Source organism: Streptomyces sp. NPDC004111 (genome assembly GCF_042874215.1).
In the GTDB taxonomy this organism is placed as follows: domain Bacteria; phylum Actinomycetota; class Actinomycetes; order Streptomycetales; family Streptomycetaceae; genus Streptomyces.
This window is the reverse complement of record NZ_JBIAMU010000028.1, coordinates 1-57,671: the sequence shown is the minus strand read 5'-3', so window position 1 is coordinate 57,671 and position 57,671 is coordinate 1. Positions and strand designations below refer to the sequence as shown.

The following is a 57,671-nucleotide window of genomic DNA, read 5'->3' as shown; positions in this document are numbered from 1 at the left end:
CGTCACTACGACGAGACCGGACTGCTGCACCCCGCCCGGGTCGACCCCTTCAGCGGCTACCGCCACTACACGGCGGCCCAACTGTCCCGCCTCAACCGCATCATCGCCCTCAAGGACCTCGGCTTCACCCTCGTTCAGGTGCGCGACATCCTGGACGAGAAGGTCGGCACCGAGGAACTGCGCGGGATGCTGCGGCTGCGGCAGGCGGAACTGGAGAACGCCGTGGCCACCGCGGAAGCACGGCTGGTCCAGGTCGAGGCGAGGCTCCGAGCGATCGAGAGCGAGGGGCACATGCCCACCAACGACGTCGTCCTCAAGAACGTCCCCGCCGTCCGGGTGGCCGAACTGACCGCCACCGCGGCCAGCTACGAACCCGAGGACATCAGCCCCGTCATCGGACCGCTGTACGACGAGCTGTTCCGGCACCTCAAGGCGGCCGGCATCACCCCCACCGGCCCCGGCATCGCCCACTACGAGGACGCCCCCGAGGGCGGCGGCCGGATCACCGTCCACGCCGCGGTCCAGGTCTCCGTCGCCCCGCACCGCGAGGGCCTCCTCCACATCCGCGACCTGCCGCCCCTGGAACAGGCGGCCACCATCGTCCACCACGGCTCGATGGACACCGTCCTGCCCACCGCCCAGACCCTCGCCCACTGGACCGACACCCACGGCTACCGAACGACCGGCTACCCGAGGGAGATCAGCCTGGAGTGCCCGGAGAACAGGGAGGAGTGGGTGACGGAACTGCAGGCGAACGTGACGAAGGACTGAGCGGCGCCGCCGCACCGGGCGCCCCATTTGCTGGGGCGCCCGGCATTCAATCGAGGTGGAGAAAAGAATGTCCGGAGACGCATCGGCCGCACGTCGACTCACGGGCTGCCTGCTCGGCCCCTTGGTGGGCGTTGCTGCTGCCTACGGTGGAATCTCCATGCTGGCGCAGGCCTGGGACGAATGCGAAATCGGAGTCAATGCGGCTGCGAACTTCTGGTCCCTTGTTCCCATATTCTTTGCTGCCTGGGTGGCAGTGGCGTTGGTCTGGGCAATCGTATTCGGATTGCTCGGCGAGAAAAGCCTGCTGCTCGCCTCCACAGTGGCTGTACTCGCTACAGCCCTGGCCTGCTGGGGCCTCATGGCCATCTGGAACGCTCCAGCCGACTACCCGGTCGGCGTGAGTTCCTGCGCTCCGGACAATGCCCCGCCGTGGTGGCCGGACATGCTGCCTCTGTGACCGCGGGGCGGGCGGAATCTCCCCCGTGGAAAACCCATGCCCAGGCGCGCAGGCGTAACGACCGGGGAATCGCGAGTGAGAAGCGCAATGAACCGAAGCCCGCTGCCGGAATTTGCGGGGCGGAGTGGGCGGGGCCGGGGCTAATTGCCGGTGGCCGTTGCGTGGATTGCCGTAGGGGTATTCGGGGTGGCAGCCACCACGTGGTGACGGCGGGTCGGGGTCAGCATGGTGGGGTGCTTGATGCCCCATGTCGTCGCCGCGCAGATGAGTTCCTTGACGCGGGCGCCGAACCGGCCGGTGAAGACCGTCGGGGTGACCTCGTCCTCCTCCGTCACCCGCTGCACGATCGCGTCGCGGCGGCCGAGGCTGACGCACTGGAGGGCGTAGCCGATCGTCTCCTGGGGGACCTTGCGGCCGGTCAGCCGGGCCGCCAGGGCGTCGGCGGCCTGCCAGGCCATCGGGGTCGCCGTCGCGCACGCCATCCGCAGCGGCGCCCCGCCCGCGCCCTGCGCGAACGCCGCGTCGCCGACCGCGTACACCTCGGGGTGCGAGACGGAGCGCATGGTTCCGTCGACGACGATCCGGCCGGTGTCCGACACCTGGAGGGTGGACGCGGCGGCGACGGGGTGCACCGTGAAGCCGGTGGTCCAGACGGTCACCCGGGCCGGGAGGTGCCCGGCCGTCGCGGTGACCACGCCGTCCCGCTCGACGCGCGTGATGTCGGCGTTCTCGTGGACGGTGATGTCCAGCCGGGCGAAGGTGGCGTCCAGGTGGCGGCGGGCCTTCTCGCTCAGCCAGTCGCCGACCCCGCCGCGCGCCGCGACGGCGACCTTGAGGTGCGGGTGCGCCTCGGCGATCTCGGTGGCCGCCTCGATGCCGGTGAGGCCGCCGCCCGCGATCAGTACCGTGTCGCCGGGCGCCAACTCGGCCAGCCGTGCGCGGAGTCGGAGCGCCCCCTGCCTGCCCGCGAGGGTGTGCGCGTGCTCGGTGACGCCGGGGACGCCGTGGTCAGCGGCGGTGCTGCCGAGGGCGTACACCAGGGTGTCGTAGGGGAGCGGGGACGGGGTCCGTCCTTCGGGGCCGTCGGTCAGCTCGACCGTTCTGGCCTCCGCGTCCACCGAACCGACCCACGCCGTCCGCACCCGTACCCCCGTGCCCGCGAACATCTCGCGCAGCGGGCGGCGCGGCAGGTCCTGGCCGGCGGCCAGCTGGTGCAGGCGGATGCGCTCGACGAAGTCGGGCTCACCGTTGACCAGGGTGATCTCTACTTCGTCGCGGTGCAGCCGCTTGGCGAGCCGGGCGGCGGTGACGGCTCCGGCGTATCCGGCTCCGAGGACGACGATGCGGTGCTTCATGGCGGGCTCCCTGTCCGGTTGGTCTCACCACCTGAACCGGACAGCCCCGCGATCCCTGACAGGGACGTTCTGTGAACTGGGTCACCACATGGTGGTGAGGGGGCGGTGGGGGCCCGTGGCCGCCCACTGCCGGGCGATGCGCTCCAGCTTGTCCGGGTTCACCTGGAGCTGGAGCGCCCCCACGCCGCCCGCGGCCGTCTCCAGGCCGATCACGCCCACCACCCGCTCGCCCGCCGCGACCAGCAGGGCCGGACCGCCGTTGACCACCACCGCGTACGCCGCCGCACTCCCGCCGACCACCGCCCGCTTGTGCTCCGAGGGGCGGAACAGCCCCCGCACGTAACGGGCGATGCCGAGCGCGCCGACGACCGGCGTCCGGCGGGCCGGCACCTTCGCGCCGCCGTCCGCGGTGCCGGTCGCGTCGGCCGTGAGCATCCGGACCAGGGGCTCGGTGTCTCCGCTGAGGGCCGCCGCGAGGAACTCCTCGACCACCTTGCGCGCGGACGCCCCGTCCACCTCGGTACGGGTCCGCGCCGTGCTCAGGTGCTGCTTGGCGCGGCGGTAGATCTGCTGGCAGTTGGACTCGGTGAGGTCGAGGATCTCCGCCACCTCGCGGTGCCCATACCCGAACGCCTCGCGCAGCACGTACGCCACCCGCTCGTTGGGGGAGAGCCGCTCCATGAGGGTGAGCATCGCGAGCGAGACGGACTCGCGCTGCTCGGCGGTGTCGGCGGGGCCCAGCATGGGGTCCCCGGCGAGCACCGGCTCCGGCAGCCACTGCCCGACGTACGTCTCGCGCCTGGCCCGCGCCGAGGTCAGCTGGTTGAGGCACAGGTTGGTGAGCACCTTCGTCAGCCACGCCTCGGGCGTTTCGATCAGCGAGCGGTCCGCCGCGTGCCAGCGCAGATACGTGTCCTGCACGGCGTCCTCGGCATCACCGGCCGACCCCAGCAGCCGGTACGCGATGGCCTCCAGGCGTCCCCTGGAGTGCTCGAACAGGTCCGCCTCGGACGTGGGGGTCGACATCAGGCCATGATCGGCCGAATCCCGGGCCGCGTCCAGACTTCGTTCCGCGCCCGGGAGGTTCAGGTCTCCGAGCGGCCCGGCAGATCGATCCGGTACACGTTCCGGGGCTCCGTGCGCAGGGAGTGCGCCAGGTCGGCGGCCCGGTCCGCCTGCGCGGCGGAGAGGCGGCGGGCCGCCAGGAGGAGCGCCGCCGCGTCCACCGCCCGAGGGGCCGGGGGCGGCGGAGGCGCGGGCAGGGATACGTCCGAGACCGCCGCCAACTCGGCAGCGTCGAAGCCGAGAAGGGTGGCGAGGTCCGTGACCAGACGGGGAGTCAGCTCCTTGTCCCCACCGCCGATCGCGCCGTACGTGGCCGCCGACAGGTAGGTGGGCGTGACGACCGCCATGAGGTGCGCCAGACCGCTCCGGTCCAGGTTCCGGAAGTGGAACATCCGCATGATCCGCCCACCGGGCCCGAGCGGTTCGTCCGCCGCCCCGGCCCGGCCGGCGCGCCGGTCCGGGGCGAACACGGACCGCCTCTCCTCCTGAGGCAGTTCCCGCAGGTGGCACAGCAGTTCACGCCGTCCCTCCGCAGGAAGGTGAACCCCGTCCAGCACCATCCGGCTCACACACCGGCCCGCCTCCGCGTCCAACGGAGCCAGATCCTCCGGAACCGCCTGCCCGGCCAGCAGGAACAGATCCACCGGCTCGGCCCCCAGAGCGGAAGCCAGCCGCCGGAGGAAGGCACCGGCCGGCACCCCGCCCGCGAGCACCGCCCGCACCTCGGCGGCGGGAAACGAGGTGAGCGCGGTCAACTCCCTTTCGCCCAGCCCTCGGTGGGCCAGCAGTCGCGGCAGTACGGAGCCGGGCGGTGCGGCGGCGGTCATGACTCTCCCCAGGTGTGGAAGCGGCGGGACACCGGCGCACCGTCAGCCCGTGGCGAGCGACCTGACCCACTCGTCGACCTCGACGACCTCCGCCCACTGCGGGAACAGCCGTTCCACCAGCACCCGGTGCACCTCCGGGTCCGTGTCCAGGCAGGCGTCGGGGAGGATCGTCAGGCCGTAGTCCAGGTCGTTCGCCTGGCACACGGTGGACAGGACCACCGCGCTGGTGGCGATGCCGGTCAGGACCAGGCTGTCGATGCCGCGTGCCCTCAGCACCACGTCGAGATCGCTGCCGGAGAACGCGCTCGCCCGCTTCTTCGTGACCACCACGTCGCCCGGCAGCGGTGCCACCTCGGGGTGGATCTCGGTGCCCGGGGCGCCCTCGACGTAGAGGCCCGCCGCCGCGATGGCCGCGAGGGGCTTGTTGCGGGTGCCGATCTCCGGGAAACCGGGGCGGAACGCGATGGTCACGTAGATCACCGGCAGGCCCGCCGCCCGCGCGCCGTCGATCGCCCCGCGCAGCCGGGGCAGGTAGCCGGAGCCGTCGTCGACGGCGTCCACGATGGCCTGCTGCACGTCCATGACGAGAAGGGCGCTGCTCATGTCGTCTCCTGGTGCCCGGTCGGTCGGTCGAGTCGAATAGCGCACAAGGCAGGAGCCCTGTTTCCGTAAACGGAAACAGGGCTCCTTGGGTACTGCTGGTAAACGACCGCGATCGGTCGTTCCCCGACTTAGGCCGGGGTGACGTTCTCCGCCTGCGGGCCCTTCGGGCCCTGCGTGACGTCGAAGTTCACGAGCTGGTTCTCCTCAAGGGAGCGGAAACCAGATGCGTTGATCGCGGAGTAGTGGACGAAGACATCCGGGCCGCCGCCGTCCTGGGCGATGAAGCCGAAGCCCTTTTCAGCGTTGAACCACTTGACGGTTCCGGTAGCCATAAGCCCTCCCATGGGCCAAAGGGTTGCCCTGCTCCAGAACCTACAAGGAAGTCTGAAAACAAAAGCCTGCGGGTTACATGCTCCGCAGGCTCTGTACTGCAAGGGAAACCAAACTGCAACTTGCGGGCGAGCCTAGCACGCACCCTCGGCCGGGCGGTAGAGGGAAAGATCACGTCACCCGGATGTTTGACACGGGCGTGTCGGCTGACGTCAGGAGGGGTGCGCAAGGCCGCCCAGGGCCTCCGCACGGCCCCTCGGAGGCGCACGCGCACGGCCCCCCGGAGGGGCCCTCCGCGTGCACCGGGTCTAGCCTCGCGATGTGGACAATTCAACCGCTGGCGAGCTGACGCCGAACCGTACCCGGCCCCGCGTCGGCCACATCCAGTTCCTGAACTGCGTACCCCTCTACTGGGGACTCGCACGGACCGGGACCCTGCTGGACTTCGAGCTGACCAAGGACACCCCCGAGCGGCTCAGCGAGCAGATCGTCCGCGGCGATCTCGACATCGGGCCCGTCACCCTCGTGGAGTTCCTGAAGAACGCCGACGACCTGGTGGCCTTCCCCGACCTCGCGGTCGGCTGCGACGGCCCCGTGATGTCCTGCGTGATCGTCTCCAAGGTGCCGCTGGAGGAGCTCGACAAGGCGCGCGTCGCACTCGGGTCGACCTCGCGCACCTCCGTGCGCCTGGCGCAGCTGCTCCTCGCCGAGCAGTACGAGGTCGAGCCGGACTACTACACCTGCCCGCCGGACCTCGCGCTGATGATGCAGGAGGCCGACGCCGCCGTACTGATCGGGGACGCCGCGCTGCGGGCCTCGCTGCACGACGCGCCCCGGCTGGGCCTGGCGGTCCACGACCTGGGGCAGATGTGGAAGGAGTGGACGGGGCTGCCGTTCGTCTTCGCCGTCTGGGCGGCCCGCAAGGACTACCTGGCGCGCGAGCCGCACCACGTGAAGAAGGCGCACGAGGCGTTCCTGGCCTCCCGCGACCTGTCGCTGGCCGAGGTCGACCGGGTCGCCGAGCAGGCCGCCCGCTGGGAGGACTTCGACGCCGAGCTGCTGGAGAAGTACTTCACGACGCTGGACTTCCGCTTCGGCCCGGCCCAGATCAAGGGCGTACGGGAGTTCGCGCGCCGGACCGGGGCGACCACCGGATACCCCGAGGACGTGCAGGTCACGCTGCTCGGCGAGCAGTAGGAGAGCAGCAGGCGAGCAGCTAGAGGGAGGGGACGGGGGCCCGCAGGTGCGAGCTGATCCAGCTCAGGCTGCCCGCCTCCATGCCCCGTACGTACGTCGCCGGGTTGTGGACGCCGTCCGGGACGACCTCCAGCCGGGTCTTGATCGGACCCTTGCCGTAGTCCTTCATGAACCGCTTCACCCGGGGGATCAGCGTCTCCTTCGAGCCCACCTGGAACGCGAGGTAGACGTCCTGGCCCTTCTTGGGCCGTTTGATCAGGTCCGCGGCCAGTTTCCGGGGGTTGTTGGCCAGTTTCTGCTGCGGATAGTTCTTCCACATCGGGGAGTCCGGCACGATGTCCGGCCCCGAGGAAATCGCCGCCTTGAACCGCTCCGGGTGCTTGAGCACGGATTTCAGTGCGACGAAACCGCCGGACGACGAACCCATGAACGCCCAGCCGTCCCGCGAATTGAACGTACGGAAATTCGCCCTGACGAATTCGGGAACGTCTTCCGTCATCCAGGTGCCCATCTTCGGCTGTCCCGGAATGTCGCTTCCGTCGTAGTACCGCTTTTCCGGATTCAGTACCGGCATGACCACGATGAACGGCAGGCTGGTGCCGTCCTCGGACATCCGTCCGACCGTGTCCAGGAAGTGGTTGCTGGGCTTCGTCCAGTAATTGCTGTCGAAGCCGTACGACCCGGGCAGGGCGATCAGCACCGGGAAGCCGCTGTCCGCGTACTTCGGGTCGAAGTACTGCTTGGGCGCCCACACCCACACCTTGCCGGTGACCCCGGACCTGGCGCCGGCCAGCGTCGTCTGGGCGATCTTGGTGCCGTCGTCCAGGGTGCGGAAGACCTCGAAGTCGGCGCGCGGGCCCATCGGCATCCGGCTCACCCCGTCGCCGGAGACCGAGGCGCGGTTCAGCCCGCTGTGCTGGATGGCGCCCTCGCCGCCGAAGCCCTTGTTGAAGTCGAAGGCGTCGCCCTCGTCCGAGCAGCCCGTCAGGGCCAGCGTCAGCGCGGAGCCGACCAGAGCGGCGGCTATCAGGCGGCCGTGCATACGGCGGTGCAAGCGGCTGGGCAGGCGCTTCATCGATGGACTCCGGGCGGGTGGGGTGTGGGCGGCGTGAGGGTCGCGTAGAAGGAGATGCGGACTTCCGGACATCGGTTCGCCCGCTGCCCGACTTGTCCGGGTGATCCCGCACACGTCGGGCCTAGTCTGGTGCATTGGGCAATGCGCGAGGTCCCGTCGGGCTCGGCGGGACCGTTCACGGGGGAGTGCACCACCATGCAGCCGCTGGAAGCGGGCGAACCGCAGAATATCGGTGACTACCGACTGCTCGGACGGCTGGGGTCGGGCGGTATGGGCCGGGTGTACCTCGGGCGCAGCGCCGGCGGCCGGACCGTCGCGGTCAAGATCGTGCACCCGCACTTCGCCCTCGACGAGGAGTTCCGCGCCCGGTTCCGCCGCGAGGTGGAGGCCGCGCGGCGGGTCGGCGGGGCCTGGACGGCGCCCGTGCTGGACGCCGACCCCGACGCCGCGGTGCCGTGGGTGGCGACCGGGTACGTGGCGGGCCCCTCGTTGACGCAGGCGCTCGCCGCGCACGGGCCGCTGCCGGACCACTCCGTGCGCGTCCTGGGTGCCGGCCTCGCCGAGGCACTGACCGCGGTGCACGCGCTGGGCCTCGTGCACCGGGACGTGAAGCCGTCCAACGTGCTGCTCACCCTGGACGGACCCCGGCTGATCGACTTCGGCATCGCCCGCGCCACGGACGGCACGGCGTCGCTGACGTCGACCGGGGTGTCCATCGGCTCGCCCGGCTACATGTCGCCGGAACAGATCCTCGGCAAGGGCGTGGGACCGGCCGCCGACGTCTTCTCGCTGGGCGCGGTGCTGTCGTACGCGGCGACCGGCGCGGCCCCCTTCCCCGGCGACTCCGCCGCCTCCCTGCTCTACAAGGTGGTGCACGAGGAGCCCGAACTGGACGGACTGGAGGGCGACCTGCGCGACCTGGTCACCTCCTGTCTGGCGAAAACGGCGGCGGACCGGCCCACCCCGCCGGAGCTCGCGGCACGGCTGGCACCGGACGGGGCCGCCGCGGCGGTGGCGGCGGGCTGGCTGCCCGCAGCACTGGTGGCGGACGCGGGCCGGGGCGCGGTACGGCTGCTGGACCTCGAAGCGGGGGGCGCGGCCGGAGCCGCAGCCGCGGAGGTGGCGCCCTCGGGGCCGGTGCCGTTCACCCACGGAGTGGAGCGGAACGGCGCGGCTGCCGCACCGGCCGGACAGTTCGGCCCGGCCCCGGCGGGATACGGGACGCCGGCGGCGGGCGAGGGGAGCGGGGCCGGGGCGAGCGACGCCGCTGCAAGTGGGGGCGGGGGAAGTGGCGTCGGTGGAAGCGGGGGAAGTGGCGTCGGTGGGGTCGGCGCCGTGCCGCCCGCACCCCCCTCGGGGCCGCCCTCCGCCACGGGCGGGCCGGGCGCTCCCGGGCGACCGGGCGCCGCACCCGCGCCGTCCGGCCACGGCCCCGTACCGCCCGGTGACAACTCCGCGCCGCCCGGCCACGGTCCCGTACCGCCCGGCGGGAAATCCGCGCCGTCCGGCCGGCCCGGCATCTCCGTGTCCGTCGCCACCGAGACCGCCCTGCCCCAGGGGCCGGGCAGCACCGGCAGGCGGCGCAGCTGCACCCTGGTGCTGGCCGTCGCCGGGGTGCTCGCCGTCGGCACGCTCGGCGCGACCTTCCTGACCGGCCTGTGGGGCAACGGCGGTGCCGACGGCGCGGGGGAGCAGGAGCCCGGCGCGCGCGGACGTCCCCCGGCCGCCAGCAGCCCCGCCACCCCCGGCCCCACACCGCCGAAGGACTTCCCGTCCGGCGCGCCCGTCGCCGCCGTACCGGACGCCTTCCTCGGCAGCTGGTCCGGCCCCCTCACCGAAGGCACCACCGGAATGCCGCACGGCAGCATCACGCTGACGGTCACCAAGGGCGGCAAGGGCCAGGACGTCGTCAGGACCGACTACGACGCGTACGGCGCCAAGTGCTACGGCATCGGCAAACTCGTCTCCGCCACCACCGACGAGCTGCGCCTGATCGACCGCACCGACCCCGACCGGCCCTCCACCCCGCTGATCTGCGCCGGAGGATCCAGCGAACTGATCCTCACCCGCGCCCCGGACGGGACGCTGCGGTACTCGTCCCCGTCCGAGAAGCAGGGCAAGCCGTACGGCACCCTCACGAAGCGGTAGAACGGCCTCCGTTCCTGGCCTCCCGCTTTCGGCGCGCGGAGGCCAGGACCGCGATCGTCACCAGGCACACGACGCCGCCGACCATGACCCCGAAGACGACGCCGCCCGCGATCGGGCCGGGGGCGAACAGCGGCGGCAGCCGGTCGTCGTCCAGCGGGCTGCCGGCCCACTCGGGCTCGGGCCAGGGGTCCTCGGGCTCCTCGCGGGTGCCGGCCCGCTCCAGCTCGTCGAGCACCCGGTTCAGGCCGTCGGCGACGGGCACCTTGAGGTCCAGCTCCCGGCCCGTCCGCTCGGCCAGGTACGTCTTGACCCGGGTCCCGTAACCGGCCACGAACACTCCGCGCTCCCAGCCCGTGCCGGAGAGCAGATAGATCCCGTCCCTGCCGGACCTGTGGTGCAGGATCCGCAGGACCAGCGAGGGGTCGCCCGCCGACTCGTCGGCGTCGTCGACCGGGAGCGCGACGACGTACACCGGGGTGCGGAGCTTGGTGGCCAGCGCCTCGACCCGCCCGGTCAGCGCGGCCTCGTCGGCCGCCGACAGCGGAGCGGTCTCCGGGTCCGCGTACACCGGGGAGCGCTTCAGCCCGGCGAGCACCCGGTCCGTGCGGGCCGCCGCCTCGCGGGCGGTCGGCGGGGCCGCCGAGTCGTCGCGGGTCTCCCGGTCGAGGAGAACGGAGGCGCCGACCACCAGCAGCACGACGGACAGCACGGCTGCGGCGCCGCCGATGAGCCAGGTGGCGCGGGTGGGGAGGGAGAGCGGGTGCGGGGTGGTGCGGGGCCCGTTGCCGCCGCGGCGCGGGGAGGGCACCGGGCGGCCCGCGGCACGGTCGCGGTTGCGCTTGCGCTTGGCGTTGCGGGTGGCGGCGGACTTCGTGTCGCGGGTGGCAGGGGCCGCCTTCGGACTGCGGCGGGCGGCGGTCACCGGGCACCCCGCTGACGTTGGGTGCGTACGTAGACGATCAGCGTCAGCAGCACCGTGGGTACGGCGCCGAGCGCCAGCCCCAGCCGGCCGGACGCGCCGCGGCGCTGGTCGGCGGTGGTGTGCGGGGGTTCCGGCTCGTCACCCGAGCCGTACTTCTCCTCGTCGGCACGGGCCCGCTCCTGCGCCCGGCCCGATGCGAGCACGTCGACGAACCGCTCGAAGCACTCGGCGGCGGGGTCCTCGACGGGCTGCTCGTAGCGCGCGGCGCGGGCGGCAGCGGAGACGTCGCTCTGCGGGAGACGGGGGACGCCGTACGTACGGGCCTCGGCGAGCAGGTTCGCGGTGAGCAGGACGTACAGGCCGTCGCGCTTCAGCCGCAGGTGGACGGCGTCGAGGAGCTGCGACTGCTGGGGTCCGTCGAGCTGGGGGAGTGCGATGACGTAGGTCGGAACGCCGGTGCGGGCGGCGGCCCTGGCCAGGCGGGGGGCCTCGGAGCGGGGCAGCTCGCGGGGGAGCTGGTCGGAGACGTAGACGTTCGTCCCGGCCAGCTTCCGGGCCAGGAAGTCGGCTTGGCGGGTGGCGGTGGGGTCGGTGCTGGTGGCGGCGTGGGCCGTGGGGGCGCTGAGGGCCGGTAGCCAGACGGTCAGGAGGAGGGTGGCGGCGGCGAGGGCGCGGTGGCGGGGCCGGTACCGGGGTGGCACGGGGGTGGCCTCCTTGTGGGGGAGAGGAGGGGAGGGACGGGCGGCGGGGCTGGGCGCAGGGTACGGGGGAGGCGGGGGCGCGGTGCCGGGCGGGGCACCCGGGGCGGGTGGTGCGGGGCCGGGTGCGTCCGGCGAAGGGGAGTGGGGCTCCGCCGGGGGCCCGGGGTGGCCGGGCCGAGGGGGCTAGGGAGGGGTGGGGGAAGGGGGCTGGCGTAGGGTGGATTGGTCTTGCTTGATGGATGCAGTGCACCCCTTTGGGAAGGAACCACCCGGTGACCGAGAAGGCCGACCTTCAGTCTGTCCTTGACCGTGCCGCCGAGGGTGGCCGCATCACCCCCGAGGAAGCCCTCGACCTGTACCGCGACGCCCCCCTGCACGCGCTGGGCCAGGCCGCCGACGCCGTGCGCCGCCGCCGCTACGCCGGTACCGAGCACATCGCCACGTACATCATCGAGCGCAACATCAACTACACGAACTCGTGCGTGACCGCGTGCAAGTTCTGCGCCTTCTTCGCGGCGCCGAAGAGCGACGACGTGTGGACCCGCGACCTCGACGACATCCTGCGGCGCTGCGCCGAGACCGTCGAGCTGGGCGGCACCCAGATCATGTTCCAGGGCGGCCACCACCCGGACTACGGCGTCGAGTACTACGAGGAGCACTTCGCCGCGATCAAGAAGGCGTACCCGCAGCTCGTCATCCACTCCCTCGGGGCGTCCGAGGTCGAGCACATGGCGCGGATCTCCAAGGTGAGCACCAAGGAGGCGATCCAGCGGATCCACGCCGCCGGGCTCGACTCCTTCGCGGGCGCCGGAGCCGAGCTGCTCCCGGCCCGCCCCCGCAAGGCCATCGCGCCGCTCAAGGAGTCCGGCGAGCGCTGGCTGGAGATCATGGAGGAGGCGCACGGGCTGGGCGTCGAGTCGACGTCCACCATGCTCATGGGTACGGGCGAGACCAACGCCGAGCGCATCGAGCACCTGCGCATGATCCGCGACGTACAGGACCGGACGGGTGGCTTCCGCGCGTTCATCCCGTACACCTACCAGCCGCAGAACAACGCGCTGAAGGGCCGTACGCAGGCCACCCTGTTCGAGTACCTGCGCATGATCGCCATCGCGCGGATCTTCCTCGACAACGTCGCGCACATCCAGGGCTCCTGGCTGACCACCGGCAAGGAGGTCGGCCAGCTCTCCCTGCACTACGGCGCCGACGACCTCGGCTCGATCATGCTGGAGGAGAACGTCGTCTCGTCGGCGGGGGCCAAGCACCGCTCCAACCGCATGGAGATCATCGATCTGATCCGCAAGGCGGGCCGGGTCCCGGCCCAGCGCGCCACCACGTACGAGCACCTGGTCGTGCACGACGACCCGGCCAACGACCCGGTCGACGACCACGTCGTCTCGCACCTCTCCTCCACGGCGATCGAGGGCGGCACGGCCCACCCCGAGCTGAAGCTCCTCGCCTCCAACTGACGCCGACGTGCTGACCATCCACCGGGTCCTCGGGATCCGGGAGGCCGAAGGCGTCACGGGTGACGCGGTCGTCGTCGACGGCGACCGCATCTCCGCGATCGGGTGGTACGACGACCTGCTCCCGCACCTCGGTCCCGGGGCCAGGACCAGGGAGTGGGACGGTCATCTCGTCCCCGGCCGCTACGAGCCCGACGCCGTGCGCCTCCTCCAGACGCGGTACTGGCCCGACCCCCGCGAGGCGGACGTCCTGGGCACCGAACCGATATCCGGCTCCGCCCTGCTCGACCTCGACCTGACGGACGCCCGGTGGGGCGCCAGCGCACGGCGCGGCGTCCAGCGGCTGCTGGCGCACGGCACGACCGCCGTGGCCGGCCCCTTCACCCGCACCGCCGTACGGATCGCCGTCGAACGCTCACCGGTCCGCATCCTGCACGCCCCGCGCCCGAACCCCCTGACCCGCTCCGCCGTCGCGGACTTCGCCGTCTTCTCGGAGCCGGGCGGGGTGTGCCTGGTGACGGTCATCGGCGGCCGGCTGGTCCACCGGGGCCGGGCCTAGCGGGAGCCCTCCGGCAGGTCCGGGTCCCCTGCCGGGTTCCCCGCCGGGTCCGGGGCCTCCTGCCGGTTCCCCCGCCCGGTCCGGCGGGCCGCGCGGGACCGCTTCGGACGGGCCACCGACAGCTCCGGCAGCACGTACGGCTTCACCACCACGGACACCGGCTCGCCCGCCGCGTCCCTGCCCAGCCACACCGTGTACCCGCCGTCGCCGCCGGTCGGGAAGCGGATCAGCTGCGCCCCGGTCGCCGGGTCCGTCGCCCGCAGGTGCCCCTCGGCCAGCTCCTCCACCCCGTCCGGCACCGCCCCGTGCGCCTCCCGGAACGGCGGGGCCAGCACCGGCCAGGCGGCGGCGTCCGCGAAGCTGCCCGACGCCGTGTCCGTACCGAACCCGTACCCCTCGCCCTCCCGCAGCAGCCGTGGGTCCTCCCCGGCGGCCAGTGCCATCTCCCAGCTCACCACCGGCCCCTCGCCGATGCGCAGCCGGTAGGCCGTCACGTCCTCCCGCACCACGTGCTCGCCCATGAAGTCGTACGCGTAGCCCGCCCACGCGTTGTCCACCGGGTACGTCCCCGGCGGCACCCGCACGGTCAGCTCCCGGGGCGGAAGGTCACCGGACACCGGGCAGTCCACGACCAGCCGCCCGCCGGTTGTCCGCAGTGTGCCGACCGGGCGCACGTCAAGGACGGTCAGCGGCTCGTGCCGGTGGGCGGTCAGCGCAGTGCCCGGCACGAAGAGCGCGTCCAGGGCGCCGGGGCCCAGCGGCCGGGGCGCCGTCCACAGCTCGACGCGCCCGGCGGCCCCCGCCGGCCCCGGCTCCGGAGGTTCCCCCCGCTCGGCGGGCCCCTCCACCGTCCGGAAGGACAGCGGTCCCAGCTCCGCCCACTCCGGGCCGAACAGCGGCCACGCCCCGAACTCCGGACGGGGCGTCCAGCGCTCCTCGTCGGGGAACTCCCCGACGGTGTGCCGGCTGCCCCGGTGGTCCTCGCGAATCCGGACCGCCGGGCCGTCCGGGGTGAGCTTCAGCGAGCGGTGCAGCCGCGCCCGGAACTCGGCGGCCTCCGCGCTCCCGTACTCCCAGCTCTGCCGGAACAGGCACAGCAGCCGCGCCGGGTCGTCGAGCAGCCGCAGGTCCGCCTCCTCGACGCGTCGGCCGTACGCGTCGTACGCCCAGGACCCGAGGTAGTGCTCGCGCCACGACACGTACAGCACCTCCAGCGGCACCCGGCGGCCCGGCAGCCGCAGGACCACCGCGTACGGCTCGCCGGCCGCGTCCCTGGCCCGCGCCGCGTCCCGGGACAGCAGTGCCCCGGCCTCCCGGACCCCGGCCAGGTCCCAGCCCTCCGCGTACGACACCTCGATCATGGCCGCGCCCCCCTGGTCGCAACGGCGCCGGTTCACCGGCGGTTCCCCCGTGGTCCCTTTGTACCGCCCGGGTCCGACAACGCGGCGGGGCCGGGACGGCGGGCGCGGGCCCCGCCGAGGGGTCGGCCGCTGGCGCCCCGCCGGGGCGGTACCGGCACAATGGCCAGGTGACCCGCGCATCCTTGGACAAGCAGCCGCACGAAGTCGCCTCGATGTTCGACGACGTGGCGGCGAACTACGACCTCACCAACACGGTGCTCTCCCTCGGCCAGGACCGCATCTGGCGCAAGGAAGTGGCCAGAGCGGTGGACGCCCGCCCCGGTATGCGCGTCCTCGACCTGGCCGCCGGCACCGCCACCTCCTCCATGACCTTCGCCGCCACCGGCGCGTACGTCGTCCCGTGCGACTTCTCCCTCGGCATGCTCCAGGTCGGCAAGAAGAAGCACCCGCACATGCCGTTCGCCGCCGGTGACGCGACCAGGCTGCCCTTCCGGGACGAGTCCTTCGACGTCGTCACCATCTCCTTCGGGCTGCGCAACGTCGTCGACACCGACGCCGCGCTGCGGGAGATGTTCCGGGTGACGAAGAAGGGCGGCCGGGTGGTGATCTGCGAGTTCTCGCACCCCACCTGGACCCCGTTCCGGACCGTCTACACCGAGTACCTGATGCGGGCGCTGCCGCCGGTCGCCACGGCCGTCTCCAGCAACCCCGACGCGTACGTCTACCTCGCCGAGTCCATCCGCGCCTGGCCCGACCAGGCCGGACTCGCGGCCAGGCTCCAGGGCGCGGGCTGGTCGAAGGTCGGCTGGCGCAACCTGACCGGCGGCGTCGTGGCCATGCACCGGGGCACCCGGGTCTGATGACCCCCGCACGCGCCCCCATGGAGTCGCAGCACGGCCCCGACTCGCGGCACGGTCCGGAGTCCGAGCACGGGCCCGAGTCCGAGCACGGTCCGGAGTCCGAGCTGGAGCAGCCCGTGGACTTCGACTTCCCGGGCATCCTGCGGCAGATCGAACGGGACGTGCGCCCGCAGATCGGCCAGGGGCAGGTCGCCGCGTACATCCCGGCACTGTCCTGCGTCGACCCCGCCCGGTTCGGCATGGCCGTCGCCGACCTCGACGGCAAGGTGTACGGGGTGGGGGACTGGCAGCAGCCGTTCTCCACCCAGTCCATCACCAAGGTCTTCGCCCTCGCCCTCGCCCTCGCGCAGGGCGGCGACGAACTGTGGCGGCGCGTGGGCCGGGAGCCGTCCGGCAACCCGTTCAACTCCCTGGTCCAGCTGGAGTACGAGAACGGCATCCCGCGCAACCCCTTCATCAACGCGGGCGCGCTGGTCGTCACCGACCGGCTCCAGACCCTCACCGGCGACGCGAGCAGCGAACTCCTGGAGTTCCTCCGCCAGGAGAGCGGCAACCCGGACATCACCTTCGACCCGGAGGTCGCCACCTCCGAGTCCGACAACGGCGACCGCAACGCCGCACTGGCCTACTTCATGGCCTCGTACGGCAACATCACCACCGAGATCCCCGCCCTCCTCGACCACTACTTCTGGCAGTGCTCGATCGAGATGAACTGCGCGGACCTCGCCCTGGCCACCCGCTTCCTGGCCCGGCACGGGCTGCGCGCGGACGGTACCCGGCTGCTGCCGCGCCGCCTCGCCAAGCAGATCAACGCGGTGATGCTGACCTGCGGAACGTACGACGCGGCCGGCGAGTTCGCCTACCGGGTCGGGCTGCCCGGCAAGAGCGGTGTCGGCGGCGGAATCGTCGCGGTGGTGCCCGGGGTGTGCACGGTGAGCGTGTGGAGCCCGGGGCTCGACCCGCAGGGCAACTCGGTGGCCGGCATCGCGGCGCTCGACCGCTTCACCTCGCTGACGGGGCTGTCGGTCTTCTGACCCGCTTTCCCGCGTTCCCCCCGAGCCTCTGTGCGAAGGGTTATCGCGGAACCGACTTCCGGGCAGGATGAGTCGGTTCAGTCACTCGGCTGACCGGCTTCCTCTCCCTCCCGGAGTTTCCCCATGGCGCTGCACTGTCCCCACTGCGGGACCGCCACCCCTGACGAAGCACGCTTCTGCATGAGCTGCGGGCGGGAACGGGGAGCCCCGGAGGCGGCGGCCGTGCCCGCGCCCCCGGCACCGCTGCTGCCGCCGCCTCCCTCGGTGTCACCGCCGCCGGCGGCGTCGTCCTTCTCGCCGCCGCCCCCGCCGCCCCCGCCGCCTTACGGGGCGCCACCGCCGCCCGTCCCCGTACAACAGCCCTCCGCGCTCGGCCAGTTCGCCGGGCGGGTGCTGCGGACCGGGTGGGCCGGGGCGGCGAAGGCGGCGGCCTGGCCGCTCGGGCTGCTGCTCCTGGGGGCCCTCGCGCTGGCCGTCCCCACGTACGGACAGGACGGCGACAGCGGCAGTGGCGGTAGCGGCGACGGTGTGACGGTCGGCTTCGGCGACCGGTGGCGGGCGGCGCTGGCCGTGCTGTACCAGGGGTTCGGCGCCGGGCTCGAAATCCGGGCGCGGGCACGGGAGTTCGGGTCCGACCCGTCCACCGGGAGCGGCGGCGGCGTGTTCGGCGACCCGTTCGGCGGCGGCAGCGGCGGAAGCGGAAGCGGGTACGGCAGCGACTGGCCGGACCCCGCCGTCGGATCGGGCTTCGAGCTGTCCGTCGTACCGCTCACCGTCACCGTGCTGTGGATCGGCGCCCTGCTCGTCGGCGCCCGGATGCTGCGGCGCGCGCTCGCCGGGCAGGCCCGCGCCACCGGTCAACAGCCCTCCCGCACCACCGGACTTGAGGCGGCTGTGCGCGTCACGCTGCTGGTCACGGCGGGGGTGCTGCTGCTCGGCCTGTTCGCGCAGCCCGCCGTGGAAGAGGTCGAGCTGTCCATCTCGCCGGTGCTCGCGGCCCTGTGCGCGGGGGCGCTCGCCCTGGTCGTCACCGCCGGGGTGCTCCTGCGCGACGACCTCGCCCAGTGGGCCGGGCGGCGTCCGGGCACGGCGCTGGCGGTACGGGCCCTGGGCACGGCGGCACGGGCGATGGGCATCGCCGTCGCGCTGTGCACGGTGGCCGGGTTCGTGCTCGTCGCCACCGCCGACGGAACGGACGGCGACGACCTGCTGAGCCTGCTGCCGCTGCTGCCGAACCTGGGGCTGCTGGTGCTCGGGTTCAGCTGGGGTGTCCCGCTCGACTACGACGTGCAGGGCCGCCTCGGCTTCCTGGGCCTGGGTTCCGAACGCGGCAGCATCGGCCTCCCGGAGGCCGGTGAGGAGCTGGGGGCCGGCGCCGTGGTCGGCGCACTCGCGCTGGGGCTGGTGTGCGTACTGGTGCTGGCGGTACTGGCCGGGCGCCGGCTGCGCGGACAGCGCGGCGGACAGCTCCTGGCGGGCGGGCTGTTCCTGGGCCTCTTCCTGATCCTGGAGGCCATCGCGGGGGCCTCGTTCACCGCCTCGGGCGGGATCGGCGAACTCGGCTCGGTCCGCGGCACGGGCCGCGCGGGCCCGAACATCCCGTACGCGCTGCTGTTCGGCCTCGCCTGGGTCGCCGGGGCGATGGTGGTCGCGGCGTACACGGGGCGGACCGGCGGGGGACAGGGCGGCGGTCCGGACGGCGGCGCGACTCCGCACCCGGGCCCGGGATTCGCACCTGGCGGCACGATCCCACCACAACCGGGCGGACAGCCCACGGGGCAGGGGTACGGGCCGGACTCCGGACCGGGACAGCCCACGGGGCAGGGGTACGGGCCGGGCTCCGGACCGGGACAGCCCACGGGCCCGGGATACGGGCCGGGCCCTGGCCCCTCACAGCCCACGGGGCAGGGGTACGGGCAGGGCTCCGGCCCCGGACAGCCCACGGGCCCGGGACACGGGCCGAACCAGGGGCCCGCGCAGGGGCCGGGAGCCGGGCAGGCACCGGGGCAGTACTTCAGCGAGGCCCGCACCGCCGCTCCGGCCGTTCCCGCCGCCCGCCGCAGCCCCGCCCTCGTCTGGGGCGGCACAGTGCTCGCCGCCTTCGCCGTCGGCGGCGGCGTCACCGCGGGCGTACTCCTGCTCCAGGACGGCGGCCGGGGCGAAAGCGCGGGCTCCGCAGCCTCCGTACCCGCCACGCCGACCGCCCCGACCGCCCCGACCGCCGTGTCCGGCCCGACCGCGGCGTCCGGCCCCTCCGCGGGCCGGCCCGGCTCCGCGGGCCCGTCGGCCCCGGACACCCTGTCCCGGCCGTCCGCGACTCCCGCCGCCTCCGCACCGCCCCCCGGGACCTCCGGTGCCGTCCCGGCCGGGTTCCGGCGGGTCGACGACCCGGAGGGCTTCTCGCTCGCCGTGCCCGCACCGTGGACCCGTACGGAGAAGCAGCGCGGCCAGATCACCTACGCGGGCAGCACCGGCAAGGACCACCTGGTCGTCGGCGTCGTCCCGAACGCCCCGTACGCCTCGTCGTACGACAACTTCCGCACCCTGGAACAGGGCGCCCGGAACAGGCAGCGCGGCTACCAGCGCATCCGCCTCGAACGGAACACCTTCCAGGGCAGGCCGGGCGCCCTGTGGGAGTACACGTACACCGAGGAGCAGGGCGGCCGGACCGTGCACGCCGTCGACCAGGGCTACATCGCGCCGAACGGCACGGACTACTCCCTCTACGTGACGGCCTACGACAGCGACTGGCAGGACGGCGCGCAGGTCTTCGACCGCGCCACCTCGACCTGGCGGCTCACGCGCTAGCCGCGCCAAGAACGCCCGTACCCGCCGAGATCAGCGCAAGAGCAGGGATGTCCGGAAAGCCGGAGGCCCGGGGGCGAGCACACCGCACGTGCTCACTTCCCCGGGCCCCGGTCCGTCCCGCCCGCGCCGCTCAGAGCGCGAGCCGGTAGCAGTACCCCTTGCGTTCCGGCTCGGAGCCCGGCACCGCGAAGGTCTCCGCGAGCCGCATCCCCAGCCGTTCGGTGACGGCGACGGAACGGGTGTTGCGCGCGTCCACCATCGCCACCACCTCCGGTACGCCCGCGGCCCGTACCCGCTCCACGGTGGCCCGCGCGGCGGCCGTCGCGTACCCGCGGCCCCAGTGCGCGCGCCCGAGCCGCCAGCCGATCTCGATCTCGCCGACCGGGCCGAAGTGCTGGTGCGGCCAGGGCTGCGCGCCCGTGAAGCCGATCACCGTGTCGTCCTCGTCGAGCAGTGTCCACAGGCAGAAGCCCAGCTCGGCGTCGTGCTTGCGCTGCCGGGCCGTCAGCTCCTCGTACACCGAGACACCGGCCGGTTTCCCGCCGTGGAACTCCATGACCTCGCGGTCCTTGAACACGTCGTACCAGGCGTACGCGTCCTCCTCGATCGGCACTCGCAACCGCACCACCGGCGACACGGGTGGCGCCGCCGGGGAGGGTGCGTGGGACAAGGGGGGCGTGAGGGTCATGAGGGCAGCCCTTCGGGTGAGAGAGGAGTACGCCCCCATAGACTGCCCTTCGACCTGTGCCGTCAAGGCACTTAATCGCCTCCGAGTCTTACGGGAGACCCCGCCGTGACCGAGCAGCCCGTGACCGCGTCCCCTTCCGAGCACAGCGCCGATGTGATCGTCGTCGGCGCCGGACCTGCTGGTTCCGCCACCGCGTACTACCTGGCGAAGGCCGGACTCGACGTCCTCCTGCTCGAAAAGACGGCGTTCCCGCGCGAGAAGGTCTGTGGCGACGGTCTCACTCCGCGCGCCACCAAGCAGCTCGTCTCGATGGGGATCGACATCTCCGAGGAGGCGGGCTGGCTGCGGAACAAGGGGCTGCGGATCATCGGCGGCGGCCAGCGGCTCCAGCTGGACTGGCCGGAACTGGCGTCGTTCCCCGACTACGGCCTGGTCCGCAAGCGCGACGACTTCGACGAGCAACTGGCCCGGCAGGCGCAGAAGGCGGGTGCCCGGCTGTACGAGCGCTGCAACGTCGGCGCCCCGATCCTGGACTCCCGCACCGGCCGCATCACGGGTGTCGAGGCCAAGCTGGGCGAGGAGAAGCTGCCGGTCACCTTCCACGCGCCCCTGGTGGTCGCCGCCGACGGCAACTCCACCCGCCTCTCGCTGGCGATGGGCCTGCACCGCCGCGACGACCGCCCGATGGGCGTGGCCGTCCGCACCTACTTCACCTCGCCCCGCCACGACGACGACTACCTGGAGTCCTGGCTGGAGCTGTGGGACCGCCGCGGCCCCCAGGACCGGCTGCTCCCCGGCTACGGCTGGATCTTCGGCATGGGCGACGGCACGTCCAACGTCGGCCTCGGCATCCTCAACTCCTCCAAGGCGTTCAAGGAGCTGGACTGGCGCGAGGTGCTGAAGGCGTGGTGCGCGTCCATGCCGTCCGAATGGGGCTACACGCCCGAGAACATGACGGGGCCGATCCGCGGCGCGGCGCTCCCGATGGCCTTCAACCGCCAGCCGCACTACACCAAGGGCCTGCTGCTGGTCGGTGACGCGGGCGGGCTGGTCAACCCGTTCAACGGTGAGGGCATCGCGTACGCGATGGAGTCCGGGCAGATCGCGGCGGACGTCATCGTGCAGGCGCACGCCCGCGCGACGCCCGCCCAGCGGGAAATGGCGCTGGCCCGTTACCCGCAGGTCCTCAAGGACACGTACGGCGGCTACTACACGATGGGCCGGGCGTTCGTGAAGCTCATCGGGAACCCGAAGATCATGAAGCTGGCGACGGAGCGGGGTCTGACCCACCCGGTCCTGATGCGCTTCACGCTCAAGATGCTGGCCAACCTGACGGACCCTACGGGCGGCGACGCCATGGACCGCATCATCAACGGCCTCGCCAAGGTATCCCCCAACTCCTGAACACCCTCCGGCCCCCCACGCCCCGCCTCCTTGGGCGGCGGGGCCGCCCCCCGGGGGGCGGGACGGGCGGGCAAGGGGGCGGCCCCCGGCGGAGCCGAACCCTCCGGCCCCGCCCGGCCCCGGCCCTGGTCCCGCTCCGTCCCGGAATGGCCCGCTGCGCGGAGCTTCACCCCACCCCGCCCCTTCCCGAAACCTGGGCTCCGCCCCGGACCCCGGGTGGCGGGCCCGCCAGAGGCGGGTGCGTGCGCGCGGGTGGGTGGGGGTTGCTCGCGCAGTTCCCCGCGCCCCTGAAGGGCGCGTGCCTGCACCGGATGGGGGAGGTTGCTCGTGCCCGCGCGGCGGCAGCCGCACAGTGACGCAGCCCCGCGCCCCTGAAGGGGCGTTGCTCGCGCCCGCGCGGCGGCAGCCGCACAGTGACACAGTCCCGCGCCCCTGACGGGGCACGCCACGCTCGCCCCCGCGCGGCGGCAGCCGCACGGTGACACAGCCCCGCGCCCCACCCCGATCCCCCCGCCGCGCCTCCGCCCCCACCCCTCAGGAGCCCCCGTGCCCCACCCCCCTCTCACCCCCGGCGACATCAAGGCCGCCGCCGACCGCATCGCCGGACACGTCCGGCCCGTCACCGTGGCCCCGGCGGACTCCGGCAACGTCCTCGCTCTCGAATTCATGCAGCACACCGGCAGCTTCAAGGCCCGCGGTGCGATGAACTTCCTGCTCGCGCACCGTGAGGCCGGCACCCTTCCCGACGCCGGCGTCACCATCGCCTCCGGCGGCAACGCGGGACTCGCCTGCGCCTGGGCGGCGCGCGCCAACCACGTGCGGGCGACCGTGTTCCTGCCCGAGAACGCCCCACCGGTGAAGGTGGCCCGGCTGAACTCCTACGGCGCGGACGTCCGCCTCGTCGGCACGCGGTACGACGAGGCGCGGGCCGCCTGCGCGGAGTTCGCCCGGGAATCGGGTGCGCTCGCCTCGCACGCGTACGACCATCCGCTCGTCGCGGCGGGCGCGGGCACCCTCACCGGGGAGATCCTGTGCCAGGTCCCCGGCGGCCTCGACACGATCGTGGTCTCGGTGGGCGGCGGCGGCCTCTTCGCGGGCGTGGCGACCGCCGCGCTGGAAGCGGGCGTCGAGGTGGTCGCCGTCGAGCCGGCGAACTGCCGTGCCCTGAACGCCGCCCTGGCGGCCGGGCACGTCGTGGACGCCCCGGTGGACTCCGTCGCCGCCGACTCGCTGGGCGCCACCCGCGCGTCCGGCACGGCGCTCGCCGTGGCCCGCCGCGACGGGGTGCGCTCGGTGCTCGTCGACGACGAGGCGATCGTACGGGCGCGGCAGCGGCTCTGGGACGAGCGGCGGCTCGCGGTCGAGCACGCGGCGGCGACGGCGTACGCGTACGAGCCGAGGCCGACGGAGCGGACGGCCGTCGTGCTGTGCGGCGCCAACACCGGCCTCGCGGACCTGACCTGACCTGACCTGAGCGTCCGCGTACCCGTACACGACGAAGGGCCGCCGTCCCCGAGCGGAGGGGACGACGGCCCTTCGGCCGTGCTGCACAGGCGAAGCCGGAAGACCGGGCCTCGGATCAGAGAACGCGGACCGCGCCGGTCGGCGGGTCGTACGAGAGCGGACGCTCCACGACACCGGTGCTCGGGTTCTGCGCACCGACGAACATGCCGCCGCCCACGTAGACGGCCGTGTGGTACGCGCTGCCCGCGCTGCCCCAGTAGAGGAGGTCGCCGGGCTGGAGGTTGTCGAGGCCGACCTGCGTGCCCGCGGTCGACTGGCCCTGCGAGACGCGCGGCAGGTCCACGTTGATGGAGCCGAACGCGGCCTGCATGAGGCCCGAGCAGTCCCACGCGTTGGGGCCGGTGCTGCCCATGACGTACGCGTCGCCGATCTGGGCGCGCGCGAACGCGATGACGGCGGCGGCGCTGCCGGTGGCGCTGGAGGAGGACTTGGCGGAGCTGCCGGAGCCCTCGGAGGACGAGGAGGAGCCGGAGGAGCCCGAGGAGGCGGCGAGGGTGGTCCGCTCGGAGGAACGCGAGGCGCGCTCCTGCTCGGCCTTCTCCTCGGCCTTCTTGCGGGCCTCGTCGGCCTTCTTCTTGGCCTCGGCCTTGCGGTCCGCCTCGGCGAGCGCCTGGCGGGCGTCCTTCATGGCGTCGTTCGCGGCGGCCTGCTGGCGGGCCTCGCGGTCGTACTCGAAGGCGATCTGCTGGGTGGCCTCGGCGCTGGCCGTGGCCGGAGCGGTGGACGTCGTGACAGCAGCGGGGGTCGCGGCGAGCGCGGGCATCTCGACGGTCTCGTGCACCGGCTCGGCGTATGCCGGAGCCGCCGCACCAGCCACCGCGATGGTGCTGAGGACGCCACCGGCAACTCCGGCACGGAGCGCCATCTTCGAGGCGCTGCGGCGGGGCTTCCGGTGGCTGGGTATGTGAGCGGTGTGGGACATGAGAACAACCGCTATCAGAGGTAACGAGTCGGCCACAAGAAACGTGGTCTCCGCCACAGTTGCCAACGCGTGGTCCGAATTCGGCGTCCGCGCGCGCTTATTGACGCCGTAAAGGGCAAAACGGGCATGGCCTTTCAACCCTGTGATCATGGGTTTTCCGCGATACGCCCGAATTGCCCCGACGACTACCATCCGTTCACACGCATGGCCAAGCCCGCTTTTCTGACGGATCATCGGGTGTGACGCAGGTCACAGGTTGTGGGTCGATCGCCGCTCTCCGCCGGGACTTCACCCGCGCCGCGGCTCCTTCTTCGCGTCCACCGCCCCCGCCGGCCCGTCCGTTCGTGAACGCGTGCACGTGTCCACCCGGCTCCGCCGACCCCCTCGCGAGAGTGAGTGAGTGAAGGCGCCGGACCGATATCACTGGATCGCGTCCATCGCCAATTTGCTTGTAGGCGCCACCTCTTGATAGAGCAACACGCCTCCGACCAGGGGTAACTCCGCCGAATGTCACGTCTGGTGATCACTCGCGCGCTTCCGGTACGTAGATCACCGCTCATCCGGCTTCATGATCCTTCGTCAGGTGGTGGAGATCACAAAGCCGTTGTCGTACCCCGTGTCGCAGATCACAGACCGGCAGGCATAGGATGCGGGGCAGTCAGGCTTGTGAACTGCCTCACATATCCGCGATCTTCATACCGTCCTCGCGGCGAGGCGCACCGGCCCCCCGCGACGGGGTTATGCACGAGCCCGGCGCGGTCCAACGGTCAAGGACGACTGGAAGGAGCGAGGAGGGTGAATGCTTACGCGCCCATCCTTGTGCTCGGCGCCCTCGGGGCAGGGTTTGCGATCTTCTCCGTGGTCATGGCCACGCTTATCGGCCCCAAGCGCTACAACCGGGCAAAGCAGGAAGCGTACGAGTGCGGCATCGAGCCCACACCCACGCCGGCCGGCGGCGGCCGCTTTCCCATCAAGTACTACCTGACGGCGATGCTGTTCATCGTCTTCGACATCGAGATCGTCTTCCTCTATCCCTGGGCGGTCTCCTTCGACGCCCTGGGGATTTTCGGGCTCGTCGAGATGCTCCTCTTCGTGCTCACCGTTTTTGTCGCGTACGCGTATGTATGGCGTCGCGGCGGCCTGGAATGGGACTGAGGGGCTGAGGGAACACCCATGGGACTCGAAGAGAAACTGCCGAGCGGCTTTCTGCTGACGACCGTCGAACAGGCCGCGGGCTGGGTGCGGAAGTCCTCCGTCTTCCCCGCGACGTTCGGCCTCGCCTGCTGCGCCATCGAGATGATGACCACGGGAGCGGGCCGGTACGACCTGGCCCGCTTCGGCATGGAGGTCTTCCGCGGCTCGCCCCGGCAGGCCGACCTGATGATCGTGGCCGGCCGGGTCAGCCAGAAGATGGCGCCGGTGCTGCGGCAGGTCTACGACCAGATGCCGAACCCCAAGTGGGTCATTTCCATGGGGGTCTGCGCCTCCTCGGGCGGCATGTTCAACAACTACGCGATCGTCCAGGGCGTCGACCACATCGTCCCCGTGGACATCTACCTGCCGGGCTGCCCGCCCCGCCCCGAAATGCTGATGGACGCGATCCTCAAGCTCCACCAGAAGATCCAGGGCTCCAAGCTCGGCGTGAACGCGGAGGAAGCGGCCCGCGAGGCGGAGGAGGCGGCCCTCAAGGCGCTCCCCACCATCGAGATGAAGGGCCTCCTGCGGTGAGCGACAGCGAAGTGAACGGCGCCGAGGGCGGACTCCCCGCCCAGCGCGACGACAACGGCGAGGTGCTGCGCGTCCGCAAGGGCATGTTCGGCGCCAACAACGGCGGGGACACGACGGGGTACGGCGGCCTGGTCCGCACCGTCACCTTCCCCGGCGAGGCCACCCGGCCCTACGGCGGCTGGTTCGACGAGGTCGCCGACGAGCTGGAGGGCGCCCTGGAGGAGCAGGACCTGCTCCCCTCCCACGCCATCGAGAAGACGGTCGTCGACCGCGGCGAACTCACCTTCCACATCGCCCGCGAGCACCTCCTGACGGTCGCCCGCACCCTGCGCGACGACCCGGCCCTGCGCTTCGAGCTGTGCACGGGAGTCAGCGGCGTGCACTTCCTGGAGGACAAGGGACGCGAGCTGCACGCGGTCTACCACCTGCGCTCGCTCACCCACGGCCGGCTGATCCGCCTCGAAGTCAGCGCCCCCGACGCCGACCCGCACGTCCCCTCGCTGGTTCCGGTGTACCCGACCAACGACTGGCACGAGCGCGAGGCGTACGACTTCTTCGGCCTGATCTTCGACGGCCACCCCGCCCTGACCCGGATCATGATGCCGGACGACTGGCAGGGCTTCCCGCAGCGCAAGGACTACCCCCTCGGCGGCATCGCCGTCGAGTACAAGGGCGCCCAGATCCCGGCTCCGGACCAGCGGAGGTCGTACTCGTGACCACCCCTTCTTCTTCCCCCTCTTCCGCGTCGGCCCGCGAGACCACCGAAGGCACCGTCTACACGGTCACCGGCGGCGACTGGGACGAGGTCGTCCAGTCCGCGGCGAAGGCGGACGACGAGCGCATCGTCGTCAACATGGGCCCCCAGCACCCGTCCACCCACGGCGTGCTCCGCCTCATCCTGGAGATCGACGGCGAGACCGTCACCGAGGCCCGCTGCGGCATCGGCTACCTCCACACCGGCATCGAGAAGAACCTCGAATTCCGGAACTGGACGCAGGGCACCACCTTCGTCACGCGCATGGACTACCTGACGCCGTTCTTCAACGAGACGGCGTACTGCCTGGGCGTCGAGAAGCTGCTCGGCATCACCGACCAGATCCCCGACCGGGCCAGCATCATCCGCGTCATGCTGATGGAGCTCAACCGGCTCTCCTCGCACCTGGTGTGCATCGCCACCGGCGGCATGGAGCTGGGCGCGACCACGATCATGATCTACGGCTTCCGGGACCGCGAACTCATCCTGGACGCCTTCGAGCTGATCACCGGCCTGCGCATGAACCACGCTTTCGTCCGCCCCGGCGGCCTCGCCCAGGACCTCCCGCCGGGCGCCATGGACAAGCTCGCCGAGCTGCTGAAGACCATGCGCAAGAACCTGCCGGAGTACGACAAGCTCGCCACCGGCAACCCCATCTTCAAGGCCCGCATGCAGGACGTCGGATACCTCGACCTCACCGGCTGCATGGCGCTCGGCGCCACCGGCCCGGTGCTCCGCTCCGCCGGACTGCCGCACGACCTGCGCAAGACCGACCCGTACTGCGGCTACGAGACCTACGACTTCGAGGTCCCCACCGCCGACACCTGCGACTCCTACGGCCGGTTCCTGATCCGGCTCGAAGAGATGCGCCAGTCCCTCGACATCGTCGAGCAGTGCCTGGAGCGCCTCAAGAAGCCCGGCGACGTGATGGTCGCGGACAAGAAGATCGCCTGGCCTGCCCAGCTCGCCATCGGCGCCGACGGCCTCGGCAACTCCCTCGACCACATCCGGAAGATCATGGGCACCTCCATGGAGGCCCTGATCCACCACTTCAAGCTGGTGACGGAGGGCTTCAGGGTCCCGGCCGGCCAGGCGTACGCGGCGGTCGAGTCCCCCAAGGGCGAACTCGGCGTGCACGTCGTCTCCGACGGCGGCACCCGCCCCTACCGGGTCCACTTCCGCGACCCGTCCTTCACCAACCTCCAGGCCATGGCGGCGATGTGCGAGGGCGGCCAGGTCGCCGACGTCATCGTCGCCGTCGCGTCCATCGACCCCGTGATGGGAGGCGTCGACCGATGACCGATGTGTCACTGGGCATGCCCCAACTGCCCGCCCCCGCCTACCCGGACGAGGTCCGGGCCCGGCTCGAAGCGGACGCGAAGGAGGTCATCGGCCGCTACCCCGACAGCCGCTCCGCGCTGCTGCCGCTGCTGCACCTCGTGCAGTCCGAGGAGGGGTACGTCTCCCGCACCGGGATGCGGTTCTGCGCCGAGGTCCTCGGCCTGACCACCGCCGAGGTCACCGCGGTCGCCACCTTCTACACCATGTACCGGCGCAAGGCCTCCGGCGACTACCAGGTCGGCGTCTGCACCAACACGCTCTGCGCGGTGATGGGCGGCGACGCCATCTTCGACGAGCTGAAGAGCTACCTGGGGGTCGGCAACAACGAGACCACCGGCGACGGCAAGGTCACCCTCGAACACATCGAGTGCAACGCGGCCTGCGACTACGCCCCCGTGGTGATGGTCAACTGGGAGTTCTTCGACAACCAGACCCCCGAGTCGGCCAAGCGGCTCGTCGACGACCTGCGCGCCGGACGCCCCGTCGAACCCACCCGCGGCGCGCCCCTGTGCACGTACAAGGAGACCGCCCGCATCCTGGCCGGCTTCCCCGACGAGCGCCCCGGCGCGGTCGAGGCCTCCGGCGGCGCGGGCCCCGCCTCGCTGCTCGGACTCAGGCTCGCCAAGGGCGAGACGCCCGGCCAGGCCCGCGTCGTGGCGCCGCGCGGCGAGAGCCCGCAGGAAGCGCCGCAGCCGGGCTCCCAGCACCTCAGCTCGCACGACGCACCGCAGCAGACCTCGGCCTCCGACCCCGCTGCCGCGCCCGAGCAGCACCCGGCCGGGCCTTCGTCCGAGGAGGGGGAGTGATGACCTTGGCAGCCGAGATCAACAGCAACGGCAACGGAGACAGCCCCGAGAAGCTGCTCTCGCCCGTCCTGTCCGCCTTCTGGGACGACCCGCGGTCGTGGACGCTGGAGACCTACCGCAGGCACGAGGGGTACGAAGGCCTGCGCAAGGCCCTCGCGATGACCCCCGACGACCTCATCGCCTATGTGAAGGACTCCGGCCTCCGCGGTCGCGGCGGTGCCGGCTTCCCCACCGGGATGAAGTGGCAGTTCATCCCCCAGGGGGACGGCAAGCCGCACTATCTGGTTGTCAACGCCGACGAATCGGAGCCGGGGACCTGCAAGGACATCCCGCTCCTCTTCGCGAACCCGCACAGCCTCATCGAGGGCATCGTGATCGCCTGCTACGCGATCCGTTCGCAACACGCGTTCATCTATCTGCGCGGTGAGACGGTCCCCGTGCTGCGCAGGTTGCACGAGGCCGTGCGAGAGGCGTACGAGGCGGGCTACCTCGGCAAGAACGTCCTCGGCAGCGGACTCGACCTCGAACTCACCGTGCACGCGGGGGCGGGCGCGTACATCTGCGGCGAGGAGACCGCGCTGCTGGACTCGCTCGAAGGACGCCGCGGCCAGCCCCGGCTGCGTCCCCCCTTCCCCGCGGTCGCCGGGCTCTACGCCTGTCCCACTGTGGTGAACAACGTCGAGTCGATCGCATCCGTTCCCGCGATCCTCAACAAGGGCAAAGAATGGTTCCGCTCGATGGGCAGCGAGAAGTCCCCGGGCTTCACGCTGTACTCGCTGAGCGGCCACGTCGCCAACCCCGGCCAGTTCGAGGCCCCCCTCGGCATCACCCTGCGCCAGCTGCTCGACATGAGCGGCGGGATGCGCCCCGGGCACCGGCTCAAGTTCTGGACCCCGGGCGGCTCCTCGACCCCGATGTTCACCGACGAGCACCTCGACGTGGCACTGGACTACGAGGGCGTCGGCGCCGCCGGGTCCATGCTCGGCACCAAGGCGCTCCAGTGCTTCGACGAGACCACCTGCGTGGTGCGGGCGGTCACCCGCTGGACCGAGTTCTACGCCCACGAGTCCTGCGGCAAGTGCACGCCCTGCCGTGAAGGAACGTACTGGCTGGTCCAGTTGCTCCGGGACATCGAGGCCGGCAAGGGGCAGATGTCCGACCTCGACAAGCTCAACGACATCGCCGACAACATCAACGGCAAGTCCTTCTGCGCGCTGGGCGACGGCGCCGCATCGCCGATCTTCTCCTCCCTCCAGTACTTCCGCGAGGAGTACGAGGAGCACATCACCGGCAAGGGCTGCCCCTTCGACCCCGCCAAGTCGACCCTGTGGGCCGACCGCTACCCCGACACCACGGAGGTGAACGCATGACCGTCACGACCAACAGCGCTCCCTCCGGGGGCGGCGAGGCGGCCATCCCGCCCGAGGACCTCGTCTCGCTGACGATCGACGGCATCGGCATCAGCGTCCCCAAGGGCACCCTGGTGATCCGCGCCGCCGAACTCCTCGGCATCGAGATCCCGCGCTTCTGCGACCACCCCCTCCTCGACCCGGCCGGCGCCTGCCGCCAGTGCATCGTCGAGGTCGAGGGCCAGCGCAAGCCGATGGCCTCCTGCACCATCACCTGCACCGACGGCATGGTCGTCAAGTCCCAGCTCACCTCGCCCGTCGCCGACAAGGCGCAGCGCGGCGTGATGGAACTGCTGCTGATCAACCACCCGCTGGACTGCCCGGTCTGCGACAAGGGCGGCGAGTGCCCCCTGCAGAACCAGGCCATGTCGCACGGCGACCCGGACTCCCGCTTCGAGGGCAAGAAGCGGACGTACGAGAAGCCCGTCCCGATCTCCACCCAGGTGCTCCTGGACCGCGAACGGTGCGTGCTGTGCGCGCGCTGCACCCGGTTCTCCAACCAGGTGGCGGGCGACCCGATGATCGAGCTGATCGAGCGCGGCGCGCTCCAGCAGGTCGGCACCGGCGAGGGCGACCCGTTCGAGTCGTACTTCTCCGGCAACACCATCCAGATCTGCCCGGTCGGCGCGCTCACCTCGGCCGCCTACCGGTTCCGCTCCCGCCCCTTCGACCTGGTCTCCTCGCCGTCGGTCTGCGAGCACTGCGCGGGCGGCTGCGCGACCCGCACCGACCACCGGCGCGGCAAGGTCATGCGCCGCATGGCCGCCGAGGACCCGGAGGTCAACGAGGAGTGGCTGTGCGACAAGGGGCGGTTCGGCTTCCGCTACGCCCAGCGCCCCGACCGGCTCAGGACCCCGCTGGTACGGAACGCGGAGAGCGGTGAGCTGGAGCCCGCCAGCTGGCCCGAGGCACTGGCGGCGGCGGCCAAGGGGCTGTCGGCGGCCCGCGGCCGGGCCGGAGTGCTCACCGGCGGGCGGCTGACCGTCGAGGACGCCTACGCGTACAGCAAGTTCGCGCGCACCGCCCTCGACACCAACGACATCGACTTCCGCGCGCGCGTCCACAGCGGCGAGGAGGCCGACTTCCTGGCCGCCCGCGTCGCCGGGCGGGGCCGTGACCTCGACGGCACCGGCGTCACGTACAACACCCTGGAGAAGGCCCCGGCCGTGCTCCTCGCCGGGTTCGAGTCCGAGGAGGAGGCGCCCGGCGTCTTCCTGCGGCTGCGCAAGGCCCACCGCAAGCACGGCCAGCGCACCTACGCCATCGCCTCGCACGCCACCCGCGGCCTGGAGAAGGCGGGCGGCACCCTGCTGCCCGCCGCCCCTGGCACCGAGACCGAGTGGCTGGACGCGCTCGCGGGCCACGCGGGCCTGGACGCCGACGGGGTCGCCGCGGCCGACGCGCTGCGCGAGCCCGGCGCGGTCGTCGTCGTGGGCGAGCGGCTGGCCGGAGTGCCCGGCGGCCTCACCGCCGCGGTACGCACCGCCGCCGCGACCGGCGCCGAACTGGTGTGGATCCCGCGCCGGGCCGGCGAGCGCGGCGCCGTCGAGGCGGGCGCCATCCCCTCGCTGCTGCCCGGCGGACGCCCCGCGACCGACCCGCGCGCGCGTGAGGAGGTCGCGAACGTGTGGCGGGTGGCCGAACTGCCGCACCGGCACGGGCGCGACACCGGCCAGATCGTCGAGGCCGCCGCCACCGGCGAACTCCTCGCCCTGGTCGTCGCCGGGGTCGAGCCCGGCGACCTGCCGGACCCGGCACGCGCGCGCACGGCGCTCGACGAGGTGCGCTTCCTGGTCTCCCTGGAACTGCGGCCCAGCGAGGTCACCGACCACGCGGACGTCGTCCTTCCGGTGGCCGCCGTCGCCGAGAAGCCCGGCACCTTCCTCAACTGGGAGGGCAGGGCCCGGATGTTCGAGGCCGCCCTCAAGCCGGAGCAGATGACCCGCACGCTCGCCCCGAGCGACGCGCGCGTGCTGCACATGCTCGCGGACGAGATGGACGTGCACCTGGCGCTGCCGGACCTGAAGTCCGTACGGCGCGAGCTGGACCGGCTCGGCGGCTGGGACGGCGCGCACGCCTCCGCACCGCTGGAGACCTCCCGGCCGCTGCCCCGCGCGGGCGCCGGCGAGGCCGTGCTCGCGGGCCACCGCCTGCTGCTCGACCAGGGCAGGCTCCAGGACGGCGACGAGGCACTGGCCGGCACCCGGCACGCGGCCGTCGCCCGGCTCTCCGCCGCCACCGCCGCCGAGACCGGCGTCAAGGGCGGCGACGTGCTCGCGGTGACCGGCCCCGCCGGAACGGTCGAACTGCCGCTCCAGGTAACCGAGATGCCCGACCGGGTGGTCTGGCTGCCGATGAACTCGGCCGGCGGCGGCGTCCTCTCCGACACCGGGGCCCGCCCCGGACAGCTCGTCACCCTGGCCCCCGCGACCCCCGCCCCGGGCGCCCCGACTTCCCCGACGGAGGTGACGGCATGACGATGTACCTCGCAGCGACGGAAGACCTGTCGATGTTCGGCACGGACCCCTGGTGGCTCGTCGCGATCAAGGCCGTCTTCTGCTTCGCGTTCCTGATGGTCACCGTGCTCTTCTCCATCGTGTGGGAGCGCAAGGTGGTGGCCTGGATGCAGCTGCGCATCGGCCCCAACCGGCACGGCCCCTGGGGCATGCTCCAGTCGCTCGCCGACGGCATCAAGCTGATGCTGAAGGAGGACCTGGTCGTCAAGCGGGCCGACAAGGTCGTCTACATCCTCGCGCCGATCGTCGCGGCCATCCCGGCCTTCATGGCGATCGCGGTCATCCCCTTCGGGCCGGCCGGCAACGAGGTCTCGATCTTCGGCCACCGCACCACGATGCAGCTCACCGACCTGCCCATCGCGATGCTCTACGTCCTCGCGTGCGCCTCGGTCGGCATCTACGGCATCGTCCTCGCGGGCTGGTCGTCGGGCTCGACGTACCCGCTGCTCGGCGGTCTGCGCTCGTGCGCGCAGATGATCTCGTACGAGATCGCCATGGGCGCCGCGTTCGCCTCGGTCTTCCTCTACTCCGGGTCGATGTCGACCTCGGCGATCGTGGAGGCGCAGGCGGACCGGTGGTTCATCATCCTGCTGCCGGTGTCGTTCATCATCTACGTCGTCACCATGGTCGGCGAGACCAACCGCGCCCCCTTCGACATGCCGGAGTCCGAGGGCGACCTCGTCGGCGGCTTCAACACCGAGTACTCCTCCATCAAGTTCGCGCTGTTCATGCTGGCCGAGTACGTCAACATGGTCACCGTCTCGGCGGTCTCCGTCACCCTCTTCCTGGGCGGCTGGCGGGCCCCGTACCCGATCAGCAGCTTCTGGGAGGGCGCGAACCACGGCTGGTGGCCGATGCTCTGGTTCGTCCTCAAGGTGCAGCTGCTGCTGTTCTTCTTCATCTGGCTGCGCGGCACGCTTCCCCGCGTCCGCTACGACCAGCTGATGAAGCTCGGCTGGAAGGTCCTGATCCCGGTCTCCGTGGTCTGGCTGATGCTCGTGGCGACCGTACGGGCGCTGCGCAACGCCAACGTCGAGTACCAGCAGATCGTGCTGTACGTCGCCGGGGGCGTGATCGCCGTGCTCCTGCTGTCGTTCCTGTGGGACTTCTTCCGGCGCGGCAAGGCCGAGGAGCCGGTCGACCAGGCGGCGTTCGACCCGATGGCCGGTGGCTTCCCGGTGCCGCCGCTGCCCGGACAGACCCTGCCGCCGGTGCCCCGCAGGCGCTCCCGGCAGGAGCGGGAGCTCGTTGTCAGTGGCGGCGGCAATACTGGCAACACCGCTACAGAGAGTGACGGAAAGGAGGCGGACGGTGTCTGAGGCATCTTCCCGGGGCGAGGACCCCCGGACCCCCTGGCAGAACCCCGTGGCCGGCTTCGGCGTGACCTTCAAGGCCATGTTCAAGAAGCGGCTGACCGAGCAGTACCCGGAAACGCCGAAGGTGACCGCGCCGCGCTTCCACGGCCGCCACCAGCTCAACCGGCACCCGGACGGCCTGGAGAAGTGCGTCGGGTGCGAACTGTGCGCCTGGGCCTGTCCGGCCGACGCGATCTACGTCGAGGGCGCGGACAACACCGAGGAGGAGCGCTACTCCCCGGGCGAGCGGTACGGCCGCGTCTACCAGATCAACTACGCCCGCTGCATCCTGTGCGGGCTGTGCATCGAGGCGTGCCCCACCCGGGCGCTCACGATGACCAACGAGTTCGAACTGGCCGACAGCAGCCGCGAGAACCTCATCTACACCAAGGACCAGCTCCTCGCCGGACTGACCGAGGGCATGGTCGACTCACCGCACTCGATCTTCCCCGGCACCGACGAGCAGGACTACTACCGGGGCCTGGTCACCGAGGCCGCCCCCGGCACGGTGCGGCAGGTCGCGCTGAGCAAGGGGGAGCGGCCCCAGGAGGGCGCCTCCACGTTCGGCGAGGACGAGCCCGCCTCCAGCAAGGCGGTGGGGGCATGACCAGCACCCTCGCCGCCGCGGCCTCGACCGGTGAGGCCGTGCAGTTCTGGATCCTGGGCACCGTCGCCGTCATCGGCGCGCTGTGCACCATCCTGATGAAGCGGGCCGTGCACAGCGCGCTGTGCCTCGCCGGGACCATGATCATCCTGGCGGTCTTCTACCTCGCCAACGGGGCGTACTTCCTGGGCATCGTCCAGATCGTCGTCTACACCGGCGCGATCATGATGCTCTTCCTCTTCGTGGTCATGCTCGTCGGCGTCACCGCGGCGGACTCCCTCAAGGAGACGCTGAAGGGCCAGCGCTGGCTCGCCGCGGGCTGCGGACTCGGCTTCGGCATCCTGCTGATCGCCGGCATCCGCAACGCCCAGCTGAAGGAGTTCAACGGCCTCGGCCGGGCCAACGCGGGCGGCAACGTCCAGGGCCTGGCGGAGCTGATCTTCACCAAGTACGTCTTCGCCTTCGAGATCACCGGCGCCCTGCTGATCACCGCCACCGTCGGCGCGATGGTCCTCACCAACCGCGAGCGCACCGAGCGCGCCAAGACCCAGCGCGAGCTGGCCGAGCAGCGCGTCCGCGAGGGCAAGCACCTCCCGCCGCTGCCCGCCCCCGGCGTCTACGCCCGGCACAACGCGGTGGACATCGCCGGTCTGCTCCCCGACGGCACCCCGTCCGAGCTGACCGTGATGAAGACCCTGCGCGAGCGCGGTCAGATCCGCGACGTCTCCACCGAGGCGCTGGAGGACCTGAAGGCGCTGGAGCAGCGCTCCGCCGAGCGGCTCGGCAGGGACGCCGACGCCGACCGGGACGCCGACCGCGGCCGTGACCGAGAAGAGGAGGCAGCCAAGTGAACCCGGTCAACTACCTCTATCTCGCGTCACTGTTGTTCACCATCGGCGCGGCGGGCGTTCTGATCCGGCGCAACGCCATCGTCGTGTTCATGTGCGTCGAGCTGATGCTCAACGCCTGCAACCTGGCACTCGTCGCGTTCTCCCGGATGCACGGCAATCTCGACGGCCAGATCATCGCCTTCTTCACGATGGTCGTCGCCGCCGCCGAGGTCGTGGTCGGCCTGGCGATCATCGTGTCGCTTTTCCGGTCCCGCCACTCGGCCTCGGTCGACGACGCCAGCCTGATGAAGCTGTAAGGGGCGTTAAGAATCGTGGAGAACTTGATCGCGCTGCTCGTCGCGGCGCCACTGCTCGGAGCGGCCGTACTGCTGTGCGGCGGGCGCCGGTTGGACAAGGTCGGTCACTGGCTGGGCACCCTGCTCGCGGCCGGTTCCTTCGTCATCGGCGCCGTGCTCTTCGTCGACATGCTCGGCAAGGGCGCGGACGACCGCGCCCTGCACCAGAAGCTGTTCAGCTGGGTCCCGGTCGCGGACTTCCAGGCGGACATCGCCTTCCAGCTCGACCAGCTGTCGATGACCTTCGTTCTGCTGATCACCGGTGTGGGCACCCTGATCCACGTCTACTCGATCGGCTACATGGAGCACGACGAGCGCCGCCGGCGCTTCTTCGGCTACCTGAACCTCTTCCTCGCGGCGATGCTCCTGCTCGTCGTCGCCGACAACTACCTCCTGCTGTACTTCGGCTGGGAGGGCGTCGGCCTCGCCTCGTACCTGCTCATCGGGTTCTGGCAGCACAAGCCCAGCGCGGCGACGGCGGCCAAGAAGGCGTTCCTGGTCAACCGGGTCGGCGACATCGGCCTGTCCATCGCGATCATGCTGATGTTCACCACCTTCGGCACCTTCGCCTTCGGTCCCGTGCTCGGGGCGGCGGAGGGCGCGAGCGAGGGCAAGCTCACCGCGATCGGCCTGATGCTGCTGCTCGCCGCGTGCGGCAAGTCGGCGCAGGTACCGCTCCAGTCGTGGCTCGGTGACGCGATGGAGGGCCCGACCCCGGTCTCGGCCCTCATCCACGCGGCGACCATGGTCACCGCCGGTGTCTATCTGATCGTCCGGTCCGGAGCCATCTTCGACGCCGCCCCGGACGCCCAGCTGGTGGTCACCGTCGTCGGAGCGGTCACGCTCCTCTTCGGTGCGATCGTCGGTTGCGCCAAGGACGACATCAAGAAGGCGCTCGCCGGATCGACCATGTCGCAGATCGGCTACATGATCCTCGCCGCCGGACTCGGCCCGATCGGCTACGCCTTCGCCATCATGCACCTGGTGACGCACGGCTTCTTCAAGGCCGGTCTCTTCCTCGGCGCCGGTTCCGTCATGCACGGCATGAACGACGAGGTCGACATGCGCAAGTACGGCGGCCTGCGGAAGTACATGCCGGTCACCTTCGTCACCTTCGGCCTCGGCTACCTCGCCATCATCGGCTTCCCCGGTCTGTCCGGCTTCTTCTCCAAGGACAAGATCATCGAGGCGGCGTTCGCGGCCGGCGGCGCCCAGGGCTGGATCCTGGGCGGGGCCACCCTGCTCGGCGCCGGACTCACCGCGTTCTACATGACGCGCGTGATGCTGATGACCTTCTTCGGCGAGAAGCGCTGGCAGCCCGACGCAGACGGCAAGCAGCCGCACCCGCACGAGTCGCCCAAGTCGATGACGATCCCGATGATCGTGCTCGCCTTCGGTTCGGTCTTCGCGGGCGGTCTCTTCAGCATCGGCGACCGGTTCGTCAACTGGCTGGAGCCGGTGACCAAGTTCGAGCACCCGCACCCGCCGATCAGCGTCCCGGTCATCACCGGCGCGACGATCGCGGTCCTGCTGCTCGGTGTGGTCGCCGCGTACTTCCAGTACGGCCGCAAGCCCGTGCCGGTGGTCGCCCCGCGCGGCTCGCTGCTCACCCGGGCCGCCCGCCGCGACCTCCTCCAGGACGACTTCAACCACGTGGTCCTGGTCCGCGGCGGCGAGCACCTCACCCGCTCGCTGGTCTACCTCGACCACACGGTGGTCGACGGCGTGGTCAACGGCACCGCCGCCTCCGTCGGCGGGCTCTCGGGCCGGCTGCGCAAGCTCCAGAACGGCTACGCCCGCTCGTACGCGGTCTCGATGTTCGGCGGTACGGCGATCCTCATCGCCGCGACCCTGCTGATGAGGGCGGTCTGATCACGATGTCCTTTCCCCTGCTCACCGCGACGGCGGTCCTCCCGGCGGCCGGTGCCATCCTCACCGCCGCCGTCCCGGCCGCCCGTCGCACGGTCGCCAAGTGGCTCGCGCTGCTGGTCTCGCTCGGCACGCTGGTGCTGGCCGCGATCGTCGTCGTACGGTTCGAACCGGGCGGCGACCGCTACCAGCTGACCGAGTCGCACGCCTGGATCAAGGACTTCGGAGTCCGCTACGAACTCGGTGTGGACGGCATCGGGGTGGTGCTGGTCGCACTGACCGCACTGCTCATTCCGTTCGTGATCGTCGCCGGCTGGCACGACGCCGATCCCCTGGAGACCAAGGACAACAAGCGCTGGCGCCCCACCCAGGGCTTCTTCGCGCTGATCCTCATGGTCGAGGCGATGGTGATCCTCTCCTTCGAGGCCACCGACGTCTTCCTCTTCTACATCTTCTTCGAAGCCATGCTCATCCCGATGTACTTCCTCATCGGCGGCTTCGGGGACCGGGCGCACCGCGGCACCGACGAGGCGGCTGCCGCCCAGCGGTCGTACGCCGCGGTCAAGTTCCTGCTGTACAACCTGGTCGGCGGGCTCATCATGCTGGCCGCCGTCATCGGTCTGTACGTCGTCGCCGGAACGTTCTCGCTCTCGGAGATCGCCGAGATGCGGGCGGCCGGCACGCTGGAGATGTCGACCAACATCGAACGCCTGCTGTTCCTCGGCTTCTTCTTCGCCTTCGCGGTGAAGGCCCCGCTGTGGCCGCTGCACACCTGGCTGCCCAACGCGATGGGCGAGGCGACCGCCCCGGTGGCCGTCCTCATCACGGCCGTGGTCGACAAGGTCGGCACCTTCGCGATGCTGCGCTTCTGCCTCCAGCTCTTCCCGGAGGCCAGCAAGTGGGCGACGCCCGTCGTCCTCGTCCTGGCGCTGATCTCCATCGTGTACGGGGCGCTGCTCGCCGTCGGCCAGCGCGACATCAAGCGGCTGGTGGCGTACGCGTCCATCTCGCACTTCGGCTTCATCATCCTGGGCATCTTCGCGATGACCAGCCAGGGCCAGTCCGGCGCCACCCTGTACATGGTCAACCACGGCATCTCGACGGCCGCGCTGATGCTGGTCGCGGGCTTCCTGATCACCCGGCGCGGTTCGCGGCTCATCGCGGACTACGGCGGGGTGCAGAAGGTGGCCCCGGTGCTGGCAGGCACCTTCCTGATCGGCGGTCTGGCGACCCTGTCGCTGCCGGGGCTCGCCCCGTTCGTCAGCGAGTTCCTGGTGCTGGTCGGGGTGTTCGCCGCGTACCCGGTGGCCGGGATCATCGCCACCACCGGCATCGTGCTCGCCGCGCTCTACGTCCTGGTGCTCTACCAGCGCACCATGACCGGCCCGGTGAAGGCCGAGGTCAGCGGCATGGCCGACCTCAAGGCGCGGGAACTGGTGGTGGTCGTTCCGCTGATCGTGATGCTGATCGGGCTCGGTGTCTTCCCCAAGCCGCTGACCGACATCGTCAACCCGGCGGTCACCCACACCATGCACGACGTGAACAAGCAGGACCCCAAGCCTGAAGTGGAGGCCGCGAAGTGAGCACATCTGTCCACAGCCTGTGGATGAATCTGGCGGCGGCCGACCCCGCGGTGCCCGGCAAGACCTTCGAGGCGCCGACCATCGAGTACGCCCAGCTCGCACCGATCCTCATCATCGTGAGCGCGGCCGTGCTCGGCATCCTGGCGGAAGCCTTCGTACCGCGTAAGGGGCGCTACTACGCCCAGCTGTTCATCGCGGTGGTCGCCATCGCGTCGGCCTTCGCGGCCATCGTCGGACTCGCCGCCAGCGGGTTCGCCACCACCAAGGCGCACATCGCGGCCGAGGGCGCCATCGCGGTCGACGGCCCCGCACTGTTCCTCCAGGGCACGATCCTGCTGGCCTCGCTGGTCGCCGTCTTCACCTTCGCCGAGCGCCGCCTCGACCCGGTCCAGCACGGCAACCGCAGCGACTCGTTCGCCGCGGACGCCGCGGCCGTGCCCGGCAGCGACGCCGAGAAGGCCGCCGTCAAGGCCGGCTTCACCACCACCGAGGTCTTCCCGCTCGCGATGTTCGCGGTGGCCGGTCTGCTCGCCTTCCCGGCGGCCAACGACCTGCTGACCCTGTTCATCGCGCTCGAAGTCTTCTCGCTGCCGCTCTACCTCCTGTGCGCCGTCGCCCGCCGCAAGCGGCTGATGTCGCAGGAGGCGGCCGTGAAGTACTTCCTGCTCGGCGCGTTCTCCTCGGCGTTCCTGCTGTTCGGCATCGCCCTGCTGTACGGGTACGCGGGCTCGGTCTCCTACGCCCGGATCGCCGACATCGTCGACGGCACCGCCCAGAAGATCGACCCGGCACTCGCCGACACCATGGGCAACGACGCGCTGCTGCTCATCGGCATGGCGATGATCCTGATGGGCCTGCTCTTCAAGGTCGGCGCCGTCCCCTTCCACATGTGGACCCCGGACGTCTACCAGGGCGCCCCGACCCCGGTCACCGGCTTCATGGCCGCGGCTACCAAGGTCGCCGCGTTCGGTGCGCTGCTCCGGCTCCTGTACGTCGTGCTGCCCGGCCTCACCTGGGACTGGCGGCCGGTCATGTGGGGCGTCGCCATCGTCACCATGCTGGGCGGCGCGATCGTCGCGATCACCCAGACCGACATCAAGCGGCTCCTTGCGTACTCCTCGATCGCACACGGCGGGTTCATCCTGGCCGGTGTCATCGCGGCCACCCCCGACGGGATCTCGTCGGTCCTCTTCTACCTGCTCGCCTACTCCTTCGTGACCATCGGCGCCTTCGCCGTCGTCACGCTGGTGCGCGACGCGGGCGGCGAGGCGACGCACCTGTCCAAGTGGGCGGGGCTCGGCCGGCGCTCGCCGCTGGTCGCCGCGGTCTTCGCGGTGTTCCTGCTCGCCTTCGCGGGCATCCCGCTGACCTCCGGGTTCTCGGGCAAGTTCGCGGTCTTCAAGGCGGCGGCCGAGGGCGGGGCCGGGGTCCTCGTCGTGGTCGGTGTGCTGTCGTCGGCCATCGCCGCGTTCTTCTACATCCGGGTCATCGTGCTGATGTTCTTCAGCGAGCCGAAGGCGGACGGCCCCACGGTCGCCGTGCCGTCGCCGCTGACGATGACAGCGATCGGTCTGGGAGTGGCGGTGACGCTGGTGCTCGGTGTCGCCCCGCAGTACTTCCTGGACCTGGCGGGGCAGGCGGGCATGTTCGTCCGTTAGCCATGGCAGTCCGGCCCCGGTCGCCTCCCGGCCGCCGGTCCGGCCGGTGCCGCCACCTCCGTGCCGCCGCCCGGCACCCCTTCCCCGGGGTGCCGGGCGGCGGCTTTTGGTCCGGGGTGTCAGTGGGTGCCTCTACCGTGGGTGGTGGGCGCCGTACGAGTACGGGGACCAGGGGAGAGTACGAGGACCACGGGGACCAGGGACCACTGCGGGGGACGGCGCGATGAACGGGACGAGCGGTATGGACGCAATGACGGTGACCGGCGGGGCCGGAGCGGAGAGCGAAGCGCTGCAGACACTGCACCGGGTCTTCGGGTACGACGCCTTCCGGGGCGAGCAGGCGGAGATCATCGAGCAGGTGGTGAGCGGCGGCGACGCGATCGTGCTCATGCCCACCGGCGGCGGAAAGTCCCTCTGCTACCAGATCCCCTCCCTGGTCAGGCCGGGCGTCGGCGTGGTGATCTCACCGCTGATCGCACTCATGCAGGACCAGGTGGACGCGCTGCGGGCGCTCGGCGTGCGCGCCGGGTTCATGAACTCCACGCAGGACTTCGACGAGCGGCGCACGGTCGAGGCCGAGTTCCTGGCGGGCGAGATCGACCTGCTCTACCTGGCCCCCGAGCGGCTGCGGCTCGACTCGACGCTGAACCTGCTGGGCCGGGGCAAGATCTCCGTCTTCGCCATCGACGAGGCGCACTGCGTCGCCTCCTGGGGCCACGACTTCCGCCCCGACTACCTGGCCCTGTCCGTGCTGGGCGAGCGCTGGCCGGACGTTCCGCGCATCGCGCTCACGGCGACCGCCACGGCGGCCACCCACAAGGAGATCACCCAGCGGCTCGGCATGCCCGACGCCAGGCACTTCGTCGCCAGCTTCGACCGGCCCAACATCCAGTACCGCATCGTCCCCAAGCTCGAACCGAAGAAGCAGCTGCTCGCCTTCCTCAAGGAGGAGCACGCCGGGGACGCGGGCATCGTCTACTGCCTCTCGCGGAAGTCGGTGGAGGCGACCGCGGAGTACCTCCAGGGCCAGGGCATCGACGCGGTGCCGTACCACGCGGGGCTCGACGGGGCGACGCGCGCCCGCAACCAGGCGCGCTTCCTGCGCGAGGAGGGACTGGTGGTCGTCGCGACCATCGCCTTCGGCATGGGCATCGACAAGCCCGACGTGCGCTTCGTCGCCCACCTCGACCTGCCGAAGTCGGTCGAGGGCTACTACCAGGAGACCGGCCGCGCAGGGCGCGACGGCGCACCGTCCACGGCCTGGATGGCGTACGGACTCCAGGACGTCGTCCAGCAGCGCAAGATGATCCAGAGCAGCGAGGGCGACGAGGCGTTCCGGCGCCGGGCCGCCGCCCACCTGGACGCCATGCTGGCGCTCTGCGAGACCGCCGAGTGCCGGCGCGGTCAGCTGCTCGCGTACTTCGGCCAGCAGCAGGAGGCGGCCGGCTGCGGCAACTGCGACACCTGCCTCAACCCGCCGGAGACGCTGGACGGCACCGTGCCCGCGCAGAAGGTGCTGTCCACGGTGGTGCGGCTCAAGCGGGAGCGGAACCAGAAGTTCGGGGCGGGGCAGATCATCGACATCCTGCTCGGGAAGAAGACCGCGAAGGTCATCCAGTTCGACCACGACCAGCTGTCCGTCTTCGGGGTGGGCGAGGAGTTCGGCGAGGGCGAATGGCGGGGCGTGGTGCGCCAGTTGCTCGCACAGGGCCTGATCGCCGTCGAGGGCGAGTACGGCACGCTGGTCGTGACGGAGGCCAGCGGCGAGGTGCTCGGCGGCCGGCGCGAGGTGCGGCTGCGCAAGGAGCCGAAGCGGGCAGCGGCGGCGGGCCGGAGCGGTGGCTCCCGGGGCGAGCGCAAGGCGAAGGCGGCCCCGGTCGACCTCCCGGCGGAGGCGGCCCCGGTCTTCGAGGCGCTGCGCGAGTGGCGGACGGCGCTGGCGAAGGAACAGGGCGTGCCGCCGTACGTGATCTTCCACAACGCGACGCTGCAGGAGATCGCGACGGTCCGGCCGGGCTCGATGGAGGAGCTGGGCCGGATCGGGGGACTGGGCGAGAAGAAGCTGGCGACATACGGCGAGGGGGTGCTGGAGGTGCTGACGGGCCTGGGGGAGCCGGGGGCCGGTGCCGCGGCCGTTCCGGCGGCTGCCGCCACGCGGGGGCAGGCCGCGGATCCGGTGCCCGCTCGCGCCGAGGTGCCCGCTCGGGGGGCGGGACCGGCCAAGAGGGCCGCGGCTTCGGAGGAGTGGGACTGGGACGCGGAGCCGGAGCCGGAGTGGGGGATGGAGCCGCCGCCGGAGGGGTGAGTGCGTGCGGGCGGTGGGCGGGGTCTTCCGCGGGGCTGTGCGTGGCTGCCAGCCCGTCCCGCCCCGTGGCGCCGACCGGGCCGTGTCGCACCTGCGGCAGGCTGTGCCCCTCCCCGCCCCTTCCCTAAACCGCTGCCGCGGGGCTGTCGGTTTCCCTGCGGAGGCGTTGTTGGTTGCTCGCGCAGTTCCCCGCGCCCCTGAAGGGGCGCGGGGAACTGCGCGAGCGGCCACGTCGAAAGCCGCGGATTCGCACCCGGCCGGGGAGGGCCCGCCACCCGTTTCGGGAAGGGGCGGGGCGGGGGAAGGCCCCGCGCAGCGGGTCAGGTGCGGGCGACGGCCGCCGCGACTCGCGGCGACGCGTATTGCGTGCCGCACACGAAGCGCATCACCGGCCCGAAGGACGACGCCGACGGCAGGCCCGTGAAGTAGAGGCCGGGGACCGACGAGCCGTAGACGGCGTCGAGGACCGGGGCACCGTTCGTCGTCGCCAGGTCCGTCCGCAGGCCGTCCCCGAGGAACGGCATCGACGCCACGTCCGTGCGGTAGCCGGTCGCCGCCATCACATGGTCGGCGGAGAGCTCCGTCGAGGGCCCCTCGCCGGACAGGGTGAGGGTGGGGCGGCCGTCCTCCACCCGCGCCCGTTCGACGCGCCGGCCGTCGGTCACCTGGACCCGGCCGGTGAACCGGTCGCGCAGCCACCACGCGCCGAGCGGCCCCAGGACCCGCCGCACCAGGTAGTGCCGTGCGGGCGGGGGCAGCCGGCGGACATGAGTGGCGTGGTACGAGAGGGCGTACAGGGACCACGCCCGGCCGAACGGGGACTCCGGGCGCAGCCTCGGCTGCCGGTCCGGCGCGTCCCCGAAGGCCACCGCCCCGCGCCTGCGCGCGACGACCCGGACCGACGAGGCCCCCGCCTCCGCCAGCAGCACCGCGTTCTCCAGCGCGGACTGCCCGGCCCCCACGACCACCACGCTCCGGCCCGCGAAGACGGACAGGTCCCGGTGCTGCACCGCGTGCGAGACGGGGCCGGTGGCCGACGGGCCGTCCGGCACCGCCGCCGACAGCTCGCGCGGGATGCGGGCCAGCCCGGTCAGCCCGGTGGCGACCACCACCGCCCGCGCCCGGAACTGCTCGCCGGAGTCCAGCTTGACGGTGAACTCCGCGCCGGTCCGGTCGACCGAGACGACCCGGGTCTGCTCCAGTTCCGGCACCAGGCGGTCGGCGAACCACTGCCCGTAGGCGGCGAAGTCCTCCACCGGGATGAGGTCCCAGTCCGACTCGTACCGGGTGATGCCCGCCTCGGCGCAGAAGTCGACCAGGTCGTGGCCCGGCTGCGGGGCGTCGATGTTCGAGGCGACGGGCGTCGACTTGAGCAGCATCCCGGCCGGCATGTGCGCCCGCCAGCTCACCATCGGCTCGCCGAAGACCCGGACCGGAATGCCGCGGGCCCGCAGATGGGCCGCGGTGGACAGGCCGTAGGGGCCGGCCCCGATGACAACCACCGGAAGAATCACTGAAGTTCCCCTCCCCAGGGTGAAGCGCGAACGTGGTGCGCGAAACGTGGTGCGTGGTGCGTGCGGCGGCAGGCGCGTGCCGGGGCGGACCGGTGTGCGCCGGACCGGCGGACGTGCCGCGGCGACGGTCAGCCGCCGCCCGGTCCCCGGCGTCCCTCCCGCCAGGTCCCGTACATCTCGTACAGATGGCGGGTTCCCGGCCGCACCATCCTCGCCAGCATCATCAGCGCGGGCCGCGGGTCGTCCGCCGCGAACCACGCCAGTTCGGTGCTGTCCGCGCGCCTGGGTGCGTGCGGGGTCGTGTAGCCGCCGCGCCGGTAGGCGAGCAGCGCAGGCAGGTCGATGTTCTCGACCACGTAGCGGTGTCCGGCGCGCTGTTCCCCCTCCGGGACGCGGCGGCCGGTCAGGTCCAGGTGCTGGGCGCGTACGACGTCCACGCCCGCCTCGTTCTCGAAGAGGCGGAACTGGGCGCCCATCCGGGGGTTGAAGTCGAGGAGCTTGTACTCGCCGTCGCGGCGGTCGAAGCGCAGATCGAGATCGACGATCCCGCTGAAGCCGATGCGTTTCACGAACTGTGCTGCCAGCGCCGCGAGTTCCGGGTTGTCGACGACGTACGCGCACGCCGTCATGCCCGCGTGCGGCGGCCAGGAGCGCACCTTGACGCCCGTGAACATCGCCCGGGGCTCGCTGTGCGCGTCGAAGTAGGCGTGCACGATCCAGTCCTCGGCCTCCTCGCGCGGCAGGTACTCCTGGAGGATCACGCCCGGCGAATCCCCCCAGCCCCGTGCCAGGGCGAGGAGTTCGGCGGGGCCCGCGATGCGGGTGGTGCCGCGGACCGCGGGGCGGTGGCGGCGTACGAAGGCCTCCCGGTTCTTGGCGACGACCGGGAAGCGGGCCCGCTCGGCGAAGGCCGCCACGTCCGCGTACGAGGAGGGGAAGGCGGCCTCCGGGCTTGCCACGCCGTGCTCCACGCACAGTTCGTGCAGCCCCTGTTTGCTGGCGAGACGGCGCGGAAGTCCGGCTTCCGTGCGGGGGAAGAGGAAGGGGCCCGCGAGCGCGTCCTGGTGCTCGGCGATCAGGACGGCCGCCTCCTCGTCGGTCGGCACCAGGACGGTGGGCCGGCCGATCAGCCGCCCGGCGCGCAGCAACCCCTCGACGAGGCGGCCGGGTTCCTCGGTGCCGGTGGTCGGCCAGACGTACGCCCGTTCCAGGTGACGGGAGAGCGCCGCCGGGGTCCAGCGGTCCTCGGTGATCGCGTACATCGGTACGCCGAGGCGGCCCAGGCTGCGGATCGCGCCAACGCCGCCGTGATGCAGTGGATAGTTGCCGAATTTGACGATCAGGCCCGGAATGTTCCGGTCCGCCGCAGGCCCCCGCCTGTTGACCCTCACCCTGCCGCTCACTGCAAAGTCCCCCTAGGACCTGTGCGAACCGGGGCCGCAAAGCCCCTTCGGGTCCCACCGAGCGCTCCCGCCCTCTGGAAAAACACGCTCGTCCCCCCAAGTGACGCTAAGCCGGAATTCCCGCCTCCACCCAGGCCTTTCAGGACATTACGAACTCTTTAGCCACTGCCGTGTCAGGCGTCCCCCACGTAACGTGTGTTCCAACGACCCGGAAAGCGAGGCAGCACCCATGCCCGAGCAGTCCCCGCTCGATGTCGCCGAAGGTGACCCCTTCGGCCCGCACAACCTGCCGTACGGCGTGTTCTCCACCGCGGACTCGCCCGAGCGGCGCCGCGTCGGAGTACGCATCGGCAGCCACGTGCTGGACGCGGGAGCCGCCGCGCTGGCACTCGGATCCCCCTACGCCCAGCTTCTCGCCCAGCCTTCGCTGAACCCGCTGCTCGCGGCCGGCCGCACCGCCTGGCGCGACGTGCGCCGCGCGCTCACCGCCTGGGTCACCAGCCCCGCGCACCGCGAGGACATAGAGCCGCTGCTGCACCCGCTCGCCGGCGTCACGCTGCACCTGCCGTACGAGGTCGCGGACTACGTCGACTTCTACGCGAGCGAGCACCACGCCACCAACCTCGGCCGGATCTTCCGCCCGGACGGCGACGCGCTCACCCCCAACTGGAAGCACCTGCCGATCGGTTACCACGGCCGGTCCGGCACCGTCGTCGTCTCCGGAACGGACGTGGTGCGTCCGTCCGGCCAGCGCAAGGCCCCGGCCGACGCGGCCCCGGTCTTCGGCCCCTCGGCACGGCTCGACATCGAGACCGAGGTCGGCTTCGTGGTCGGTACGCCGTCGCAGCAGGGCACCGCGGTCGCGCTCGGCGACTTCCGCGAGCACGTCTTCGGGCTGTCGCTGCTCAACGACTGGTCCGCGCGCGACATCCAGGCCTGGGAGTACGTGCCGCTCGGCCCGTTCCTCGGCAAGTCCTTCGCGACGTCGGTGTCCGCGTGGGTGACCCCGCTGGAGGCGCTGGAGGCGGCCCGGGTCGCCCCGCCCGCCCGCGACGTGCCGCTGCTGCCGTACCTGGAGGACGCGGACGACGAGGAGCCCGGCGGCTTCGACCTGCGGATCACCGTCACGATCAACGGACAGGCCGTCTCCGAGCCGGTCTTCGCCGGTATGTACTGGACGGGCGCGCAGATGCTCGCCCACATGACGGTCAACGGGGCGTCGCTGCGGACCGGGGACCTGTACGGGTCGGGCACCATCAGCGGCCCGGAGGCGGGGCAGCGCGGCTCGCTGATCGAGATGACGTGGAACGGGCGGGATCCGCTGGAACTGCCGGGTGGGAAGCGGACGTTCCTGGAGGACGGTGACGAGGTGACGCTGACGGCTTGGGCGCCGGGGCCGGACGGTACGCGGGTGGGGCTTGGTGAGGTGACGGGGAGGGTTGTGGCTGGGGGGTGAGGTGATGGGGGGGCGGGGCCGGGCCGGGTGGTTCGGCTCCGCCGGGGGCGTCCGGGGTGCGGGGGTTCGGCTCCGCCGGGGGCCGCCCCCTTGCCCGCCCGTTCCGCCCCCGGGGGGCGGCCCCGCCGCCCAAGGGGGCTCGGCACGCGGCCCCGCCGCCCAAGGGGGCGGGGGCCCGTCGCCCGAGGGGGCGGGGGCGGTTAGCCGGTGGTGCGGGGGAGTTGGTGGGTCCAGGTTTGGTGGAAGACGACTTCGCCGCCGTCCTTGCAGGTCACCTCGTTGTACGTGTGGAAGTCCGTCGCGTCGCAGCTGATCTCGGAGCGCGTGGTGATCTCCACGTCCCACGCCAGCTCCGGGCGGCGGAGCCCGATCGTCCAGTCGGAGCGGGTGTGCGCGGAGAGCGGATCGCGCTCGTTGATCGTGTACGTCTCCAGGGCGTCCTCGGTGAATTCGAGGCCGTCCGGGTAGATCCGCGTACCGCCGTAGCGCGGGTCCACCTCCAGCCGCCATTCGCCCTTGGCCACGTCCCGGACCACCAGCCGCTCCGGCCGCTGGTCCGTGGCGGCCGGGTACTCCACACCCAGCGGAGCGGACTGTTCCGGCTCCTCGAAGACGATCTCGGCATGGGCGGGCGGCTCGGAGTGCGCCCGTACCGGAAGTTCCAGCGCCGAGCCCGCCGGGTCGAGCACGAAGCCCGCCGACGCGGCCTGCGGCCAGATCCACGGCCAGTACGCGGAGGAGACGGAGAGCCGCACGCGGTGGCCCGGCGGGAAGGTGTGGCCGATGCCGTTCAGCTCGAACTCGACCTCCTCGGTCGCCCCGCGCGGCCAGGCGTCCACGCGGTCCCGGCCGTGCCGCGCCGCGAGGTTGAGCACGCCCCGGGTGACCAGGGTGGACGAGCCGTCCGGGGCCACGTCGCACAGCCGGGCGACCGCCTGCCCCCTGGGCGCGTCCATCGTCAGCCGCAGCCGCACCTTCGCCCGGCCCAGGATCTCGATCGGCGCGTCCGTGACGGGGAAGTCGAAGCTCGCCGACTTCGCGTCCTCGTCGCGCTGGTCGGGCGGCAGGTCGGAGTCGTTGCCGAAGGGGAAGAAGCGGCCCGCGTCGAGGCCGGTCTGCATGGGCGAGTCGACGACCACGGGCGCGCCCTGGAGACCGTAAGAGACCGGTGTGACCAGCGGTGAGGGCCAGGCGGTGTCGCCGACCCAGCGGCCGGGCAGCTCCGGGTAGGTGGTGGCGGGCGGGTGCGACTCGCTGATCCAGGAGCGGAGCAGCGGCTCGGCCATGACGCCGGTCTCCTCGCCCTTGAGGTGGTGGTCCCACCAGCGCAGGGTCTCCTGGAGGAAGCCGATCGCCGGGCCGGGCGGAAGCCCCCGGTCCGGGTACTGGTGCGACCACGGGCCGATCAGTCCCCGTACCTTCGCCGGGTCCAGGTGCTCGACCAGCCGCAGCACGGTGTCGCGGTACGGGTCGTGCCAGCCGCCGACCGCGAGCACCGCCGCGTCGATCGCGGAGTAGTCCTCGCAGACGCTGCCGTGCTTCCAGTAGTCGTCGCGGGTCTGGTGGGCGAGCCAGGTGTGGATGAACGGGTCGACCGCCTCCAGCCGCTCCCGCCACATGCCCTTCCACGCGTCGCCGACCTGCGCCGGGTCCGGCGGCCTGCACACGAAGGCGAGCATGGTGGCCGCCCAGGCGTGCATGTCCACCGCGAGCACCGAGCCGCCCATGTAGTGCACGTCGTTGTCGTAGCGGTCGTCGGCGGAGCAGACGGTGACGATCGCCTTGAGCGGCTCGGGGGCGAGGGCGGCGATCTGGAGCGAGTTGAAGCCGCCCCAGGAGATGCCGAACATGCCGACCCGGCCGGTGCACCAGGGCTGTTCGGCGAGCCAGTTGACGACCGCGACGCCGTCGGCCAGCTCCTGGGCGTCGTACTCGTCGCCCGGCAGGCCCTCGCTGTTGCCGTGCCCGCGCACGTCGACCCGTACCGACGCGTAGCCGTGACCGGCGTACCAGGGGTGGCGCTGCCAGTCGCGGGGCGTGGTCCAGTCGCTGAGCCGGTAGGGCAGGTACTCCAGCAGCGCGGGGACCGGTCCTTTGGTGACCGGACGCCAGATCCGGGCGTACAGCCGGGTGCCGTCGGGCAGCGGAATGCGGACGTCCTCGCAGGTCGTCGCGTACGGGAAGGAAGTTTTGATGATCATGGGGCGACCTCAGTGGACGGGGTGCATGGTGCGCTTGAGCCAGGCGCCGGCGCTGATCACGGCGAGTCCGGCCGCGACCGCGATGGCGCCGTTGACGCCGAAGTACGCGGGGTCGGAGACCTTGCCGTAGAGCTTCACGGTCTGGGCCTGGATGCCGTTGGCGAGGGCCAGCGAGAGGAACCACAGGGCCATCGTCTGGCTGGAGAAGGCCTTCGGCGCGAGCTTGGTGGTGGCCGACATGCCCGAGGTCTGGAGGATCACGTCACCCAGTCCGAGCAGCAGGTACGAGCCGACGATCCACCAGGCGGCCATCTTGTACGTGTTGTCGTCGTGCCCGCTGGTCGGCAGGACGAGCAGCAGGAAGGACAGTCCGCCGAGGACCACGCCGATCGCGATCTTGTGCGAGGCGTGCGGCTGGCGGCGGCCCATCCGCAGCCACAGCCCGGCCACCACCGGCGCCAGCAGCACCTCGAAGGCGCCGAGCGCGGAGGCGTACCAGCCGGTGGGGAAGGTGAAGCCGAGGATCTCGGTCTGGGCGTTGGTCGACGCGAGCAGCATCATCGTCGAGTACGCCTGGAAGAGGATGAAGTTGAACGCCACGGACGCCAGGAACAGCACCACGTAGGCGCGCAGCCTGCGCTTCTCCACCGGCTCCACCCGGGGGCTGCGGAACATCACGAAGAAGTAGACGACCGGCGCGATCACCGAGACCAGCGTCAGTACGTCGACGAAGCGGTCCATGGTGAGCCAGCCGGCCCACACCAGGAGCACCGCCAGCACCGCCACCGCGACCAGTCCGCCGACGATCGTCCGGATCGCGCCGCGCATCTTCTCCGGCGGCAGCGCGAACTCGGCGCCGTGCCTGCGGCCCGCCAGGTGCCGGCGTCCGGTGACGTACTGGATCAGCCCCAGCGTCATGCCGAGGGCGGCGGCCGAGAAGCCCCAGTGCCAGCCCTTGTGGTCGGCGAGCCAGGCGGTGACCAGCGGGCCGAGGAAGGCGCCGATGTTGATCGCCATGTAGTAGAGCGCGAAACCGGCGTCGCGGCGCTCGTCCTCGGTGCGGTACAGCTTGCCGACCATGTTGGCGACGTTCGGCTTGAGCAGGCCGGTGCCCGCGCTGATCAGGCCGAGGCCCGCCCAGGTCGAGGCGGCGGCCGGGACGGCCATCGCGTAGTGGCCGCAGGCGATCAGGATGCCGCCCCACAGCACGGCCCGGTACGAGCCGAGGATGCGGTCGGCCAGCCAGCCGCCGGCCACCGAGACCAGATAGACGAGCGTGCCGTACGCGGCTCCGACGGATGCGGCCGTTCCGGGCTCCATGCCCATGCCGCCGTCCGCGACCGTGGCCGCGAAGTACAGCACCAGGATCGCCTGCATGCCCAGGAACGAGAACCGCTCCCAGACCTCCAGGCCCGACAGGGTCAGCAGACCCTTGGGCTGGCCGAGGAAGGCGGTGTCGTCGCCGGGCGGCGGCTGCGTCGGCTCCGGGGCCTGCGTGGCGCCCGGGGAGTCGTTGGGCTGGGGTGTGGGCTCCATACTGGACAAAGGCCTTACTCCTGGTCCTATCAGCTCACTAAGAACATACCGGTGCGCTCCCGGCAGTGCGCCCGGGAGGACCCGGCGCCGGACCGGCTCCGGGCAGGCGTGCCACGGGCCGTCGCACGCCTGCGGCGCGGGCGCGGGCCGGGGACCGGACGGGGGGCTCGGTGATCGAAAGTCGACGGGATAGGCTGACTTGTTGAGTGATGCCAGCGACAGATCGACAAACCGTGTGATCGTCAGCAGACAGGAGTAACCCTCGTGACCGTCGTCGGGCCGTTCGGACTGAGCGTGCGGGACCAGGCTCTTGAGACCGATGTCCAGACCGGACTGGCAGCCGTCGAGGAGGGACTGCTCGACGCGACAAAGAGCGAGGTCCCCTTCATCACGGAGGCCGCGCAACACCTCGTACGCGCAGGTGGAAAGCGTTTCCGGCCGCTCCTCGTCATGCTGGCGTCGCAGTTCGGCGACCCCTACGCACCGGGGGTCGTGCCCTCCGCCGTGGTGGTGGAGCTGACCCATCTGGCGACGCTGTACCACGACGACGTGATGGACGAGGCGGACGTCCGCCGCGGGGTGCCGAGTGCCAATTCCCGCTGGGGCAACTCCGTCGCGGTCCTCACCGGCGACTTCCTGTTCGCCCGCGCCTCGCACATCCTGGCGGACCTGGGGCCCGAGGCCGTACGCATCCAGGCGGAGGCGTTCGAACGCCTCGTCACCGGTCAGATCCTGGAGACCGCGGGCCCGCGCGACGGCCGCGACCCGATCGACCACTACCTGGACGTGATGTCCGGCAAGACCGGCTCGCTGGTCGCCGTCTCCTGCCGGTTCGGCGCGATGATCTCCGGCGCCGACGAAACGGCGGTCGACATCCTCACGCAGTACGGCGAGCGCCTGGGCACCGCCTTCCAGCTCGCCGACGACGTGCTCGACATCGCCAGCGACAGCCACGAGTCCGGCAAGACCCCCGGCACCGACCTGCGCGAGGGCATCCCCACGCTGCCGGTGCTGCACCTGCGGGCGATGGCCGAGGCACACGGGCGGCCCGAGGACATCGAGCTGTGCGCGCTGCTCGACGGCGACCTGACGGGCGACGAGGAGCTGGCCGAGGTGCTGCGGCGGCTGCGGGTGCACCCCGCGCTGGAGCAGGCGCGCCGGGACACCGTGCGGTACGCGGAGGAGGCCAGGGCGACCCTGGCGCCGCTGCCGGACTGCTACGCCAAGTCGGCGCTGGCGGAGCTGTGCGACGCGGTGGTGCACCGGGCGGGCTGAGCCCTCCGTGTTTTTGTAACGCGCGTCACAGGTCTGGATTGAGTCCAGTCCCGGATTCGTTCCGTACCCCTGTGCAGAAGCCGGCGCAGGGGGTGCCGGCTCCGGTACGGGGAGCAGTCATGACGAAGCGTGCGAAGGCCCTCGCGATCGGTGCGACCGCGGTCGCGGCGGCCACGGGGGTCACGCTGGCGATGGTGCCGGCGTCCGCCCAGGCGAACCGGACGTCCGGGCTCACCGCTCACGCCGCCTCCTTCTTCGCGGCGAGCCTCAACGGGGCCAACGAGGTCCCGGTGCCCGGCGGTCCCGCCGTCGGCGACCGGGACGGCGTCGCCCTGGAGTTCGTGAAGGTCGTGGACGACGTGGTGTCCTTCGCGGTGAAGTGGCGCGGCACCGACCGGCCGACCGCGCTCCACATCCACCAGGGCGCACGCGGCACCAACGGCGCCGTCCGGATCGACTTCACCAAAGAGCTGGGCAAGGGCGGAGCGGGGCGTACCGCTTCCGGTTCGGTACGGGTGACGGACCGCGCCCTGCTGTCGGCGCTCAAGGCCGACCCCACCGGCTTCTACGCCAATCTGCACACCAAGGAGTTTCCGGGCGGCGCCGTCCGCGGCCAGCTCCACAAGGTCACCCGCTCCTTCGACTTCGGGCGGGCACTGAACAACTTCGCCGCCCCGGTCCTGCGCGGCAGCCAGATGTACCGGTGCGCGAGGGCGGCCGGCGGCACCACCTCCTTCCAGCAGCTCGACGTGCGGGCCGTACTCGCCGGCGGCATCGCCCACTCCTTCGTCGCCCCCGGCTCGGGCACCCCGCAGTGGGTCGCCCGCGACGGCAGCAAGGTCGTCGGCACCCTGATCGGCAAGAGCCCGAACGGCGCGGGGAACATCCCCGCGCTGGACCTCGCGGGCCGGGCCACGGGCGGGCCGGGCCGGCTGTTCTCGCGTACGGCCGAGATCCTGCGGCTGAACACGGTGGGCGGCGTCGCACCGGCCGGCAGCTGCACCCCGGGGAAGACCGTCGGGGTTCCCTACCGGGCCGACTACGTCTTCGTCCAGCGCTGACCGGCGGCGACGCGCACCACCGCGGTCGGCGGCGACCGAAGACGCTGTAGGAGCCACCTGGTTTCTGCCCCTCCGACGGGGGAGAAGCAGGTGGCTCTTGTCATCCCGTGGGTGTAGGTGAGGTTGCTCCCGGGGGCTGACGCATTCCCTTGCCCATTTTGGTCAGATTGACCTCACCACTCCTGACCAATCCGGGCGAGAATGGCGGCGCGGGGTGGGGACGAGTGCATGGATGACGGCCGCCAACCACGGAGGTAGAGCACACATGGCACCGAACGGCAACGCACCACTGGGCACCGAGGGCGCAGACACCGCGGGCACCGCCCCGGTACGCCGCCGCAAGGCCGCGCGTTACATCGTCCCGGTCACGGTGGCGGGGGTGGCCGCGGCGACCATCGGCCTCGTGCCGGCACTCGCCAATTCCGGAGACCCGGACCTGCCCAAGATCACCGCGCAGCAGCTGATCGAGAAGATCGCCGCCTCGGACACCCAGCAGCTGTCCGGCACGGTCAAGATCAGCACGGACCTGGGGCTGCCCTCGCTGGACGGCCTGGCCGGCAGCTTCGGCGGCGCCAAGGGCGGGGCGGGCGGCGGCTCCTCCGCCGACCCGGCGTCCCGGCTGACCGAACTCGCGTCCGGTACGCACACGATGCGCGTCGCGGCCGACGGCCCCGACCGGCAGCGGATCTCCCTCCTGAACGACGCCGCCGAGTACAGCGTGATCCACAACGGCGACGACGTCTGGGCGTACGACAGCGCCTCGAACGAGGCGTTCCACGCCAAGGCCCCCGAGGGCCGCGACCAGGCAGCCCCGCAGGGCCGGGACCAGGCGGTGCCCGAGGGCCGTGACCAGGCGGCTCCCCAGGGCCGTGACCAGGTGGCCCCGCAGGGCCGTGACCAGGTGGCCCCGCAGGGCCGGGACCAGGTGGCCCCGCACGGTCGGGACCAGGCGCTGCCCAAGGACATGCCCACCACGCCCAAGGCCTTCGCCGAGCAGGCGCTGAAGTTCGCCGAGAAGGACACCTCGGTCACCGTCGGCGGCACCGCGAAGGTGGCGGGCCGGGACGCGTACCAGCTGGTCATCAAGCCCAAGCAGACCGGTTCGACGGTCGGTGAGATCCGGGTCGCGGTGGACTCGCTGACCGGTACCCCGCTGAAGTTCACGCTGAACTCCAGCAGCGGCGGCAAGCCCGTCGTCGACGCCGGCTTCACCAAGGTCGACTTCGCCAAGCCCGCCGCCGACACCTTCAAGTTCAGCCCGCCCAAGGGCGCGAAGGTCACCGAGGCCGACGACCTGAAGGCCCAGGAGGGCCGCCAGGGCAAGGGCGGCAAGGAGTTCGGCGGCGCCCTCGGCAAGGACCTGGAGAAGCAGTTCGGCAAGGGCGGCGCGGGCAAGGGCGACGCCAAGGTCATCGGCGAGGGCTGGACCTCGGTCCTGCACTTCTCCGGCGACGCCGGCAAGAAGGCGCCGGGCGCGGGACAGCAGAAGGACGAGCTGCCGGCCGACGCGCAGAAGCTGATGGACTCGCTGGGCGACAAGGTGTCCGGCAAGTTCGGTGAGGGCCGGGTCTTCTCGACCAGGCTCGTCAACGCCCTGATGACGGACGACGGCCAGGTGTACGTCGGCGCCGTCACCAAGGACGCGCTGGTGAAGGCCGCCAACGAGGCCAAGTAGCCGCACGGCGACCGGCAGCGGGAACACAGGACGAGGCACGGAGCACGAAGGGGACGGGTGGCGGATGGGGGACGGGCTGTCCAGCGCGGAGAGAGCGGAGGGACCCGAGGAGGGGTCGGCGGCGCGTGCGCCGGTGATCGACACCCGGGGGCTCACCAAACGGTTCCGCGGCGGGCAGCTCGCCGTCGACGGCCTCGACCTGTCCGTCCCGGCCGGCAGCGTCTTCGGCTTCCTCGGGCCCAACGGCTCGGGGAAGACCACCACCATCCGGATGCTGATGGGCCTGATCGAGCCGACCTCCGGCACGGCCCGGGTGCTCGGCGCCCCGATGCCGCGCGCCGCCCGCACCGTACTGCCGAAGGTCGGGGCCCTCATCGAGGGGCCCGCGCTGTACGGATTCCTCTCCGGCCGCGACAACCTGCTGCGGTACGACTCCGCCGACCCGACCGCCGACCCGCGCACCCGTCGTGCGCGGGTCTCCGCGGCTCTGGACCGGGTGGGACTGACCGCGGCGGGGGCCAAGAAGGCGCGCGCGTACTCGCTCGGGATGAAGCAGCGGCTCGGTCTGGCCGCGGCGCTCCTGCAGCCGCGCGAACTGCTCGTCCTGGACGAGCCGACCAACGGCCTCGACCCGCAGGGAATGCGGGAGATCCGCACGCTGGTGCGGGAACTGGCGGCCGAGGGCACCACCGTCTTCCTCTCCTCGCACCTCCTCGACGAGATCGAGCAGGTCTGCACGCACGCGGCCGTGATGGCCCGCGGCCGGCTGATCATCCAGGGGCCGGTGGACCGGCTGGCGGCGGGCGTACGGCGCCGGCTGGCCGTCACCACCGCGGACACGGGCGAAGCGGCCCGGGTGCTGAAGGAGCACGGGGTGACGGACCTGGAGGTGGGGGAGGGGCGGATCACCGGGGCGGTGCCCTGGACGGGTGCGGCGGCTTCGCCGGCTGCGGCGGCTTCGGCGTCTTCTGCGTCTTCTGCGTCTTCGGCGGGTAACGCGGACCCGGACCCGGACCGGGAGCCGGACCCGGGCGCGGCGCTGGCCGGGCTGAACGCGGCGCTGGTTCACGCCGGAGTGCGGGTCACCGGCTTCGGAATGGAACGGGCCTCGCTGGAGGACGCGTTCGTGGCACTGACCGGGGAGGGCTTCGATGTCGCGGGCTGAGGCCGTACCGGCGGTGCCGGGGGCACGGGCGGTGAGTCCCCTGTGGACGCTGGGGCTCCTGCGGTCCGAGCTCAAGGTCACCTTCCGGCGGTGGCGCACGCTCGCGCTGCTCGTGGTGCTCGCCGCGGTCCCGGTACTGATCGGCATCGCCGTGAAGATCGAGACCGGCGGCGATCCGGCGGGCGGCGGAACCGGTCCCGGCGCCGGTGGCGGCGGGCCCGCCTTCCTCTCGCAGATCACCAACAACGGTCTGTTCCTGGTCTTCGCCGCCCTCGCCGCCACCCTGCCGGTCTTCCTGCCGATGGCCGTCGGCGTCGTCGCGGGCGACGCCATCGCGGGCGAGGCGAACGGCGGCACCCTGCGCTACCTGCTGGTCGCGCCCGCCGGACGAACCCGGCTGCTGCTCGTCAAATACGTCACCACGCTCACGTTCTGCCTGGTCGCGACCCTGGTCGTGGCGGCCTCCGCGCTCGCCGTCGGAACGCTGCTGTTCCCGGTCGGCGAGGTCATGACGATCTCCGGGGTGCCGATCGGCTTCGGCGAGGGACTGGTCCGGATGCTGGGCGTGGCCGTCGCGGTGGCCGCCTCGCTGCTCGGGTTCGCGGCGCTCGGGCTCTTCGTCTCGACGCTCACCAACAGCGGCATCGCCGCCATGGCGACGACCGTCGGACTGCTGATCACGGTGCAGATCCTCGACACGATCCCGCAGCTCTCCGGAATCCAGCCGTACCTCTTCTCGCACTACTGGCTGTCCTTCACGGACCTGCTGCGCGAGCCCGTCTACTGGGACGAGCTGTGGAAGAACCTCGGCCTTCAGGGCGTGTACGCGGCGGTGTTCGGCTCCGCGTCCTGGGCCCGCTTCACCTCGCGGGACATCACGGCGTAACGGGCGACGCGGGTACGGGACGCGGGAGGAGCGGGCCGTGCGGTGTGCGGCGTGGGCCGTGCGGTGCACGCGGGCCGTGCTGTGTGTGGCGCGGTGTGCGCGGGCCGTGCGGTGTGCGTACGAGCGTGGAATCAGGGCTTCCGGACCCGCACGCCCCCTCCTGCGCGCGGGGCCGGGCCCGATCGTTCCGGCGTCGGGGGGGGGGGGGGCCCCCCCCCCCCCCCCCCCACAAACCACCGTGAACCCCCCAGTTGGCAGTTTGTGTGGGGTGTTTTTTGGTGGAAAAAACACTCGATAATCGGCCGCGG

47 protein-coding genes and 1 pseudogene (1 of these 48 running past the window's edge) are annotated in these 57,671 nt (G+C 71.8%); 33 read left to right on the top strand and 15 right to left on the bottom strand.

What is annotated here, in order from left to right:
* Positions 1–771, top strand: partial view of a MerR family transcriptional regulator gene (locus tag ACFYVL_RS39230; protein WP_389253862.1) — the 3' portion only. Its footprint begins 54 nt before the window's first position; the window shows 771 of its 825 coding nt (coding positions 55–825); its start codon lies off the left edge, out of view; its stop codon occupies positions 769–771.
* A 67-nt stretch (positions 772–838) separates the two neighbouring features.
* Complete coding sequence (locus ACFYVL_RS39225) at positions 839–1,228, top strand: hypothetical protein (protein ID WP_389253860.1); 390 nt, start codon at positions 839–841, stop codon at positions 1,226–1,228.
* Positions 1,229–1,368: 140 nt separating this feature from the next.
* On the opposite strand, the gene ACFYVL_RS39220 is transcribed toward ACFYVL_RS39225, so the two are convergent.
* The 5 genes from ACFYVL_RS39220 to ACFYVL_RS39200 all read right to left on the bottom strand — a co-directional run bounded on the left by ACFYVL_RS39220 (position 1,369) and on the right by ACFYVL_RS39200 (position 5,410).
* Positions 1,369–2,583, bottom strand: coding sequence for an NAD(P)/FAD-dependent oxidoreductase (locus ACFYVL_RS39220; protein WP_389253858.1), 1,215 nt, complete (start codon positions 2,581–2,583; stop codon positions 1,369–1,371).
* A gap of 81 nt (positions 2,584–2,664) precedes the next feature.
* On the bottom strand, positions 2,665–3,609 hold the full coding sequence (sigJ, locus tag ACFYVL_RS39215; RefSeq protein WP_389253856.1) for an RNA polymerase sigma factor SigJ: 945 nt from the start codon (positions 3,607–3,609) through the stop codon (positions 2,665–2,667).
* 59 nt (positions 3,610–3,668) lie between these two features.
* Positions 3,669–4,475, bottom strand: a complete 807-nt coding sequence (locus ACFYVL_RS39210; protein WP_389253854.1) for a hypothetical protein — start codon at positions 4,473–4,475, stop codon at positions 3,669–3,671.
* A 42-nt stretch (positions 4,476–4,517) separates the two neighbouring features.
* Positions 4,518–5,078 (bottom strand): cysteine hydrolase family protein, encoded by a 561-nt coding sequence (locus ACFYVL_RS39205; protein WP_389253852.1) that lies wholly within the window; start codon positions 5,076–5,078, stop codon positions 4,518–4,520.
* Positions 5,079–5,206: 128 nt separating this feature from the next.
* The gene (locus tag ACFYVL_RS39200) at positions 5,207–5,410 is read right to left on the bottom strand and encodes a cold-shock protein (protein WP_008738468.1); all 204 of its coding nucleotides are present in this window, start codon (positions 5,408–5,410) and stop codon (positions 5,207–5,209) included.
* A 319-nt stretch (positions 5,411–5,729) separates the two neighbouring features.
* Here ACFYVL_RS39200 and ACFYVL_RS39195 point away from each other — a divergent pair, with 319 nt between their 5' ends.
* Positions 5,730–6,605 carry a menaquinone biosynthetic enzyme MqnA/MqnD family protein gene (locus ACFYVL_RS39195; RefSeq protein ID WP_389253849.1) on the top strand — a complete coding sequence of 292 codons (876 nt, stop codon included), beginning with the start codon at positions 5,730–5,732 and terminating at the stop codon, positions 6,603–6,605.
* 19 nt (positions 6,606–6,624) lie between these two features.
* On the opposite strand, the gene ACFYVL_RS39190 is transcribed toward ACFYVL_RS39195, so the two are convergent.
* Entirely contained in the window at positions 6,625–7,680 is a 1,056-nt protein-coding gene (locus tag ACFYVL_RS39190) for an alpha/beta hydrolase (RefSeq protein ID WP_389253847.1), read from the bottom strand.
* A gap of 195 nt (positions 7,681–7,875) precedes the next feature.
* On the opposite strand from ACFYVL_RS39190, the gene ACFYVL_RS39185 reads away from it, so the two are divergent.
* Positions 7,876–9,828: a serine/threonine-protein kinase gene (locus ACFYVL_RS39185; protein ID WP_389253845.1), complete on the top strand. Its 1,953-nt coding sequence runs from the start codon at positions 7,876–7,878 to the stop codon at positions 9,826–9,828.
* Here the strand turns inward: ACFYVL_RS39185 and ACFYVL_RS39180 are convergent.
* The gene (locus ACFYVL_RS39180; RefSeq protein ID WP_389253843.1) at positions 9,815–10,750 is read right to left on the bottom strand and encodes a hypothetical protein; all 936 of its coding nucleotides are present in this window, start codon (positions 10,748–10,750) and stop codon (positions 9,815–9,817) included. The genes ACFYVL_RS39185 and ACFYVL_RS39180 overlap by 14 nt on opposite strands.
* The gene (locus tag ACFYVL_RS39175) at positions 10,747–11,451 is read right to left on the bottom strand and encodes a hypothetical protein (RefSeq protein ID WP_389253841.1); all 705 of its coding nucleotides are present in this window, start codon (positions 11,449–11,451) and stop codon (positions 10,747–10,749) included. Before ACFYVL_RS39175 ends, ACFYVL_RS39180 begins: the two co-directional genes overlap by 4 nt.
* A 272-nt stretch (positions 11,452–11,723) precedes the next feature.
* Between ACFYVL_RS39175 and mqnC the strand changes: the two genes are divergently transcribed.
* Together mqnC and ACFYVL_RS39165 are read left to right on the top strand one after the other, a co-directional pair.
* Positions 11,724–12,920, top strand: coding sequence for a cyclic dehypoxanthinyl futalosine synthase (gene mqnC, locus ACFYVL_RS39170; protein WP_389253839.1), 1,197 nt, complete (start codon positions 11,724–11,726; stop codon positions 12,918–12,920).
* 7 nt (positions 12,921–12,927) lie between these two features.
* Positions 12,928–13,476: a hypothetical protein gene (locus tag ACFYVL_RS39165; RefSeq protein WP_389253837.1), complete on the top strand. Its 549-nt coding sequence runs from the start codon at positions 12,928–12,930 to the stop codon at positions 13,474–13,476.
* Here ACFYVL_RS39165 and ACFYVL_RS39160 read toward each other — a convergent pair.
* Positions 13,473–14,837, bottom strand: a complete 1,365-nt coding sequence (locus tag ACFYVL_RS39160; protein ID WP_389253835.1) for a DUF4241 domain-containing protein — start codon at positions 14,835–14,837, stop codon at positions 13,473–13,475. The two genes, ACFYVL_RS39165 and ACFYVL_RS39160, sit on opposite strands and share 4 nt — an antisense overlap.
* 167 nt (positions 14,838–15,004) lie before the next feature.
* On the opposite strand from ACFYVL_RS39160, the gene ACFYVL_RS39155 reads away from it, so the two are divergent.
* The 4 genes and pseudogenes from ACFYVL_RS39155 to ACFYVL_RS39140 all read left to right on the top strand — a co-directional run bounded on the left by ACFYVL_RS39155 (position 15,005) and on the right by ACFYVL_RS39140 (position 19,539).
* A complete protein-coding gene (locus ACFYVL_RS39155) occupies positions 15,005–15,697 on the top strand; it encodes a demethylmenaquinone methyltransferase (protein WP_389253833.1) in 693 nt (230 codons plus the stop codon).
* Entirely contained in the window at positions 15,697–16,731 is a 1,035-nt protein-coding gene (locus tag ACFYVL_RS39150; RefSeq protein ID WP_389253831.1) for a glutaminase, read from the top strand. Before ACFYVL_RS39155 ends, ACFYVL_RS39150 begins: the two co-directional genes overlap by 1 nt.
* Before the next feature lie 123 nt (positions 16,732–16,854).
* Positions 16,855–16,923, top strand: a pseudogene (locus ACFYVL_RS39145) (zinc-ribbon domain-containing protein); the annotation flags it as partial.
* 30 nt (positions 16,924–16,953) lie between these two features.
* Positions 16,954–19,539 (top strand): hypothetical protein, encoded by a 2,586-nt coding sequence (locus tag ACFYVL_RS39140; protein WP_389254001.1) that lies wholly within the window; start codon positions 16,954–16,956, stop codon positions 19,537–19,539.
* Between the two features lie 130 nt (positions 19,540–19,669).
* Here the strand turns inward: ACFYVL_RS39140 and ACFYVL_RS39135 are convergent, their stop codons facing one another.
* Entirely contained in the window at positions 19,670–20,227 is a 558-nt protein-coding gene (locus ACFYVL_RS39135) for a GNAT family N-acetyltransferase (protein WP_389253829.1), read from the bottom strand.
* Between the two features lie 120 nt (positions 20,228–20,347).
* Between ACFYVL_RS39135 and ACFYVL_RS39130 the strand changes: the two genes are divergently transcribed.
* Both ACFYVL_RS39130 and ACFYVL_RS39125 read left to right on the top strand, forming a co-directional pair.
* On the top strand, positions 20,348–21,631 hold the full coding sequence (locus tag ACFYVL_RS39130; RefSeq protein ID WP_389253989.1) for a geranylgeranyl reductase family protein: 1,284 nt from the start codon (positions 20,348–20,350) through the stop codon (positions 21,629–21,631).
* Between the two features lie 546 nt (positions 21,632–22,177).
* The gene (locus tag ACFYVL_RS39125; RefSeq protein ID WP_389253827.1) at positions 22,178–23,095 is read left to right on the top strand and encodes a threonine/serine dehydratase; all 918 of its coding nucleotides are present in this window, start codon (positions 22,178–22,180) and stop codon (positions 23,093–23,095) included.
* Positions 23,096–23,210: 115 nt separating this feature from the next.
* On the opposite strand, the gene ACFYVL_RS39120 is transcribed toward ACFYVL_RS39125, so the two are convergent.
* A complete protein-coding gene (locus ACFYVL_RS39120; protein ID WP_389253825.1) occupies positions 23,211–24,077 on the bottom strand; it encodes an NlpC/P60 family protein in 867 nt (288 codons plus the stop codon).
* 795 nt (positions 24,078–24,872) lie between these two features.
* Here ACFYVL_RS39120 and ACFYVL_RS39115 point away from each other — a divergent pair.
* The 15 genes from ACFYVL_RS39115 (at position 24,873) to recQ (ending at position 43,191) form a co-directional block, all read left to right on the top strand.
* The gene (locus ACFYVL_RS39115) at positions 24,873–25,232 is read left to right on the top strand and encodes an NADH-quinone oxidoreductase subunit A (protein WP_189821185.1); all 360 of its coding nucleotides are present in this window, start codon (positions 24,873–24,875) and stop codon (positions 25,230–25,232) included.
* 18 nt (positions 25,233–25,250) lie between these two features.
* Complete coding sequence (locus ACFYVL_RS39110) at positions 25,251–25,805, top strand: NADH-quinone oxidoreductase subunit B family protein (protein ID WP_005313804.1); 555 nt, start codon at positions 25,251–25,253, stop codon at positions 25,803–25,805.
* Complete coding sequence (locus ACFYVL_RS39105; RefSeq protein ID WP_389253823.1) at positions 25,802–26,521, top strand: NADH-quinone oxidoreductase subunit C; 720 nt, start codon at positions 25,802–25,804, stop codon at positions 26,519–26,521. The genes ACFYVL_RS39110 and ACFYVL_RS39105 overlap by 4 nt, the downstream gene beginning before the upstream one ends.
* Complete coding sequence (locus ACFYVL_RS39100; protein WP_389253821.1) at positions 26,518–27,858, top strand: NADH-quinone oxidoreductase subunit D; 1,341 nt, start codon at positions 26,518–26,520, stop codon at positions 27,856–27,858. Before ACFYVL_RS39105 ends, ACFYVL_RS39100 begins: the two co-directional genes overlap by 4 nt.
* The gene (gene nuoE / locus ACFYVL_RS39095) at positions 27,855–28,706 is read left to right on the top strand and encodes an NADH-quinone oxidoreductase subunit NuoE (protein ID WP_389253819.1); all 852 of its coding nucleotides are present in this window, start codon (positions 27,855–27,857) and stop codon (positions 28,704–28,706) included. Before ACFYVL_RS39100 ends, nuoE begins: the two co-directional genes overlap by 4 nt.
* Positions 28,703–30,076, top strand: a complete 1,374-nt coding sequence (nuoF, locus tag ACFYVL_RS39090) for an NADH-quinone oxidoreductase subunit NuoF (protein WP_389253817.1) — start codon at positions 28,703–28,705, stop codon at positions 30,074–30,076. Before nuoE ends, nuoF begins: the two co-directional genes overlap by 4 nt.
* A complete protein-coding gene (locus tag ACFYVL_RS39085; protein ID WP_389253815.1) occupies positions 30,073–32,592 on the top strand; it encodes an NADH-quinone oxidoreductase subunit G in 2,520 nt (839 codons plus the stop codon). The genes nuoF and ACFYVL_RS39085 overlap by 4 nt, the downstream gene beginning before the upstream one ends.
* The gene (gene nuoH / locus ACFYVL_RS39080) at positions 32,589–33,950 is read left to right on the top strand and encodes an NADH-quinone oxidoreductase subunit NuoH (protein WP_389253813.1); all 1,362 of its coding nucleotides are present in this window, start codon (positions 32,589–32,591) and stop codon (positions 33,948–33,950) included. The genes ACFYVL_RS39085 and nuoH overlap by 4 nt, the downstream gene beginning before the upstream one ends.
* Positions 33,943–34,593 carry an NADH-quinone oxidoreductase subunit NuoI gene (gene nuoI, locus ACFYVL_RS39075; protein ID WP_389253811.1) on the top strand — a complete coding sequence of 217 codons (651 nt, stop codon included), beginning with the start codon at positions 33,943–33,945 and terminating at the stop codon, positions 34,591–34,593. Before nuoH ends, nuoI begins: the two co-directional genes overlap by 8 nt.
* Positions 34,590–35,441, top strand: coding sequence for an NADH-quinone oxidoreductase subunit J (locus tag ACFYVL_RS39070; protein ID WP_389253809.1), 852 nt, complete (start codon positions 34,590–34,592; stop codon positions 35,439–35,441). Before nuoI ends, ACFYVL_RS39070 begins: the two co-directional genes overlap by 4 nt.
* Positions 35,438–35,737 carry an NADH-quinone oxidoreductase subunit NuoK gene (gene nuoK, locus ACFYVL_RS39065; RefSeq protein WP_189554133.1) on the top strand — a complete coding sequence of 100 codons (300 nt, stop codon included), beginning with the start codon at positions 35,438–35,440 and terminating at the stop codon, positions 35,735–35,737. Before ACFYVL_RS39070 ends, nuoK begins: the two co-directional genes overlap by 4 nt.
* Before the next feature lie 15 nt (positions 35,738–35,752).
* Positions 35,753–37,648 (top strand): NADH-quinone oxidoreductase subunit L, encoded by a 1,896-nt coding sequence (nuoL, locus tag ACFYVL_RS39060; protein ID WP_389253807.1) that lies wholly within the window; start codon positions 35,753–35,755, stop codon positions 37,646–37,648.
* Positions 37,649–37,653: 5 nt separating this feature from the next.
* Positions 37,654–39,228: an NADH-quinone oxidoreductase subunit M gene (locus ACFYVL_RS39055; RefSeq protein ID WP_389253805.1), complete on the top strand. Its 1,575-nt coding sequence runs from the start codon at positions 37,654–37,656 to the stop codon at positions 39,226–39,228.
* A 23-nt stretch (positions 39,229–39,251) separates the two neighbouring features.
* Complete coding sequence (nuoN, locus tag ACFYVL_RS39050; protein ID WP_389253987.1) at positions 39,252–40,886, top strand: NADH-quinone oxidoreductase subunit NuoN; 1,635 nt, start codon at positions 39,252–39,254, stop codon at positions 40,884–40,886.
* Positions 40,887–41,127: 241 nt separating this feature from the next.
* Positions 41,128–43,191: a DNA helicase RecQ gene (gene recQ / locus ACFYVL_RS39045; RefSeq protein WP_389253803.1), complete on the top strand. Its 2,064-nt coding sequence runs from the start codon at positions 41,128–41,130 to the stop codon at positions 43,189–43,191.
* Between the two features lie 320 nt (positions 43,192–43,511).
* On the opposite strand, the gene ACFYVL_RS39040 is transcribed toward recQ, so the two are convergent.
* Positions 43,512–44,705 (bottom strand): FAD-dependent oxidoreductase, encoded by a 1,194-nt coding sequence (locus ACFYVL_RS39040; protein WP_389253801.1) that lies wholly within the window; start codon positions 44,703–44,705, stop codon positions 43,512–43,514.
* Between the two features lie 128 nt (positions 44,706–44,833).
* Entirely contained in the window at positions 44,834–46,096 is a 1,263-nt protein-coding gene (locus ACFYVL_RS39035; protein ID WP_389253799.1) for an ATP-grasp domain-containing protein, read from the bottom strand.
* Between the two features lie 241 nt (positions 46,097–46,337).
* Between ACFYVL_RS39035 and fahA the strand changes: the two genes are divergently transcribed.
* Entirely contained in the window at positions 46,338–47,564 is a 1,227-nt protein-coding gene (gene fahA, locus ACFYVL_RS39030; protein ID WP_389253797.1) for a fumarylacetoacetase, read from the top strand.
* A 200-nt stretch (positions 47,565–47,764) separates the two neighbouring features.
* Here fahA and ACFYVL_RS39025 read toward each other — a convergent pair whose 3' ends face one another.
* Entirely contained in the window at positions 47,765–49,765 is a 2,001-nt protein-coding gene (locus tag ACFYVL_RS39025; protein WP_389253795.1) for a CocE/NonD family hydrolase, read from the bottom strand.
* Positions 49,766–49,774: 9 nt separating this feature from the next.
* Positions 49,775–51,301 carry a peptide MFS transporter gene (locus ACFYVL_RS39020; RefSeq protein WP_389253985.1) on the bottom strand — a complete coding sequence of 509 codons (1,527 nt, stop codon included), beginning with the start codon at positions 51,299–51,301 and terminating at the stop codon, positions 49,775–49,777.
* Positions 51,302–51,565: 264 nt separating this feature from the next.
* On the opposite strand from ACFYVL_RS39020, the gene ACFYVL_RS39015 reads away from it, so the two are divergent.
* The 5 genes from ACFYVL_RS39015 (at position 51,566) to ACFYVL_RS38995 (ending at position 57,363) form a co-directional block, all read left to right on the top strand.
* A complete protein-coding gene (locus ACFYVL_RS39015) occupies positions 51,566–52,576 on the top strand; it encodes a polyprenyl synthetase family protein (protein WP_389253793.1) in 1,011 nt (336 codons plus the stop codon).
* Positions 52,577–52,695: 119 nt separating this feature from the next.
* Positions 52,696–53,637, top strand: a complete 942-nt coding sequence (locus ACFYVL_RS39010; RefSeq protein WP_389253791.1) for a CHRD domain-containing protein — start codon at positions 52,696–52,698, stop codon at positions 53,635–53,637.
* 265 nt (positions 53,638–53,902) lie between these two features.
* Positions 53,903–55,312, top strand: a complete 1,410-nt coding sequence (locus ACFYVL_RS39005) for an outer membrane lipoprotein carrier protein LolA (protein ID WP_389253789.1) — start codon at positions 53,903–53,905, stop codon at positions 55,310–55,312.
* A gap of 64 nt (positions 55,313–55,376) precedes the next feature.
* On the top strand, positions 55,377–56,477 hold the full coding sequence (locus ACFYVL_RS39000) for an ABC transporter ATP-binding protein (RefSeq protein ID WP_389253787.1): 1,101 nt from the start codon (positions 55,377–55,379) through the stop codon (positions 56,475–56,477).
* Complete coding sequence (locus tag ACFYVL_RS38995) at positions 56,464–57,363, top strand: ABC transporter permease (RefSeq protein ID WP_389253785.1); 900 nt, start codon at positions 56,464–56,466, stop codon at positions 57,361–57,363. Before ACFYVL_RS39000 ends, ACFYVL_RS38995 begins: the two co-directional genes overlap by 14 nt.
* The last annotated feature ends 308 nt before the right edge of the window (positions 57,364–57,671 follow it).

What these genes read in the sequence shown, in the direction of transcription:
- ACFYVL_RS39225 (WP_389253860.1), top strand. Translation starts at nt 839, where the DNA reads ATGTCCGGAGACGCATCGGCCGCACGTCGACTCACGGGCTGCCTGCTC.
- ACFYVL_RS39220 (WP_389253858.1), bottom strand. Translation starts at nt 2,583, where the DNA reads ATGAAGCACCGCATCGTCGTCCTCGGAGCCGGATACGCCGGAGCCGTC.
- sigJ (WP_389253856.1), bottom strand. Translation starts at nt 3,609, where the DNA reads ATGTCGACCCCCACGTCCGAGGCGGACCTGTTCGAGCACTCCAGGGGA.
- ACFYVL_RS39210 (WP_389253854.1), bottom strand. Translation starts at nt 4,475, where the DNA reads ATGACCGCCGCCGCACCGCCCGGCTCCGTACTGCCGCGACTGCTGGCC.
- ACFYVL_RS39205 (WP_389253852.1), bottom strand. Translation starts at nt 5,078, where the DNA reads ATGAGCAGCGCCCTTCTCGTCATGGACGTGCAGCAGGCCATCGTGGAC.
- ACFYVL_RS39200 (WP_008738468.1), bottom strand. Translation starts at nt 5,410, where the DNA reads ATGGCTACCGGAACCGTCAAGTGGTTCAACGCTGAAAAGGGCTTCGGC.
- ACFYVL_RS39190 (WP_389253847.1), bottom strand. Translation starts at nt 7,680, where the DNA reads ATGAAGCGCCTGCCCAGCCGCTTGCACCGCCGTATGCACGGCCGCCTG.
- ACFYVL_RS39185 (WP_389253845.1), top strand. Translation starts at nt 7,876, where the DNA reads ATGCAGCCGCTGGAAGCGGGCGAACCGCAGAATATCGGTGACTACCGA.
- ACFYVL_RS39160 (WP_389253835.1), bottom strand. Translation starts at nt 14,837, where the DNA reads ATGATCGAGGTGTCGTACGCGGAGGGCTGGGACCTGGCCGGGGTCCGG.
- ACFYVL_RS39150 (WP_389253831.1), top strand. Translation starts at nt 15,697, where the DNA reads ATGACCCCCGCACGCGCCCCCATGGAGTCGCAGCACGGCCCCGACTCG.
- ACFYVL_RS39135 (WP_389253829.1), bottom strand. Translation starts at nt 20,227, where the DNA reads ATGACCCTCACGCCCCCCTTGTCCCACGCACCCTCCCCGGCGGCGCCA.
- ACFYVL_RS39120 (WP_389253825.1), bottom strand. Translation starts at nt 24,077, where the DNA reads ATGTCCCACACCGCTCACATACCCAGCCACCGGAAGCCCCGCCGCAGC.
- ACFYVL_RS39110 (WP_005313804.1), top strand. Translation starts at nt 25,251, where the DNA reads ATGGGACTCGAAGAGAAACTGCCGAGCGGCTTTCTGCTGACGACCGTC.
- nuoE (WP_389253819.1), top strand. Translation starts at nt 27,855, where the DNA reads ATGACCGATGTGTCACTGGGCATGCCCCAACTGCCCGCCCCCGCCTAC.
- ACFYVL_RS39085 (WP_389253815.1), top strand. Translation starts at nt 30,073, where the DNA reads ATGACCGTCACGACCAACAGCGCTCCCTCCGGGGGCGGCGAGGCGGCC.
- nuoH (WP_389253813.1), top strand. Translation starts at nt 32,589, where the DNA reads ATGACGATGTACCTCGCAGCGACGGAAGACCTGTCGATGTTCGGCACG.
- ACFYVL_RS39070 (WP_389253809.1), top strand. Translation starts at nt 34,590, where the DNA reads ATGACCAGCACCCTCGCCGCCGCGGCCTCGACCGGTGAGGCCGTGCAG.
- ACFYVL_RS39055 (WP_389253805.1), top strand. Translation starts at nt 37,654, where the DNA reads ATGTCCTTTCCCCTGCTCACCGCGACGGCGGTCCTCCCGGCGGCCGGT.
- nuoN (WP_389253987.1), top strand. Translation starts at nt 39,252, where the DNA reads ATGAATCTGGCGGCGGCCGACCCCGCGGTGCCCGGCAAGACCTTCGAG.
- recQ (WP_389253803.1), top strand. Translation starts at nt 41,128, where the DNA reads ATGGACGCAATGACGGTGACCGGCGGGGCCGGAGCGGAGAGCGAAGCG.
- fahA (WP_389253797.1), top strand. Translation starts at nt 46,338, where the DNA reads ATGCCCGAGCAGTCCCCGCTCGATGTCGCCGAAGGTGACCCCTTCGGC.
- ACFYVL_RS39025 (WP_389253795.1), bottom strand. Translation starts at nt 49,765, where the DNA reads ATGATCATCAAAACTTCCTTCCCGTACGCGACGACCTGCGAGGACGTC.
- ACFYVL_RS39020 (WP_389253985.1), bottom strand. Translation starts at nt 51,301, where the DNA reads ATGGAGCCCACACCCCAGCCCAACGACTCCCCGGGCGCCACGCAGGCC.
- ACFYVL_RS39010 (WP_389253791.1), top strand. Translation starts at nt 52,696, where the DNA reads ATGACGAAGCGTGCGAAGGCCCTCGCGATCGGTGCGACCGCGGTCGCG.
- ACFYVL_RS39005 (WP_389253789.1), top strand. Translation starts at nt 53,903, where the DNA reads ATGGCACCGAACGGCAACGCACCACTGGGCACCGAGGGCGCAGACACC.
- ACFYVL_RS39000 (WP_389253787.1), top strand. Translation starts at nt 55,377, where the DNA reads ATGGGGGACGGGCTGTCCAGCGCGGAGAGAGCGGAGGGACCCGAGGAG.
- ACFYVL_RS38995 (WP_389253785.1), top strand. Translation starts at nt 56,464, where the DNA reads ATGTCGCGGGCTGAGGCCGTACCGGCGGTGCCGGGGGCACGGGCGGTG.